Here is a 55781-nt window from a genome sequence, read left to right on the forward strand (position 1 = left end):
TTGTCGGACTGGGCATCATGGGTTCCCCGATGGCGGGACACCTGATCGCGGCCGGTCACACCGTCTACCTCACCACGCTCGGCAATGTGCCCGAGGTACTCGTCAAGGCTGGCGGCAAGGCCGAGCCGAGCGCCGCCGACGTTGCCCGCAAGGCCGACATCATCATCACCATGGTGCCCGATACCCCGGATGTGGAGACCGTGCTGTTCGGTAAGAACGGCGTTGCCGAAGGCCTTTCCGCCGGCAAGCTCGTCATCGACATGAGCTCGATCTCGCCTGTCGAGACCAAGAAATTCGCCAAGCGCATCAACGAGCTCGGCTGCGACTATCTCGACGCGCCGGTCTCGGGCGGCGAGGTCGGCGCCAAGGCGGCCTCCCTCACCATCATGGTCGGCGGCCCCGAGGCGGCCTTCGAGCGCGCCAAGACTCTGTTCGAAACAATGGGCAAGAACATCACGCTCGTCGGCGGCAATGGCGACGGCCAGACCACCAAGGTCGCCAACCAGATCATCGTCGCCCTCAACATCGAGGCCGTCGGCGAGGCCCTGCTGTTCGCTTCGCGCGCCGGTGCTGACCCGGCCAAGGTGCGCGAGGCCCTGATGGGCGGCTTTGCCGCCTCCCGCATCCTGGAAGTGCATGGCGACCGCATGGTCAAGCGCACCTTCGATCCGGGCTTCCGCATCGCCCTGCACCAGAAGGACCTCAATCTCGCCCTCACCACGGCCCGCCAGCTCGGCCTTTCCCTGCCCAACACCGCCACGGCGCAGGAATTGTTCAATGCCTGCGTCTCGCATGGCGGCGCGGCCTGGGACCATTCCGGCCTGGTCCGGGCGCTGGAGATCATGGCCAATTACGAGATCGGCGCACCGGTCAAGGGTTGACGCCAGCACGCGCCGGCTCTCGACCGGCCGTCGCGTTGTCCCGCACCCTGTCCCCGCTCGGAGCGGACTGGGGACAGGGCGAGGGGCGGCGCGACACATAATAATTCGCATAAGCGTTTCTTCCTCTGAAAGGTTCGCCATGTCGGAGCGGGCATTGTTGACATCGATGTTCGAGGCGGCAGTGGCGGCGGCGACGCCTTCTGCCTGCATGCCGGCCTTCCTGCCACGGCCGCCGAAGGGACGGACCATCGTCGTCGGCGCCGGCAAGGCCGCTGCCGCCATGGCCAAGGCCCTGGAAGACACCTGGGACGGGCCGCTTCAGGGCGTGGTGGTGACGCGCTACGGCCATGCCGTGCCTTGCCAGCGCATCGCGGTGATCGAAGCCGCTCATCCCGTGCCGGATCTCAACGGCGTCAAGGCCGCCGCGCGCATGCTGGCCCTGGTGGAAGGGGCCGGGGAAGACGATCTCGTCATCGCCCTGATCTCGGGCGGCGGCTCGGCCCTGCTCAGCCTCCCGGCCGATGGGCTGCTGCTTTCCGACAAGCAGGCGATCAACAAGGCGCTGCTCAAATCGGGCGCACCGATCGACGAGATGAACTGCGTGCGCAAGCATCTGTCCGCCATCAAGGGCGGGCGGCTGGCCGCCTCCGCCTTTCCGGCCCGCGTCGTCAGCCTGGTGATTTCCGACGTGCCCGGCGACGATCTCGCTGCCATCGCCTCCGGCCCCACCGTGGCCGATCCCACCAGCTTTGCCGATGCCCGCGCCATCCTGGCGCGCTATGGCATAGACGGGCCAGCCCCGGTGATCGCGCATCTCGAGGCAGCGCTGGAAGAGACGCCCAAGCCCGGGGATCCGCGCCTGGCGCGCTGCGAGACCCATCTGATCGCTTCGCCCCAGCAGTCGCTGCTTGCCGCGGCGGCGGTTGCCCGCAAGGCCGGTATCACGCCGATCATCCTGGGCGATTCCCTGGAGGGCGAAGCCCGTGATGTCGGCATCGTCATGGCCGGCATCGCCCGCCAGGTCGTCCAGCACGGCCAGCCCGCCGCCGCACCCTGCGTGCTGATTTCGGGCGGCGAGACCACGGTCACCGTGCGCGGCAAGGGGCGGGGCGGGCGCAATGTCGAATATCTGCTCTCGCTCGCCGTCAAGCTCGGCGGACAGCGCGGCCTCCATGCCCTGGCCGGCGATACCGACGGTGTCGACGGCGCCGAGGAGGTGGCCGGTGCGATCATCGACCCGACAAGTCTTGCACGCGCACGCGCCGCCGGACTCGATCCGATCGCCAGCCTCGACAACAACGATGCCCATACCCTGTTTCAGGTCCTTGGCGACCAGATCGTCACCGGCCCGACCTTGACCAATGTCAATGATTTCAGGGCCGTTCTCGTGTTGTCCGAGGGAATGAAGCTGTAATGAGACCAGCCCTCGCGGCACCAGCCATCTCCGGTGGAGACCATGCCATGGTCCGGCTCGACGAGCTGGCGGCCTGTTCCGCCGACAAAGGTGCGCTGACGCGGCTTTACCTCACGCCGGAGCATGCCGAAGGAGCCTCCCCCGCCAGCGGGAGGCTCTTTGGATTCGTGGTGCTCTCCGTCCCGTTTCGCCGTTTTCGGCAGGGGCCGCGCCACGGTATAGCGGCCGCGGGGCGGGATTCTCTCTCGCCGATACAGGACGTAGCGCACCTGCCTTTTCCTGCGAAGTGCCGGCGTCGGCGCGCTTCCCGATAGTGCGGTGTTTCTTTTCCGCGCCGTATGCCGGAAATGGCGCGAATATCCCTTGCCGGCTTCGGCTGTCTGATCCACCCGTCTGGCAATTTCAATATGGAGCGCAGGAATCCTTCCCCAACGTCGTGGAAGCTGTCACCGCGCAGCGGCGACGGAAGGAGGAGAGTGGCGCCAACAGGTCGGAGGATGGCAAGATCGCGCGACTCGACCTCAACTCCACACGACCTCGCTGTGCCCGGCCACCCTCCCTGACGTCGGGGAGGGAGTCCTGCGCCCTATCCGCCCATGCTGCGATGTGTGGGTGCGGCAGCCGAAGCCAGGGACGAAACCTCGCGCGCCTTTCGCGAACCACGGGACGTGGGCATGCGGCAGCCTCTGGCGAGAAAGGCGGTTCCCGCCTTTGCCCGCTCTGCTTCGATCAACCCGTCGCCGAAGCGGATGGGCACGCCGACCGGATGCTCGGTGGCTCGGCGATAAGGACATTGGCCCAAGACAAAAAAGGCCCCGCAAGCGGGGCCATTGCACGTGTCGAGGGAAAAGGGGAAGGAACTGGCCCCGAGGCTGGCTCAGCGGACGGCGAGTTGGACGCCGGAACCCGTTTCAACAGGCTTGGTTTCGGCAGCTTTGGCTTCGGCGGACTTGCCGGCGTCGACTGGTGTACCCTGTGCCGCGGCCTTCTCGCTCTTGAGCACCCAGTCGCGCAGCACGCGGCGTTCGTCCAGGGTCATTTCGGTCACGTTGTTCGGCGGCATGGCGTGCGTCATCACCGATTGCACGAAGACTTCATGCTCGTTGCGGGCGATGTTGGTGGGCGAATCCAGGAGCACGCCCTTGGGCGGCATGTTGATGCCCTGATAGACCGGTGTCTCGGCGTGGCACATGGAGCAGCGGCTGGTGATGATGTCGTGCACCGGTCCCGGCACCGTGGCGGCGAGCGCGGTTTCGGTTGCCGCCGGCGCCTCGATGGCGCCGAGGTCGAAGGCATCGCGGAAGGCCGGCGAGCGGAAGGCGCTGATCCAGATGGCGCCGAAGATCAGGATGGCCGCAAGCGCCCAGGTCCACCACTTGTCGCCGCGTCCGGCATGGCGTTCGTTGTAGAACACGCGGATCAGCGCGCCGGCAACCAGGATCAGGCCGACCACCAGGAACGCGTAGGGGCTGGAATAGGTCAGCGGATAGTGGTTGGACAGCATCAGGAACAGCACGGGCAGCGTCAGGTAGTTGTTGTGCGAGGAACGCTGCTTGGCCGCCTTGCCGAGCGCCGGATCGGGCACCTGCCCGGCCTTGAGCGCGGCGATCACCTTGTGCTGGTTGGGGATGATGATGAAGAACACATTGGCCGACATCATCGTCGCCATCAGCGCGCCGGTATGGATGAAGGCGCCGCGGGCCGAGAACATCTGCTGGAAGAACCAGGCCATGAACACCACGAACACCAGGCCGATGCCGGCGAGCAGCGTCTCGTTCTTGCCGATCGGGGATTTGCACAGGAAGTCGTAGACCAGCCAGCCGGCGGCGAGGCCGCCAATGCCGACCACCAGGGCCACGGCTGGCGACAATACCCGCACGCTGGGATCGATCAGGAGCAGGCTGGATTGGGCGTAGTAGACCCACAGCAACAGGCAGAAGCCGGTCAGCCAGGTCGAGTAGGACTGCCATTTGTGCCAGGTCAGGTGCTCGGGCAGGAAGTCGGGCGCCACCAGATATTTCTGCACCTGGTAGAAGCCGCCACCATGGACTTCCCAGGCCTCGCCGCCTTGACCTGCGGGGATCTTCGGGGTGGGGCGCATGCTTGCGTCCAGATGCATGAAGTAGAACGAGGAGCCGATCCAGGCGATGCCGGTGATGACATGGGCCCAGCGCAACATCAGACTGCCCCATTCGTACAGGGTCATCAGCATAGGTTATTTTCTCCCATTTCCTTCCCTGCCCGGAAAGCGGCCCTTTACGACCGGCTTACACAAGGCATGATTATTTCCTACAGTCACGACAAGAACCGCCGGCCCGAAGAGCTGGCAAGCAAGAGTCTCGCCAGTTTGAGTGTCCTCGATCCGCATTCTATTCGTCGAATGAGGTCGAGAACGAAGAGTCGGCTCCGGCCGCAGGCAGCACGAGGGGGAGCATGATCAAGCACAAGCAGTCTTTTGCCGGGCGCTGCATCCGTTTCGATCAACGAACGGCAGTCGCCGCCGATCTGTCCTACGGAACCGCCCGCCATGCTTGAAAACTTCCGTTCCTTCGCCCGAGCCGTCGAAGCCGGCAGCTTCTCCGAAGCCGGCCGCCGCATGCGGGTTTCCGCCAATGTGATCAGCCAGCGCATCCAGGCGCTGGAAAACCACCTCGGCTGCCGGCTGTTCAATCGCACGACCCGCAATATGGGCCTGACCGAACAGGGCCGGATCTTCTACGACCACGTCATCGACGCCTTGCACACCATCGATATGGCCGAGGCCAATATCGGTGAGCTCGGTGCCATGCCGCTGGGGTCGATCCGGGTCGCCGCGCCGCTCGGCCTGGGGCGGCGCCTCGTCGGCCCGACCGCCGCGGCCTATCGCGACACCCATCCCCAGATCGACGTGCAATTGCGCCTGTCCGAGCGCCGCCTCGACATCATCGCCGAATCCTGCGACCTCGCTTTGCAATTCGTCACCTATGCCGACGGCTCGATGATCATGCGCAAGATCGCCGACGCCGAGCGTGTCCTGTGTGCCTCCCCCGCCTATGTCGAACGCGCCGGCATGCCGATGACGCCGGCCGATCTGGCGCGACACCAATGCCTGCTCCTGCGCTTTCCCGGCTCGCGCGAATTCCGCTGGTCCCTCAGCCAGGATGGCGAGGAAATCAGCGTTCCGATCAAGGGCTCGCTCGATGCCGACGACGGCGACGTGCTCACCGCCTGGGCGCTTGACGGGCGCGGCATCGTGCTCAAACCGGTCTACGAAATTGCCGATGCGCTTGCCCAAGGTCGTCTGGTTCCTGTTCTGACCGCCAATCCGCCACCGCCTGCCACGCTGGCCGTGCTCTATCCGACGCGAAATCTCGTGCCCCTCAAGGTGAAGGCTTTCGCCGACCTCTTGGTCGAGCGTGGCCGACGCTATCTCGCGACCGAACTCGCCCGGCTGGGGCCCTTGCCGTCCGGCCTGTCATCCTTGCAGGAGAATGAAGCCTGACACGCTCCATCAAGCCTCAGGACGGCCTGCAGCAGAAGAGTATTCTTTATCGAAACATCTTCACAAAATATTTGGAAATGCCGGGCCGCAAATTCGCTATCGTCTGGCGTGCGATTTGAAAACACGACGCGAATTGGGAACGACTCATACGTCCTTGCGAGCGACGCGAAGCAATCCAGAGCCGGAAGCGCGGCGCTCGGCTGCTTCGCGTCGCTCGCAAGGGCGATAGCGGTCAAACATCATCAGCAGGCGCAAGGCGCGGATCGCCAGAGCGCAGCCAAAGACAGGATCGGGTGAGGACGACATGGGAAGACTCTCCACGCATGTGCTCGACGTCTCCAGCGGCAAGCCCGCGCGAGGCGTGACCATCGAACTCCAGCGGCTGGATGCATCGGGCGGGCGGGTCACCGTGACCACGACGACGACGAACCAGGATGGCCGCACCGACCAGCCTTTGATGGTGGGCGATGCCTTCGTGCCCGGCGTCTATGAGCTCATCTTCCACGTCGGCGCCTATTTCCGCGGCCTCGGCGCCACCGGGGCCGGCGAATTCCTCGATGTCGTGCCTTTGCGCGTGACGCTCGCCGACAAGGACGGCCATTACCACGTGCCGCTGGTCTGTTCCCCCTTCAGCTATTCGACCTATCGGGGCTCGTGAGTGATGACCGCAACGACGCAAGGAACCTATGATCGCGACCTCATCGGCTATGCCGGCAAGCCCCCCCACGCGGCCTGGCCCGGCAAGGCGCGCGTCTGCCTGCAATTCGTGGTGAACTACGAGGAAGGCGGCGAGAACTGCATCCTGCACGGCGATGCGGCCTCGGAAGCCTTCCTGTCCGAGATCGTCGGCGCCCAGCCCTGGCCGGGCCAGCGTCACATGAACATGGAATCCATCTACGAATATGGCTCGCGTGTCGGTTTCTGGCGCCTGCACCGGATGTTCACCGAGCGCCAGATCCCCGTCACCGTCTTCGGCATCGCCAGCGCCATGCAGCGCCATCCCGGGGCCGTGGCCGCCATGGTCGAGGCTGGTTGGGAAATCGCCAGCCACGGCCTGAAATGGATCGACTATCGCGACTACACCAAGGAAGGCGAACGCGAGCATATCGAGGAAGCCATCCGCGTTCATACCGAGGTCACCGGTTCCAGGCCGCTCGGCTTCTATCAGGGCCGCACCTCGGCGCAGACGCTGCAATTGACCATGGAGGAGGGCGGCTTCCTCTATTCGGCCGATTCCTACGCCGATGAACTGCCCTATTGGGTCGAAGGGCCGCGCGGCCCGCAGCTGATCGTGCCCTATACGCTCGACGCCAACGACATGCGCTTCGCCACGCCCCAGGGCTTCAACAGCGGCGAGCAGTTCTTCGCCTATCTCAAGGACAGCTTCGACACGCTCTATGCCGAAGGCGGCGAGCAGCCGGCGATGATGTCGATCGGCCTGCATTGCCGTCTGGTCGGCCGTCCCGGCCGCGCCGCCGCACTCGCCCGCTTCCTCGATTACGCCCGCGGCCATGCCGAGGTCTGGTTCGCCACCCGCCTCGACATCGCCCGCCATTGGATCCGCCAGCATCCGCCGGAAGGCGGCTATGTGCCGACGCGCCTCAACCGCGCTCTGTTCGTCGAGCGTTTCGGCGGCGTGTTCGAGCATTCGCCCTGGGTGGCTGAGGGCGCCTATGACAAGGGGCTGACGCCGGCCGAGGATACGGCGGAGGGCCTGCATGCGGCGATGATGAAGGTGCTGAACTCGGCTTCCGACGAGGCCAAGCTCGCCTTGATCATGGCGCATCCCGACCTCGCGGGGAAACTGGCCCAGGCCAAGATGCTGACCGCCGAATCCTCCGCCGAGCAGGCCTCTGCCGGCCTCGATCGCCTCACGCCGGCCGAACTCAAGCAGTTCACCGAGCTAAACGATGCCTACAAGGCCCGGTTCGGCTTCCTGTTCATCATGGCGATCAAGGGACGCAGCAAGGCCGAGATCGTCGCCGCCTTCGAGCGGCGTCTGCAGCATGACCGGACCCAGGAATTCGCCGAGGCCGTCAAGCAGATCGGCGAGATCGCCCGCCTGCGCCTGACGGACATGCTGCCCGGCTGAGCGGCGGCAGTACGTGACACCACGTCCATGCCCTACCATCACGGGGAGGGTATGGCGACCTCCAGCCGCCTCAGGCTTCCAGGAAACGGCCGATATTGTTGAGGGGGCCGACTCCGTCGCAGATGATCTTGAGGATGGCGAGCATCGGGACGGCCAGGATCGCCCCCGGCGCGCCCCACAGCCAGAACCAGAAGATCAAGGCGAGGATGATCAGCACCGGGTTGAGGGTGAAGCGCTTGGCCAGCAGCATCGGCGTGACGATCTCGCCCTCGATCAGATGGATCACCAGATAGAGGCCGGCCGGCAGGGAGGCCGCCAGGATGGTGTCGAACTGCAGCAGGCCGGCAAAGGCGAACAGGGCGACCCCGAAGAAGGGCCCCATGATCGGCACGAAATTGAGGGCGAAGGCGACGACGCCCCACAGAACCGGGTCACCCAGGCCCGTGGCCCACATGGTCAGGGCAGTGGCCAGTCCCACCAGTGCGTTCATCACGGTGATCGTCGCCAGATAGATCGAGATGTTCTCCTCGATCTGCTGCGACAGCGTCACGACCTGCCGCTTGTCGCTGAAGCGAGGCAGAATTTCGACCATACGCCGCAGGAAGGTGTCGCCGGATACCAGCAGGAAATACAGGATCAGGATCGTCTCGAAGAAGCCGCTGGCGAAATGCTGCGTGCCACGGAAGGCCGCGCCGAGAATGTCGACATTGGCACCGCCGCCGGCGCCGATCTGCTGCATGAAGCTCTGGAAGGTCTGGATCGGCTGGTTGAGGAAGGACAGGCGCTCCTGCAGCCGCGGCAGGGCATCCGGCAGGCGGGTGGCCCATTCGGTGGCGGGGCCAGCGACGGCGGCCCCCAGCCCCACGAACAGGCCGAAGAACACGAAGATCATCAGGAGGGCCGCGATGCTGCGCGGCAGGCGGAAGCGCTCGAGCTGGCGCATGACCGGCTGGAACAGCAATTTCAATACGAAAGCGAGCACCAGGGGCAGAATGATGTCGGCGGCGACATAGGCGATCGTCAGGCTCGCCAGAACGAGCAGGCAGGCCTGGATGGCCGTCTGGGGCGAGACGCTGCTAGGCCCCTCGTCGAGCTCGACGGGGGCACCGGGCTGCACGGCGGGCTTGTCGGCGGAAAGGGAAGTGGTCTGGTCTTGCATGCATGCCCCTGCTGGTAGCCCGGATTCGTTGTTTTTCGTCGGGAGTGCCTCGTCGGCACGCCATGGTCAGGCCCAACACAATGGAAGGCCTGAGAGTTCCGGCCCGCATGAAACGGACGATGATCGGGCCAGGTTCCGGCGGAACCATCGCGCAAGCAGTGCGTTTCCCGCCTGCCAGGCCGGTGTCGGCCTGGCAGCCGGCGCTGCGGCGCCCGCCCGATGCGCCCGGCATTCAAGCCACCCGCCGGGCATCCGGACGCGTGTCGCCAAGTGGGTGTGACGAAGCATGAGGCAGTTTCCTTGACCTTGCGCGTTTCATGTGAAACCGGATTTGCGACGAAACCCAAATGCTTGCATCGGCCCATGTTGCAGTGCAGTGTGCCGCGGTGATGCGCGGTACCTCTCGCTGCTCGATGCACTGGTGGTCCGCAGGACGGCCGAACGGGAGACGATGGCATGACCCAGCTCTTCGGCACCCGGATCCGTGAAGGACATCCTCATCCGCGCGGTGCGATCTGGGACGGGGCCGGCACCAATTTCGCGCTGTTTTCGGCGCATGCCACCAAGGTCGAGGTCTGCTTGTTCGATCCGAGCGGTGTCGAGGAGCTCGAGCGCATCGAACTGCCGGAATTCACCGACGAGATCTGGCATGGCTACCTGCCCGATGTCAGCCCCGGCATGCTCTATGGCTATCGCGTACACGGCCCCTACGAGCCCGAGGCGGGGCACCGCTTCAATCCCAACAAGCTCCTGCTCGATCCCTATGCCCGCGCCCATGTCGGCGCGCTGACCTGGGATCCCGCCTTGTTCGGCTATACGCTCGGCGAGGGCGATCTCAGCTTCGATACGCGCGACAGCGCCCCCTTCATGCCCCGCTGCATGGTAGTGGATGCGCGTTTCGACTGGCCGGGCAACCGCTCGCTGGTGCCCTGGGACCAGACCATCATCTACGAGACTCACGTGAAGGGCTTCACCAAGCGCCATCCCGGGATCGCGCCAGCCTTGCAGGGCACCTATGCGGGCCTCGCCTCGATCCAGTCCCTCGAGCATATCCGCTCGCTCGGTGTCACCACGGTCGAGCTCCTGCCGGTGCATACCTTCGTCGACGACGATCACCTGCTCCAGCGCGGCCTGAGGAACTACTGGGGCTACAACTCCATCGGCTTCTTCGCGCCCGATCCGCGCTATGCCGCCGACCCCGCGGGCGTGCTGGCCGAATTCAAGCAGATGGTGGCACGTTTCCACGATGCAGGCCTCGAGGTCATCCTCGACGTCGTCTACAACCACACGGCGGAGGGCAACGAACTCGGTCCGACCCTGTCCTTCAAGGGAATCGACAATGCCTCCTATTACCGGCTGATGCCCGATCAACCGCGCTACTACATCAACGATACCGGCACTGGAAACACCCTGAATGTCAGCCATCCGCGCGTGATCCAGATGGTGACGGACAGCCTGCGCTACTGGGTGAACGAGATGCATGTCGACGGCTTCCGCTTCGACCTCGGCACCGTGCTGGCCCGCGAGGTCGATGGCTTCAATCCCGATAGCGGCTTCCTCAAGGCCGTCAGCCAGGATCCCGTGCTGGAGAATGTCAAGCTGATCGCCGAGCCCTGGGATGTCGGGCTCGGCGGCTACCAGGTCGGCGGTTTCACGCCGGGCTGGGCCGAGTGGAACGACGTCTATCGCGATACGGCGCGTGACTTCTGGCGGGGCGAGGCTCGGCCTGCGGCCCTGGCGCCGCGCCTGTGTGGCTCGCCGGACAAGTTCGACCACCGCGGTCGCAAGTCCTGGGCCTCGGTCAACTTCGTCACCGCCCATGACGGTTTTACGCTGCGCGACCTGGTCTCCTATAACGACCGCCATAACGAAGCCAATGGCGAGGACAATCGGGACGGCAGCTCCAACAACCGCTCCTGGAATTGCGGTGTCGAGGGGCCGAGCGAGGATGCTGCCGTCACGGACCTGCGCGAACGTCAGATGCGCAATTTCCTGGCGTTGCTGCTGCTCTCCCAGGGGACGCCGATGATCGTGGCCGGCGACGAGTTCGGCCGCAGTCAGCGGGGCAACAACAATGCCTACTGCCAGGACAACGAGATCAGCTGGCTCGATTGGCAGGCGGCGGAAGAGGGCAAGGCACTGACCGATTTCGTCCGCAGGCTGACGGCGCTCAGACGCAAATATCCCATTCTGCGGCGATCACGCTTTCTGATCGGCGAGCGTATCAACGAGGCGATCGACGTACGCGAGGCGACCTGGATCCATCGCAGCGGCGAGGAAATGACGCGGTCGCACTGGGACGATGCGGGGGAACCTGCCTGCTTCGGCCTGTTGCTGGATGGCCGGGCCCAGGCCAGCGGCATCCGCAAGCGCGGATCGGATGCCACGCTGCTCGTCCTGCTCAATGCCCATCACGAGACGATGAGTTTCACCATGCCTCCCTGCTATGACGGTTCGGCATGGAAACGCCTGGTCGCCACCGACGATCCGGGGCTGCCCGAAGCCGACATCGCCGTCGGCGAAGCCTATGCGCTTGCCGGCCGCTCGCTTGTCCTGTTCGAGCGCGTCGATTGAGCGCGCTCCTGTTTTCCCGGTCAGATCGTCTATAGTGGCTCGAGCGCCCCAGGCGCCTATTTCAGCAGTCAGTGATTCTCAGGTCCGGAAGCGGTTTCCGGCAGCAATTTCGATTTGAGTCCGAGATCAGAAGCATGGCCGATCACGACAAGAGGACCATTCTCGTCGTCGAAGACGAGGCAGTCATCCAGCTGCTCGTCGTCGACATCCTGAACGATCTCGGCTTTGCCACGCTCGAGGCCAAGGATGCCGATTCGGCCATTCCCCTGCTGGAGGGCACGCAAGGCATCGATCTGCTGATCACGGATATCGGGCTGCCGGGCATGAACGGCTGGGATCTGGCCCGGCGGGCACGCGAGGCGAGGCCGGCGCTGAAGGTGCTCTTCCTCACCGGCTATGAAGCCGCCGAACGGCAGGATCTCGAAATGGATGAGGGGCAGGACGTCATCGTCAAACCCTTCGAGACCGGCGAATTCGAGGCCAAGGTCAGGTCGATTCTGCCTGCAGGCTGAATCGGAACAAAGGCCGGCTTCGGGCGTTCGTTCCCCAGAGCAAACGAGCATTCCCTGTTGAATGCTCATTTGCCTCAACTCGTTGTTTCGACACGCCTTTGCGATGCCGATCCATCGCAGGACGTCCTGACGGAGCCTGAGGGGACAAGAGCCGTGAAACAGCAAGCCTTCGCCGAGCCAGCCATGCACAACGCGCCGGAGCATCGTACTAGCCCGCGCAAGCCGGTCCATGGCAGTCCCGGCGCCGAATCGGGAGGCGACGATGTCGACGGCGTCCCTCCGGTGACCGTGGTGCTGGTCGATGACGACAAGGATGTCCGGCTGATCACGGCCGATTTGCTCGAAGATGCCGGCTTCAGGGTGCTGCAGGCCGGCCGCGCCGAAGCCGCGCTCGACATCCTGGCCTCGAACGGGGATGCCCGGGTCTTGATCACCGATGTCCGCATGCCCGGGCCGATGAGCGGCTATGATCTTGCCTTGAAGGCCAGGGAACGCTGGCCCAGCCTGGAAATCATGTTCGTCTCCGGCTTTGGCTTGCCGGAGCGACGTCGGCTCTATTTCGACTGCCTCCTGGTCAGCAAGCCCTTCAATCCCGACGAATTCGTCAACCAGGTGCGCGGCCTGGCCGAGCGCGCGAACTGAGCGGCGGCAGAGTCAGGCCATGTCGGGTAATGCCCGCAGCCTCGGCACGCGGGACAGCAGGATGACCAGGAGCTGGACCAGGAAGCCGATGGCGGCTGCGCCCAGGCAGGCTGCTGCGCCGGCGTAAGCGGCGATGAAGGCGCCCGCCGCCGCCCCGACCGGCCTTGCCCCGAAGGTTGCGGTCATGACCAAGGCCGAGACGCGTCCCAGCATGGCGTTGGGTGTAATCGCCTGCCGGAGCGTGGTGGTGGTGATCGTCCACAGGATCGGCCCGGCGCCGAACAGGAAATAGCTGAATCCGGCAAGGATCGGCGAAGGGAACCATACCGTCCCCAGCATGAGGAGCGAGGCGCAGAAGCCGCCGAACGGCCCGAGCACGATCATGGTGCCGAAGGAGACGCGCCGAGCCAGTGCCGGGGCGATGCCGGCTCCGGCAATCATGCCGGCCCCATAGATGCCGAGGGTGACGCCGACTTCGAAAGCCGTCAGCCCAAGTATCTGTACGGCATAGGCGACATAGACGGCCTGGATGCAGAACCAGCCGATATTGAAGAAGACGGCGGTGAGAAGGATCGGCCTGAGCAGATCGTGGCGGATGACGAAGGCGGCGCCGTCCTTCAGATCGTGCAGGAGCTTGCGGCCGGCGCGAGCCGCCAATTCTTCCTTCGGCAGGCCGGCGAGCAGGAGCACGGCCCAGATCGAGAGGATGGTGGAGAGGACATAGGCGACGGGCGCCCCGGTCCAGCCGACGAGGGCGCCGCCGAGAGCCGGACCGCCGGCATAGGCGGCACTGCGCGCCAGTTCCAGCCAACGGTTGGCATCGGCAAGCCGGGTGCGCGGCACCAGCGTGGGGATCAGGGCCGGCGCGGCGACGCTGTAGCATACCGTGCCGATGGCACCGACGCAGCCGAGCAAAGCCAGCAGGGACAGGTTCATCTGGCCGAGGCCGAGCAGCAGGATGGTGAGCGCAAGGGAAAGTGTGCGCAACGCCTCCGACGCCACCATCAGCTTTCGCCGCGAAGCGCGATCGGCGATCAGGCCGGCCGGGATGGAGAGCAGGAGAAAGGGCAGGGTCTGGGCCGTCTGGAGCCAGCCTGTTTCGGCCGGGCCGGCGGCGAGCAGGATCACGGCCGCGAGGGGCGCGGCGGCCAGGGCGATCTGCTCGGAGAGTTGGGCAAGGAGATTCGACCAGCCGATGCGCCGGAAAGCCGGCGGCAGGCGGTCTCTTTCGGGCGTCTTCATGACAGATCTCGGCAGGGAAAGGATCGCCGAACAAAAGCCGACGGCGCGGGTGCCAGCCACCCGTTTCCTGTGCTTGCCGAAGAGGTCATGCTTATCGCGCCGCTCGTCGCTGGCGGGCATCGCTCCTTGCGTGGAACGCGGTTCAGGCCGGGCGCAGGCTGGCCCGTTTGTTGAAGAACAGTGCCTGGCTGATCGTGGCCTTCACGATTTCGGGCCGGAAGGGCTTGGTGATCAGGAAGGTCGGTTCCGGCTGCTGGCCGGTCAGCAGCCTTTCGGGATAGGCCGTGATGAAGATCACCGGCAGCTCCACGCTCGCCAGGATCTCGTTCACGGCTTTCAGGCCGGAGCTGCCGTCAGCGAGCTGAATGTCGGCGAGGATCAGGCCAGGTGAGTGTTTCGCCACCTGGGCGAGTGCCTGGGCATGGGTGCGTGCGATGCCGACGACACGGTGTCCGAGCTCTTCCACGATCGATTGCAGGTCGAGCGCGATGATTGGCTCGTCCTCGATGATCAGGATCTCGGTGGCGATCTGGCGGGCGACCTCCTCGGTGGCCTCGGCCACCAGGGTGATCACTTCCTTTTCGTCGACCCGCATGATGGTGGCTGCTTCTTCCGAGGAAAAGCCTTCCATCGTGGTCAGCAGGAAAGCCTGCCGCGAGCGCGGGGCCAGGCGTTCCAGGCGCTGCTCCGGCGAGATGCCCTCGACCTGCTTGGCCGGCTCCATGTTGAGCGCCAGCGAAGACCACAATCTCAGGAACACCTGATAGAGCGCGATGCGTGGCGGAAGGGCGCGCGGAAAGGAAGCGGGATCGGCAACCAGGGCCTCCAGCGTCTCGACCACATAGGCGTCGCCGCTGGCCTGGCTGCCGCTCAGGGCCCGGGAAAAACGCCTCAGATAAGGCAGTTGCGGCGCGATCTCGGCTGCGATCGACATTGACATGCTCCCAATCGGTCGCTCATGCGGCTCCGGCAGAGCACCACAGACGAATAGTTCCTGACAATGAATTTATTTCTTCGACAGAATGGAACGTATCCGGCATGGGATGCGTTTCGCCGGTTGGTATTGCATTGCCTCCTCCCCGACGACGGGCCTTCACGCCGGCCCAAGCAGAATTTCCCGGTGAGGCCGTGGATGGGCCTCCCCAAGAAACTCTGCAGATGTTCGGTATGGTGCCGATTCCTCTCGAGCGGGTCGATGGCCCGCTCGAGAGGAATCGGCTTGGAAGCAATGTCGGTGCCAGGCCGTTTCCACGGGAGTAGCAATGTCGAGGAATAAGAAGCCAGACGAGGATCTGCCCGATCAGAGCCCCCCCGATGGCGGCAAGCTCGATCCGCAGATCCGCGACTATGTCGCTCGCTCCCTGCAGGCCCATTATGAATCGATCGTCCGGGCGCCCGTGCCCGACAGGTTTTTGACACTCCTGGCCGAGCTCGAAGAGCAGGAGAAGAAGGCCGGGGAGGGCAAGGACGATGAGCGGCGATAGCTTCAAGGACGGGCTCATCGCACATATTCCCAGTCTGCGTGCCTTTGCCGCGTCCCTGTCGGGCTCGATTACCCTGGCGGACGATCTGGTGCAGGATACGCTGCTGAAGGCCTGGGCCAATGCCGACAAGTTCGAGCCGGGCACCAATATGCGAGCCTGGCTGTTCACCATCCTGCGCAACATCTACTACTCGCTCTACCGCAAGCGTTCGCGCGAGGTGCAGGACAGCGATGGGGTCTATGCCGAGCGCCTGGCCGTCCATGCCGACCAGGAAGGGCACCTGGCGATCGCCGATTTCACGGCCGCCCTCGCCAAGCTGCCCGAGGAGCAGCGCGAGGCCCTGATCATGGTGGGCGCCTCGGGTATCTCCTATGAGGAGGCGGCGGAAATCTGCGGCGTTGCGCTCGGTACGATCAAAAGCCGCGTCAACCGGGCGAGGTCGCGGCTGGCCGAAATGCTCTCGACCAGCGATGCGGATGAAACGGGGCCGGATGCCAAGATGCTGGCGGCACTGCGGGCCGGCGGGCGCGAGCCTCCCTCGTGACGGCCCGCTTTCGCCAAGTCTTCAATAGGATCTTGGTCTTCAATAGGATCTTGGCCTTCGATACGGTCCAGGCCAAACTGCTGACCTTCTTCCTGATGGTCGCCATACCTGTCGGTGCCATCACCAGCATCATCGCGGTGGTGACCTATCGCGATGACGTCAAGACGATCGAGACGGCCCAGGCACAGACGGTCGGCAATTTCGTCGTTCGCATGGGCATCTGGTATGTCGGCGTCGTACGGGGGCTGATGATCTCGGCCGCCGAAGTCACGAACGGCGCCTCCTGCGAGGCGGTCGGCAAGGCCAATGTGGGACAGCTCGAGGGCTACCAGGCCCTGCTGATCCAGGGGGATGGCAGCCCGGCCTGCCTGTTTTCCGGCATATCCGGCCTGGACCGGTCCTCGCTTGGCGCCGAATTGGCAGCGCAGGCTGCCAAGCCGGTGCTCCAACCCCGCGCGGTGTTGTCGCCGGTAACCAGCCGCTATGATTCGGTGGTGCTCGGGGGCGAGCGCCGGCTCGTCGTCTATGCCCGGCGCGAGGGCAAGCCGGACGCGCCGGGCTGGCAGGCACTGCTGGTGGTCGCTCCGCAGGCCCTCGATCGTGTCTTCAACCTCGGTGACGGCGCGCGTGACTTCGTCGCTGCCCTGATCACCGTGCATGAGGACATCGTGTTTGCTCGGGGGCGCCCGGCGGACGACAATGGCTGGCTGCCGGCGAAGGGAACCTTTCCCGTGACCCGACAGCGCTGGGTCGCCGTCAGCGGCGCCGGCCAGACGCGGATCTACTATGCCATGCCGGCGGCGCCCGATCTCTATATCGTCGCCAGCTTCCGTGACATCCATCTGCGGGCAGCCCGCTCGCAATTCCTTTTCCTGCTGCTGGCGCCCCTCGCCGCCTTGCTGTTGTTGCTGGTCGTCTTTGCCCGGGTGATGAAACGGCATCTGGTGCAATGGCTCAAGGGCATCGAGGCTGCGTCGCGGGCTCGGCGCCATTCGGGCTGGGGACGTGTACCGCTCAGTGCCCAGATGCCGTCGGACATCCGCAATGTGGTGGTCGCCTTCAACGACATGGTGGAGGAGCAGGAAGCACGCGAGCACCGCCTGCAGACGGCGCTTGCGGCCAACCATGCCCTTACCCGCGAGCTGCATCACCGGGTGAAGAACAATCTCCAAGTGGTGCAGAGCTATATCGGCCTATCCAAGAACGCCTATGCCGGCGATGCCCGCATGGCCTTGAGCGAGGCTGAATGCAGGGTGCACGTGTTGTCGGCGGCCTATCGGGGTGCCCTGTCCGAGGGCGAGATGCATCCGGTGGCGGTCGAGCCCTTCCTGCGTGACGTCACACAGGTGATCGGCAGGCTGCTGTGCCGCCCCGGGCAAAGCATGGCTTTACGCGGGCGGACCGACATGGCGCTGCCGGTGGATCGCGCTATCCCGCTCGGCCTGCTCGTGGTCGACCATGCCTCCGCCATCCTGCATCCCGGCCTGGCACTCGTTCTCACGCTCGACATCGAGGATCTCGACGGCGGGCGCTTCGGCTTCGGATTTGCTGCCGACAGGCCGGTGGAACCGCCGCAGCCCTCGCGAATCCTGCTGGGCCTCGTGCAGCAGCTCGACGCAGCCGAGAGGAAGGACCTCGCTGCGGGTGACCTGGGTGCCTGGGAGCTTGCCGCTGCCGGCGACGGCGAGCAGCAGGCGGAAGACCGGGGGACCGGCGCTTCCGCAGCGGAATAACCCTTGCCAACGGTCATATAGTGCCTATGTTTCCTGTTGAGGGGACCGGCAGACGGTCATCGATTAGGCGATGCTCGCCTGCTGGTGCTCCTCAGGATAGGTGCCGCCTCATGGTCGATCGGTGCAGGATTGTTAGGAAATTGTAACTGAACTTTGCGCCCCCCGGCGCGTTAACAATTCAGCATGATCGGACGTTTGGCCGAGTATCAGGGGTATAGAACATGATGAACACTCTGCTTGCGGTTCTTTCGACCTTATTGGCCACGGGGCTCTGCACCCTCGCGGTAGCGTCGATGCGCCAGCCGGCTCGCGTCAAGGTCGTCGCGCGGCGCAACAGGCGGTCCCTGCCCCGGGATTGAGCCGGTTTCGTAGCAAGTAGGACGGAATGGGGGAGGAACGCGTGTTCCTCCCCCATTCCGTTTGATGGAGCTTGAACGGCCGGCCTCATCCGTCGATTGCCGCCCGGATGCGGCGTGAGAGCTGGTCGATCGAGTAGGGTTTGTAGAGTGGTCTGGTGTCGAGGCCTGATATCTCGACCCGCCCATTGTCGTCCGGCGCGTAGCCGGTGGTGAACAACACCTTGATGCCGGGGGAATGGGCCCGGGCGCGGCTGGCGAGTTCGCCGCCATTCATCCCGGGCATGACGATGTCGGTGAACAGCAAGGTGATGGGCCGGCCGGCTGCGACGAAACCGAGGGCCTCGCTCGGGGATGCGGCCTCGAGAATGGTGTAGCCGAGCCCGCGCAAGGCCTCCACCGCCATGGAGCGCACCCTGTCCTCATCCTCCACCACCAGCACGGTCTCGCCGGGATGACCATGGAAGGTGGTGGGAAGCCCGTCCCACAGGGGGCGCTGGGCCTCGGCAGCCTCCGAGCGTGGCAAATAGAGCCTGATCGTGGTGCCTTGTCCCGGCATCGATGCGATGGTGACATGGCCGCCGGTCTGGCGCACGAAGCCGAAGACCTGGCTGAGGCCCATGCCGGTGCCCTTGCCCACACCCTTGGTGGTGAAGAAGGGGTCGAAGGCGCGCGCGGCCACGTCTTCCGACATGCCGATGCCGGTGTCGATCACCGCCACGCTGAGATAGGAACCGGAGGCGATGCCGAATTCCTCGGCCTGGCTGCGGCCCAGTATGGCATTGCTGGTTTCGATGGTGAGTTCGCCACCGTCGGGCATGGCGTCACGCGCGTTCACCGACATGTTGAGCAGGGCGTTTTCCAGCTGGCTCCTGTCGGTCTCCACCGCCCAGCCGTCCGGCGCCAGGATGGTGGTGATGTGGATATGCTCGCCCAGCGTGCGCGACAGCAGGTCGGCCATGTCGGCGATCATGGCGTTGGGCGACACGGCTTCCACCGTCAGCGGCTGCTGACGGGAGAAGGCGAGCAGGCGCTTGGTCAGTGCGGCGGCGCGCTCGGCGCCGTCGAGAGCGCCGTCGATATAGCGTCCGACATTGGTCTGGCCGCGCTCCAGCTTGCGCTTGAGCAAAGTGAGGCCGCCGATGACCACGGCGAGCATGTTGTTGAAGTCATGGGCGATGCCGCCGGTGAGCTGCCCGAGAGCCTCGACCTTCTGCAACTGATGCAGGCTGTTCTCGGCCGTGGCCCGGGCGGCTATGGCGGTCTGGACCCGCTGCTCCAGCGTCTCGTTGAGTTCGCGGAGCCTGGCCTCGGCCTCTCTCTGCCTGGAAATGTCGGTATTGGTGCCGAACCAGCGCAGGATCCGGCCGGTATCGTCTCGGACCGGGGCGACGCGGGTAAGGAAAGGGCGGAAGATGCCGTCCCTGCCGCGGAGCGGGAAGACCATCTCGAAAGCGCTGCCCTGTTCGAGCGATTCCCGCCAATGCGCGATGATATCGGGCAGCTGCCGGCGGTCATGCACCGAGCGCCAGCCCCATCCCTGCATCTGCTCGAGCGATGAACCCGTATAGTCATACCAGCGCTGATTATACCAGTAGATGCCGCCATGCGCGGCGGCCATCCAGCACAGGATCGGGATGTTGTCCGCCAGGGTGCGGAAGTTGGCCTCGCTCTCGCGCAGGGCCGTTTCGGCCGCCCGGATGCGCAGCAAGGCGCGGACGGAGGCGACGAGTTCGACCGGTTCCCAGGGCTGGGCGAGGCAGGAATCGGCACCGGCTTCCAGCGCCCGCATGCGATTGTCGCCCGAAACGAAGGATGCCGAGGTCTGCAGCACCAGGGTATCGGGATAATCCTGCTTGATGATGCGGCAAAGATCGTGGCCGCTCATGTCGGGCAGCCTCTCCTCGAGCAGCACCAGGGTCGGCCGTCGCTCGCGGACCAGGACGAGGGCATCGAAGCCCGAGCCTGCTTCGATCACGTCGATTTCGCTTGCCCGGCCAAGGGCCTCGGTCTTGGCGCGCCGCTCGACCACGTGGTCGTCGAGGTTGAGGACGAGATGGCGTCGAAACTCCATTGTACCCACCAAGATCACCGCCCTGTCAGGGCTGTATTCCCATCTGCATCCTAACACGGATGCCTGAGGCGTCTTGTGATTGGACGGACGTATCAAGGATCACAAAGACACACTCGCCAATCCGTGGTCCATAACAGCCTCTAGAGCCAGCGTCCGGTCGTGAACGCGTCAGCTCTGAAGAACGCCCCTGCAGGATGGAAGGTTCCGGGCTCGATGCCACGGCCTGTTTTCGGCCGTTCGGCGTGCCGTGGACGCTGCCATCATGCTCTTGACGTGCCATGCCCATGCGCCCGGTCTCTCGTCGTTCAATCAGAGATGAGGGTTATCAAAGCGCTTTGAGATGCCGATTTTGGTTGAAATCTAGCTTCCTCGCCCTATCTTAACGAGGGCACGCATCCGCCTTCCGAAGGTTGCTCCATTGAGGGGAAGGAAATTGATCGTGGCGGGGAACCGCCGGGATCATGGCGGGTTGAGGCTATGTGCCATCGCGCGATGCTCGCCGCGCCCGGCTTGTTCCGGGCACCTGGACGATAGGTGTTTCGAGTTCGTCCGCGGGGACCGGAAGCCGCCGGTCGCGGTAGATTCAGGTTTGAGCCTGACAAGGCCAGACAGACTCTAGGCCATGGGCGTTACTTGCCATAACCCAGACCGGGAGAGACATTGATGAGCAATGAGATAGAACAGAAGATCCGCGACAAGGCCCATGAATTGTGGGTCTTGGACGGACAGCCGGAGGGGCGCGAATTGTTCCATTGGGACCTCGCACGCCAACTGGTGCTGCAGGAAAATACGGCCGAGTTCACATTGGTGCCGACACCGCCCTGCATCGAGGATCTGATCGACCCGCTGGCCGCGCCGGACAATCTGCGCGAGATCCCGGACCTCACCCATCTCGGGGAAGATGCGGTGGAACCCGAAATCCCGCTCAAGAAGGTCGCCGGGGGACGCGGCTGAAACCGATCGCCGAGAGCATGGCTCTTCTCCTGCGGCCGGAGCGCAAAGGCGCGTTCCGGCCTTGAATTGTGGCAGCCCGTCCGGTGCCGATGACGACGCTGACTGCCAGTCCCATTCCTTGAAATTCGCCCTTTCGAGCGGCTGAAATCGCAAAATCCGCCCCGAATGCCCGCCTGACGCTTGCCTCCGCGCGCCAAGGTGCTTACTGCGAACGCTGACCGATTTGATAGGAAGCGTCCGCATGTCTGCCTCTTTGAACCGCCTCGTCGATGAGATGTTGGCGAATGCCTTTTCAGCCTGTGGATTGCCGACCGAGACCGCCCGAGCCACCCGCTCCACACTGCCGGAGCTCGCGGACCTGCAATGCAACGGCGCCATGCCGCTGGCCAAGAGCCTCAAGCGCAATCCGCGCGAGCTCGCTGCCGAGATCGCCGAAAAGCTGAAGGACCTCCCGGCCTTCAAGGAAGTCTCGGTGGCTGGCCCCGGCTTCCTCAATCTGCGCCTGTCCGATGAATTCCTGTCCGAATGCGCCGCGGCCCAGGCCGCCTCGCCCGATCTCGGCATCGTGCAACTGCCAGCAGATACGGTGGTGCTCGACTATGGCGGCCCCAACGTCGCCAAGCCGCTGCATGTCGGCCATCTGCGCGCCTTGGTGATCGGCGAGAGCCTGCGGCGCATCAATGCAGCCCAGGGCCTCAACACGGTCTCCGACATCCATCTCGGTGATTGGGGCCTGCAGATGGGCCAGCTGATCTCCGAGATCCGGCTGCGCTGGCCCGACCTCGGCCCGGGCGAGGCGCCGGACCTGACCATGGACGACCTGCAGCGCATCTATCCGGAGGCCGCCGCGGCCTGCAAGGCCGATCCCGCCCGCATGGAACTCGCCCGCGCCGCCACCGCCGCCTTGCAGGCGGGCGATCCCGACGCCACGGCGATCTGGCAGAAGCTGCGCGACATCTCGCTGACGGCGCAGCGCGTCGACATCGATCTTCTCGACACCCATTTCGATCTTTTCCTGGGCGAAAGCGACGTGCAGCCGCTGATCCCCGGCATGATCGCCGACATGCGCGCCAAGGGTGTGGCGGTGGAAAGCGAGGGCGCCCTGATCGTCGACGTCGCCACGCCCGGCGACAACAAGCCGATGCCCCCGCTCCTGCTGCAGAAGAAGGACGGCGCGGCCCTCTATGCCACCACCGATCTCGCCACCATCGTGGCCAGGGTGCGCGACCAGGACCCCAAGCGTATCGTCTATGTCGTCGACCAGCGCCAGGAACTGCATTTCCGCCAGGTCTTCAAGGCGGCCGAGCGGGCGGACCTGGCACCGGGCGTCGAGCTGATCCATGCCGGTTTCGGCACGGTGAACGGCGCCGACGGCAAGCCCTACAAGACCCGCGAAGGCGGGGTGGCGCAGCTCAAGGACCTGCTCGGCGAGGCGATCGAGAAGGCAGGAGAGCGTCTGGTCAACGACGATCCGACGCTCGATCGCATCGAACTCGCCAAGCTGGTGGGTCTCGCCGCGGTCAAGTTCGCCGATCTCTCCTCCTACCGCATCTCGGGCTACATCTACGACGCGGACCGCATGGTCTCCTTCGAAGGCAAGACCGGGCCCTATGTGCAATATGCCTGCGTGCGCATCGGCTCCATCCTCGCCAATGCCGAGGCCAAGGGGTATCAGGCCGGCGCCCTGCAGGTGGCGGCTCCGGCCGAGCGCGCCTTGGTGCTCGAATGCGCCAGGCTGCCCGAAGTGGTCGCTTCCGCCGGACGCAACAATGCGCCGAACGAGGTCGCCGACTATGTGTTTTCGGTGGCACAGGCCTTCAGCCGCTTCTACACCGATTGCCCGGTGCTGGCCGCCGATACCGAGGCCGAGCGTGCCTCCCGCCTCGCTTTGTGTGGCCTTGCTCGTGCCGTGCTGGCCAAGGGGCTGTGGCTGCTCGGCATCGCGGTTCCCGAACGGATGTGACGTGCGAGCGCGGGAGTCTCTTCCCGCGCCCCCGATTTGCTGCTACGCACGCCTCGAATTGACTGACAAATAGAGGCGGCCTTCATGAGCCAGCATTCCATCGCCATCATCGGCGTCGGCAAGATCGCGGTCGACCAGCATCTGCCTGTGATCGCCAAGAACCCGGCCTTCCGGCTGGCCGCCCTGGTCAGCCAGCGCGGCGTCGAGCAGGCGGGCGTGCCGACCTTCCGCACCCCGGCCGAGCTCTATGCCGCCATGCCGGATCTCGACGCGGTGGCGATCTGCACGCCGCCTTCGGTGCGCCACCAGGTGGCGCTGGAGGCGCTGAACGCCGGCATGAACGTGCTCCTGGAAAAGCCGCCGGCGCCCACCGTCAGCGAGCTGGCCGATCTCGTGCGCCAGGCGGCGGCCCGGCGCTGCGTGCTGTTCGCCACCTGGCACTCGCAATACAATGCCGGGGTCGAAGAAGCGAAGAAGCGCCTGGCCGGCCGCAAGATCGCCTCCCTCGCCATCACCTGGAAGGAAGACGTGCGGCGCTGGCATCCGGGCCAGGAATGGATCTGGCAGCCGGGCGGCTTCGGTGTGTTCGATCCGGGCATCAACGCTTTGTCGATCCTGACCGAGATCGCGCCGGAGCCCTTCTTCGTCACGGCCGCGACACTGACCTATCCCGCCAATCGCGATACGCCGATCGCGGCCAGACTGACCTTCGCTTCCGATGCCGGCCTGCCCGGCGCTGAACTGACGGCCGAATTCGACTGGCGCCAGACCGGCGACCAGACCTGGACGATCGAGATCGTCATGGAGGACGGCACCCGGCTCACGCTGATCGACGGCGGTTCCAAGCTCGCCGTCGACGGCAACCTGACCGTGGCCGAGCCGATGGCCGAATATGAAGGCATCTATGCCCGCTTCGCCGGCTTGCTCGATCGCGGCGAGAGCGCGGTCGATGCAGCGCCCTTCCACCTGGTCGCCGACGCCATGGTGGTGGGCAAGCGCGAGACCACCGACGCCTTCGAGTGGTGATCGCCCGAGGCTGTCACGGGGCATTGCTCACCTCTCCTCCTTTTAGGTCGTGCGGCCCCTCACCTTACCTCTCCCCGTAAGAACGGGGCGAGGGGACTTTGACGTCGCGTTTCATGCCGAGACCGCACCATCTCGCTCAACCGTTGGGCGAGATGAATGGACCGAGGGCCAGTCGCAACGCCTGTGCCTCCTCGCCCCGTTCTTACGGGGAGAGGTAAGGCGAGGGGCAGCGCGACCGTGAGCGATTATCTCTCTGCCGGATGTCCTTCATACCAAAAGCTATTTCGAAGACTCGGATGCATCGACATTCCCGAGCTTTGGTATCAATAGGTCGCCCGGCCGCCGGAAAGATCGAACACCGCGCCCGTGGTGAAGGAATTCTCCCTGGTGGCCAGCCAGCAGATCATGGCGGCCGCCTCGGCGAGTTCCAGCATGCGCCCGCGCGGGATCTTGGAGAGGATCATCTTCAGGAAGTCGGGATCCTGGCTCATCGCCATCGTGGTCTTGGCCACGGCCGGCGTCACCGCATTGACCGAGATGTCGTATTTGGCGAGTTCCTTGCCGAGCGACTTGGTCAGCGCCAGCACGCCGGCCTTGGTGGCGGAATAGGCGGGGGCGCCGGGATTGCCTTCCTTGCCGGCAACCGAGCTCAAATTGACGATGCGCCCGTAATTGCGGGCGATCATGTGCGGCACCACGGCGTGGCAGACATGGAAGGTGCCGACCAGGCCGATATGCACCACCTCGGCGAAGGCCTCGGGCGGGTATTCCCAGGTATTGGCATTGGGGCCGACGATCGCGGCATTGTTGATGAGGACGTCGATCTGGCCGAAGCGCGCCAGGGTCTGCTTGACGCCGGCCTCCACCGAGGCGAGGTCGCCGATGTCGACATTGAGGGCCTGGACCTTGCCGTTGCGGCCATATTTGACCTCCAGGGCCTGCAGCAGGGAAGCGTCCCGATCCCAGATCGAGACGTTGCCGCCGCCGGCCAAAATGCGTTCGGCGACCGTCAGCCCGATGCCCTGGCCACCTCCGGTGACGATGGCGGCCTGTCCTGCGAAATCGTAGCTGTTCATGGGAACGTCCGGGGAAACTGGGATGAGGGAAGGCCGGCGCGGGATTTCCCACGCCGGATCGGTGTCAGAAGTTGAACTGGTCGATATTGCCGGCGTCGAAGGTCGTCAGCTCGGCCTGGGTGTTGATGATGTGATCGGCCCCGATGGTGATCTCACCCAGGCCGGGAACCTCGAACTTGGTGCCGGGCTCGTTCTTGATGGTGCCGTTCTTCACGCCCACGGCGAAATAGGAGGTGAGCAGGCCTTCATTGTAGGGGCTCCAGAGCTGGAAGGCCTTGAGCGTGCCGTCCTTGATGAAGGGGCGCATCTGGTTGGGCGTGCCGAGGCCGGTGAGCGTGATTTGCTTGGCCTTGCCCTGGGTCTGCAGCACCTGCGCCGCTGCGGCGACGCCCACTGTTGTCGGCGAGATCACGCCCTTGAGGTTGGGGTATTTCTGGATCAGCGCTTCCATCTCGGTGGTGGATTTCTGTGGATCGTCGTCGCCATAGGCCACGGCCACCAGCTTCATCTTGGCATATTTGGCATTGCCGGCGAGGCTGTCCTTCATCGCCGCGATCCAGGTGTTCTGGTCCGGCGCGTCGGTGGTGGCGGAGAGGATGGCGATTTCGCCCTCGTAATTGATCTGCGAGCCCAGGAGTTCGACCTGGCTCGGCCCGGTCTTGGTGAAGTCGACGGGCAGGATGCCGGCATCGCGATGGTCGAGATTGCCGACGAGGTCGCCATTGACCGCCAGCACCAGGATGCCGCGCGAGCGGGCGCGGTCGAGCACCTGGTTGAGGGCATCGGGGCTGTTGGGGGAGATGGCGATCACGCCGACGCCGCGCTGGGTCTGCGCGGTGATGAAGGGGATCTGCGAGGTGGCTTCGGCGGTCGCCGGGGCCTGCATGTCGAAGTCGCAGCCGACCTTGGCGCAGCCGTCCTGGAAGCCCTTCACCAGCGAATCGAAATAGGGATTGCCGGTGTTCTTGGGAATATAGACGATCGAGACCTTGTCGGCCGCCTGCGCACTGACGGCGGCAGTCAGGGCCAGTCCGAGCGACAGCCCGAGCAGCAATGTTTTCCTCAGCATGAATCCCTCCTGATGGTGGTCGCAAGCCGGTTTCTCCCGGCTATCTCTGGTTGCGGGCGTAGATCGTGTTGGTTGCGATGATGGAGACGATGAGCAGGAGGCCCATCACCGTGAGCTGGTAGGTCACCGGGATGTTGGCGACCGTCATGCCGGTGGCGATGATCACCAGGAGCCAGGAGGCGATGAAGGTGCCGGCGATGGTGCCGCGCCCGCCGAAGATGTAGGTGCCGCCGAGCATGACGATCAGCACCATCTGCAGCTCGCCGCCGGTGGCGAGATCGTAGCGCACCGAGGCCAGCCGCGAGGCCGCCGTGAGGCCGCAGAGGGCGCTGGTGAGGCCCATCGCCAGGAACAAAGCGAATTTGATGCGCCGGACCTTGATGCCGGCATGGCGGGCGGCGATCTCGCTGGTGCCGATCTGGTAGATCTGCCGTCCCAGGATGGTGGCGCCGAGCACGAAGGCCAGCACCAGCGAGGCGACGGCGAAGATCAGCACCGGCACGGGCACGCCGAAAAGGGTGCGGTAGTCGATGCCGACGAACCAGGCCGGGAACTTGCCGATGGATTTGTCGCCGGCCAGCACCTGGGCGAGGCCGCGATACATGATCAGCGTGCCGATGGTGACCATCAGCGAGGGCAGGCGCAGCCACAGCACCAGGAAGCCGTTGAAGGCGCCCATCACGAGGCCGGCGGCAAGGCTTGCCGCGATCGCCCAGCCGATCGGCAGGCCGGCCTGGAATACGGTGCCGAACAGGCAGGCCGTCAGCGCCATGGTGGAGGCGGGAGACAGGTCGATCTCGCCGGCGATGATCACCAGGGTCAGCACCAGGGCGATGATTGAGAATTCGGCATAGTAGGTAGCGCTTTCCAGGATGAAGGTCAGCGAGGCGAAGAAGGGCGAGAGCAGGCAGGCGATGACGATGGCGGCTGCCAGCAGCACCAGGGTCATGGTCTCCGGCCGCACCAGCACGGTACGCCAGAGCGGCAGCGGCTTGGCGGCGTCCTGCGGCGAGACGGCGGTGGCGGGGGTCTGGCTCATGGGTGCCCCCTTTGCTGGCCGAGACGAGGGTTCCTTACCCTCCCCCTCCAGGGGAGGGTAAAATGTGTGTCGGTGCTGGTCATGCCGCATCCCTCGCCAGCAGGCCCTTGAGGCCGCCCTGCCTGACGCTGCGGTCGATCACCAAAGCGGCGAGGATGATTGCGCCGTAGATCGCCTGCTGCCAGAAGCCGGAGACGCCGAGGATCGGCAGGGCCACGCTGACGGCGCCGAGCAGGAGCACGCCGAGCACGGTGCCGGCGACCGAGCCAGAGCCGCCATTGATCGAGACGCCGCCGATGACCACGGGCGCGATCACCGTGAATTCGAAGCCGACGCCGGTGATGCCGGGATTCACATAGCCGAAGCGCGAGGCGTACATCACGCCCGCAAGCCCGGCGAGAGCCCCGGAGAGCACGAAGACCAGCACGGTGATCGGCGCGGCGCGGATGCCGCGCAGCGGCGCCGCTGCCGGGTTGGAGCCGATGGCGTAGATCTGGCGCCCGAGCCGGGAATGGCCGAGGAAGAGATAAGTGGCGAGCGCCACGGCAAAGGCGATCAGGATGATCCAGGGAATGCCGAAGACGGGCGAGGTCTGGCTGAGCTCGATCAGGCCGCGCGGAATATATTGCGGATCGACCTGGCGGGCATCGGAGATGAAGAAGATCAGGCCGCGATAGAGGCTGAGCGTGCCGAGCGTCACGATGATGGAGGGCAGCCTGAAGAGGGTGACCACCAGCCCGTTGATGAGGCCCAGCGCGCCGCCCACGGCGATCGCGGCGACGACACCGACCATGACGGGCAGCTCCGGATGGTCGCGCCAGAGCATGCCGGCCACGATGGCGGAAAAGCCGAGGATCGAGCCGATGGAAAGGTCGACATGGCGGGCGACCAGCACCATCATCTCGCCCATCGCCGCCACCATGATCAGGGGCACCGCGAGCAGCACGATGCGCAGCGTCTCGGCGGAAAGAAAGCGCGGCTGGATCAGGCCGACGATGATGGCGAAGAGCGCGATCATCACCACGATGCCGGCCTCGCGCCGGCGCAGGAGGCTGGCAATGCTCATGCGGCGGCCCGTCCATCCGGGTTCGACTTGCGGCGCGGCACGGCGGCGTGCATCACGCTTTCCTCGCTGGCCTCGCCGCGGAGAAGATTGGCAGTGAGGCGCCCTTCCGACATCACCAGCACGCGGTCGCTGAGCGCCAGCAGTTCCGGCAGTTCGGAGGAAATCAGCAGTACGGCGCGACCCGAAGCGGCCAACTCGCCGATCATCTCGTAGAACTCGGCCTTGACCCCGATGTCGATGCCGCGCGTCGGCTCGTCCAGGATGAGGATTTCGGGGTCGGTAAGCAGCCAACGCGCCAGAATGGCCTTCTGCTGGTTGCCGCCGGAGAGTTCGCCGATGGGTTGGCGCAGGCTGGCGAGGCGGATGCGCAATTTGCGCACCTGTTCGCGGGCGATCGAGCGTTCGAGGGCACGACGAATGACGCCGCCCGGGGCCACCTTGCCGGGCACGGCGGCGGTGATGTTCTGTTCGACCGGCAGGCTGCGGAAGATGCCGGCGACGGCCCGGTCCTCCGGCACGAAGGCGAGGCCTTGCGCCACCGCATCCGCCGGCTCGCGGATGGCGACGGTCTTGCCGTTGATCTCGATACGGCCGCTGGCGGCGGGAGCCACGCCGAACAGAGCGCGCGCGACATCGGTGCGGCCGGCGCCGACCAGGCCGCCAAGGCCGACGATCTCGCCCTTGCGCACCTCGAAGCTGATGTCCTCGAACTTGCCGGGCAGGCTCAGGCTGCGAACCGCCAGCGCCACCGCGCCGATCTGCGACTTGTGCTGGGGAATATAGCCTTTCACCTCCCGCCCGATCATCAGGCGGATGATGTCGGCGTCGGAGAGGCTGGCGGTTTCCTCGGTGGCAATCCTGCTGCCGTCCCGGAAGATGGTGACGCGGTCGCACAGCGCCCGCACTTCCTCGAGCCGGTGGCTGATGAAGATGATGGTGCGGCCTTCCTGGCGAAGCTGGCGGACGATGCCGAACAGGGTTTCGACTTCCTTGGGCGTCAGCGGAGCCGTCGGCTCGTCCATGATGATCAGCCGGCTGTCGCTGGCCAGCGCCCGGGCGATCTCCACCATCTGCTGGTCGGCGATGGAAAGGCCGCGCATCGGCTTGCCGACATCGATGGCGATGCCGAGCCGGGCCATCAGGCCTACGGCCTCGCGCCGGAGCTCGCCCCAGCGCACCCGCCCGAGTGCCGGGCCTTCATGGCGGCCGAGCACGAGGTTTTCAGCCACCGAGAGATCGGGGAAGGAGATCGGTTCCTGGTGGATCAGGGTGATGCCGAGCTTCTGGGCGACCAGCGGCGTAGCCACCTCCACGGGCGTGCCGTTGAGGGCGAGCGAGCCGCGGCTGGGACGGTGCACGCCGGCGATGATCTTGGCGAAGGTCGACTTGCCGGCCCCGTTCTCGCCGAGCAGGGCATGGATTTCGCCGGCATGGAGGTCGAGATCGACATCACGCAAGACTTCGACGCCGGCAAACTGCTTGGAGATGTCGCGGGCCGAAATCAGGATCGGCAGCGCTCTTGCAGGCTCGCCCGCCCTGTTCATGGCGTGGGCGCGTCCTTGTCGATCAGGCCTTCGGTCTTCAGGTCGGACCAGAAGCCCGCCGGGATCGGGGCGTGATGGGAGGCGACGTTCTCGACGATCTCGCTCGGCTTCACCGCGCCCGGGATTTCCGAGACCACGGCTGGATGGGCGAGCACGAATTGCAGCGCCGCCGCCGGCAGGGCCACGCCATGCGCCTTGCAGACAGCCTCGATGCCGCGCACCTTGGCCTGCACGGCCTCCGGCGCCTTGCTGTAATTGTAGTTGGCACTGCCGCCCGAGCCGGTGACCAGGATGCCCGAGGCGAAGGGCGAGCCGATGACGACGCTGACCTTTCGCTTCACGCATTCGGCCATGCCGGTATGGAGGCACCCTTGGTCGATCAGGGTGTAGGGCATCGCCACCAGCACGAAGTCGAGATCGACCAGGGGCGCCACCGTCTCCAGGGCGTCGGCGGTGTTGATGCCCATGCCAATGGCCTTGATCTCGCCGCGCCGCTTCAATTCCTCCAGGGCCTTGATGCCGGAATAGACCAGGTCTTTCTTGCGGTAGCCGAAATCCGGGCCCTGATAGGCAGCGTCGAGGTCGTGGATGACCAGGGCGTCGATGGTGTTGAGGCCGAGCCGCATCATCGACTGCTCATAGGAGCGCATCACGCCGTCATAGGTGTAGTCATAGCGGTGCTGGAAGGGCAGGCCGCCGAGCCACATCTCCGATTTGAAGGTCGAGGGGTCGAAGGGGCGTTCGAGGATGCGTCCGACCTTGGTGACGAGCTGGTATTCGTTGCGCGGCCGGTGCCGGAGGCCGTAGCCGAGGCGGTGTTCGGAGAGGCCGAGACCATACCAGGGCGCGGTGTCGAACAGGCGCACGCCCGCATCCCAGGCGGCGTCGATGGTGGCGGTGGCATCGGCCTCCGTCACCAGGCTGTAGAGTTCGCCCAGATGCGCCGCGCCATAGCCGAAGGTCGGCACGGTCATCGCTGTCTGGCCGACGCGGCGGCGCTCGAATTCCTTGGGCATTGCGGCACTCCCGGGCACTTCTGGATTGGCGGTTCCGGGCAGCCCGGCCGCATTTGCGGCTAAGTTGTCAGACAAAAATTAGTTTGACAAGTTTTTACTGGCTGGCGGAGAATGGCTGCGATGTCAGGCTGACGCACCGTGGCGCCGCCCCTCACCGTACCTCGCCCCGTAAGAACGGGGCGAGGTACGGTGAGGGGCGGCGCGACATCGGACATCGAGAATAGTTGCGTTCAGCTTGAACGCACTTTGCGCTGAGGATGCCATGCCCGATTTTCCCGTCATCGACACGCATCTTCACGTCTGGGACCATTCGAGACTGAAATATTCGGCCTTCGAAGGCAGCCCGCTCTTTTCCAAGAGTTATCACGTCGAGGACTACCGGCGCGACCTTGGCGACGTCGAGGTCGAGGCCATGGTCTTCCTCGAATGCTATGCCGATTTCTGGGAGGGTGGCGGCCAATATCTCGACGAGATCCGCTTCGTCGAGGAGGAGGCCCGGCGCGATCCCGGCATCCGGGCGATCGTGCCGATGGCGCCGCTGGAATGGGGAAGCCGGGCCGAGCCGATCCTGGCCGAGATGAAGGAAAAGCACCCCGCGGTGCGCGGCATCCGCCGCATCGTCGAGTTCGACGCCGACCCGCGCGCCCTAACCCTGTCCGACGGCTTCATCGAGGGCGTCAATCTCCTCGAGAAATTCGGCTATCATTTCGAGATCAACGTCCATCATCACCAGATGGATATCGTGCGGGAATTCGTGAAGCGCATCCCGCATGTACCGATGATCCTCGACCATTGCGGCAAGCCCGGCATCAAGGAAGGCGCCATCGCGCAGTATCGCGACGACGTGAAGGAGCTGGCGCGCTGCCCCAACCTCTTCATCAAGCTCTCCGACCTGCCGGTGGAAGCCGACCTCGCGAGCTGGACCGACGTGGACCTCAGGCCCTACATCGACGCCACCTTCGAGAGCTTCGGCATCGACCGCACGATCTTCGCCATGGACTGGCCGATCTGCCTGCAGGCCACCAGCATGACGCGCTGGGTCGAGACGCTCGATCGCGCCCTGGCCGGCTTTTCTGAAGAGCACCTGCGCAAGTTCTACCGGGATAACGCCAATTCCTTCTACCGCCTCGACCTGTGAGGCAGTAAGGCACTGCTGTGAGCAAGCTGATCAAAGACCCCGATTTCAGCGATCTGGCCGCCCTGGATGCCGGCGAGGCCTTATCCGAGCCGTTCGGCGGCGGCGCGCTAGAGCGGCGCCCGATTGCCGAGCAGGTCGCCACCCGCATCATGGGCATGATCAAGTCGGGCAATCTTCGCTCCGGCGACCGCCTGCCGACCGAGCAGCAGATGGGCATCGCCTTTGGCATCTCGCGCCCGCCCTTGCGCGAGGCGCTCAAGGCGCTGACCCTGATGGGGGTGCTCGAAAGCCGCCAGGGCGGGCGCTACAGCGTCACCGACCTGTCGCCGAGCCGACTGGTGGCGCCATTCTCCACCATGCTTTCCTTCGCCGACTATGACGTGCGCGAGCATTTCGAGGCACGGGTGGTGGTCGAGCTCGAACTGGTGCGGCTCTGCGCCGAACGGGCGGACGAGGCGACGCGGGCGCGCATCCTCGAGTTGGCCGTCGACGGCCGCGCCTTTCATGAGGATCCGGTCGCTTTCCGCCTGCTCGACATCGAGTTCCACCGCGCCCTCTATGGCGGCGGCGGCAGCCGCCTGCTCGCTGCGATGGCCGAGGGGCTCTACGATGTCGGGCTCGACGTGCGCCGCGTCGCCAGCGCCCTGCCTGGCGTCATCGAGATCAGCGTCGCCCAGCATGTCCAAATCGCCGAGGCCGTGATGGCCCGCGACGGCGCTGCGGCCACGGCCGCCTATCGCCGGCATCTCGAACATGTACGCGATACGTCCGGCCAGGCACAGGACGTCATCGGCGCCGAGGCGGCTGCCAAGCGCTGATCAGGCTTCCGAGTTCGCACCAAACGCTTCGAGGACATCTCTCATGCCGGACCGCATCGCCTTTCGCATGAACCTGAACCCCGGCCAGGCCGCCGAATACGAAAAGCGCCATGACGAGATCTTTCCAGAGCTGGTGACGCTGCTCAAGGAGGTCGGGATTTCCGACTACACGATCTGGCTCGACCCGGAGGACCACCACCTCTTCGCCATCCTCACCCGCAGCGACGACCACGGCTTGGGCCGCCTGCCCGACGAAGCGGTGATGAAGCGCTGGTGGGCCTTTATGGGCGACATCATGGCGACCAATCCGGACAGTTCCCCGGTACAGGTGCCGCTGAAGCGGGTGTTCTATCTGGCGTGAAGTCGCTTAGCCTGCTTCGTGATCCATGTTTTCTGCATAGGACAGGGCATGGATCTGGTAGCCGGGCCTTGTCTTGATGGCTTCGGCGCGAATGATGCGGGCTCGAACGAAGGGGCTTTCCACGCCACCGCATCGCAGGATCAGATCTGGTGGCGCTGTGCCGAGCCAGTCCCTTACGATCTCGCGCGACTGGGATGTCGCAACGAAGATATAAGCGAGGCTGGGCCAAGCCTCGTCCTCATCCAGGCCCCAGATCTGAATGACGACATCGGCCACATCGTCACGATCGCGGATTTTCAGCAACAGATCTCGAAACCCTGCAATGCCGAGACTCAGGATCGCCAGGTTGGGGGTCGCTTCGCGTGTAATCCCCTCGCAAAAGAAGTCCTCGATCGAGACCATGGGTAGGCGATCGGCCCAATCGCGGTTCCAGACATAGTCCTGCTCCGCGATGATCCGCAGCAGCTTCGAGCGATTATGGTGGATTGCGTTCTCGCAGTTCGGCACAGGTGCACCTTCTCACCCGTAGCGATGCAGCCCCGCCCCATGCGACTTCAGCCAGGCCCGGGCTTCTTCGGTGCGGGGGCAGAGCTGGTGGCACAGGCGCCAGAAGCGGGGCGAGTGGTTCATTTCCTTCAGATGCGAGACCTCGTGCGCCGCGAGATAGTCGAGCACGAAGGGCGGCGCCAGGATCAGGCGCCAGGAGAAGGCGAGAGCCCCGGTCGAGGAGCAGGAGCCCCAGCGGCTGGTGGTGTCCTTGACGCTGATCGGGCCGTGCTTGACGCCGAGCGCCGCGGTATGGCGCACGACGATGGCCTGCAATTCGCGCAGGGCCTGCTTCTTCAGCCAGTCGGTCAGGCGGCGCGGCAGATGCTGGACATCGCCATGCACGACGAGGACAGGCGGGGAGCCAGCCTCGATTTTCACCGTGCCGCGCCCCTCGCGATGCTCGATGCGGTGCGGCACATCGCGGAAGGGCACCATGGCGCCATCGGCGAAGCTGACATCCTGGGCGAGCTTGGCAAGCTTGAGGGCGATCCAGCCGGCATGCTTGTCGGCGAAGGCCTTGGCGGTGGTCAGGCTGCCGCGCGCCGGCATGGAGAGCACGATGTCGCGCTGGGCCGTGCGCACCCTGAGCGTATAACGGCGCGCCGAAACCAGCCGCCGGACGGCGACCGGATAGGTCGTCGCCCCGATCCTGACGGTGATCTGCTCGGGTTGGGGCGTCGGATTGCGTCGAAACAGCGATATCATGCTCGAATCAGGTTTGAGCCGACATCATAACCCGGATTGCGGTTTTGCCGCGGCTGGCGTAGGGGCGAGGCTTGGCAAAGTAAGGCGCTACTTGCCTTCTCCACGAAGTGGGGAAGGTGGCCCGGCAAAGACGGGTCGGATGGGGTGTGGCGGGCAACGCTATATGTTTTCAAGGCCTGCACAACGGTCGTGCAATCTTGTCACCGTCGGTGCATTGCTCTCCACACCCCATCCGTCATTTCTTCGAAATGACACCTTCCCCACTTCGTGGAGAGGCAAGTGGTGCCTTTTCTATTGAGCCTCGGGTCAGTTCGCAGGCGAAGATCTGCGGTTCCACTCTCCCCAAAGGGGAGTGGTGCTCGTATTCACGGAGAATCTGCCATGCCTTCCGTCCCCACACCCTGGTGGCAGCCATCGACCCATCAGGATCGCCGGCCTTTCCTGATCGGGCGCAACCGGCTGATGACGGCGCTGCGCGGCTTCTTCACGGCTGAAGATTTCACCGAGGTCGACACGTCAATCCTGCAGATCTCGCCCGGCAACGAGGCACATCTGCATGCCTTCGCCACCGACCTGATCGATGCCGATCTTTCGGTACGCCGGTTCTATCTGCACACCTCGCCGGAATTCGCCTGCAAGAAGCTGCTGGCGGCGGGAGAAGAGCGCCTGTTCACCTTCGCCAAGGTCTTCCGCAATCGCGAACGCACGGGCACTCATTCGCCCGAATTCACCATGCTGGAATGGTATCGCAGCGGCGAGCCCTATCAAAAACTGATGGATGATTGTGCCCGCCTGCTGGCGCTGGCCGCCGAAACCGGTGGCCTCAAGCGCTTCCGCTATCGCGGCGTGGAGACGGACCCCTTCGCCGAACCCGAGAGGCTCGGCGTCGCCGAGGCCTTCGAGCGCTTTGCCGGCATCGATCTCCTGGCGACGCTCGATCGGGACGGCGGCAGCGATCGCGACGCCTTGGCCGACGCCGCCGTTCGGGCGGGCTTGCGAGTTGCTGCCGACGATACCTGGTCCGACATCTATTCCGGCGTGCTGGTGCAGAAGATCGAACCCCATCTCGGCCAGGGACGAGCCACCATCCTCCACGATTATCCGAGCGTGGAAGCGGCGCTGGCCCGCCGTACCGCCGATGATCCGCGCGTATCAGAGCGCTTCGAGCTCTATGCCTGTGGCGTGGAACTCGCCAATGCCTTTGGCGAGTTGACCGACCCCGACGAGCAGCGCCGCCGCTTCCAGGCGGAGATGGACGAGAAGGAGCGCGTCTATGGCGAACGCTATCCGATCGACGAGGATTTCCTGGCGGCTCTCGCCATCATGCCGCAGGCCAGCGGCATCGCGCTGGGCTTCGACCGGCTCGCCATGCTGGCGACGGGCGCCTCCCGCATCGACCAGGTGATCTGGACGCCGGTTGCGTGAGATTGTGAATAGCGGGGATAATCAGCGAAGCTGGCCACAATCTCGACAAAAGGAGCTGTGAGCTTCATCCCATGCCGTTGACGCGGCACGAACTTGATCCGCGAGAGACCTCATTGCACCCGCCGGCCGCCAGGTCGGCGGTTTTTTTGGGTGCGCGGTCCCAAGCGATTGCCATTCTGCCTCGTTGTCGAATATGAAAAGGGCCGGTGCTGAGACCGGCCCTTTCAGAATTCGTTCGTCGGCTCTTACGCAGCCGCATCCTTGGCACGATCGGCCTTCTTGCGCTCGTTGGGATCGAGGATGGCCTTGCGCAGGCGGATCGACTTCGGCGTGACTTCCAGGAGCTCGTCGTCCTGGATCCAGGCGATCGACTTTTCCAGCGTCATGCGGATCGGCGGCGTCAGGCGCACGGCCTCGTCCTTGCCGGCGGCGCGGACGTTGGAGAGCTTCTTGCCCTTGAGCACGTTCACTTCCAGGTCGTTCTCGCGGGTATGCTCGCCCACGATCATGCCCTGATAGACCTTCCAGCCGGGCTCGATCATCATCGGGCCGCGATCTTCCAGGTTCCACAGCGCATAGGCCACGGCCTCGCCGGCATCGGTGGAGATCAGGACGCCATTGCGGCGGCCGGCCACCTCGCCCTTGAAGGGGGCGTAGGCATGGAACAGGCGGTTGAGCACGGCGGTGCCCTTGGTGTCGGTGAGCAGCTCGTTCTGATAGCCGATCAAGCCGCGGGTCGGGGCGTGGAAGACCAGGCGCTGGCGGTTACCGCCGGAGGGGCGCATCTCGATCATCTCGGCCTTGCGCTCCGACATCTTCTGCACCACGGCGCCGGAGAACTCCTCGTCGACGTCGATCACCACTTCCTCGATCGGCTCGAGGGTCTCGCCGGTGGTCTCGTCCTTCTGGAAGACGACGCGCGGACGGGAGACGCCGAGCTCGAAGCCCTCGCGGCGCATCACCTCGATCAGGATGGCGAGCTGGAGTTCGCCGCGGCCGGAGACGATGAACGAGTCTTTGTCGGCAGATTCCTCGATCTTCAGCGCGACATTGCCCTCGGCTTCCTTGAGCAGGCGGTCGCGGATGACGCGGCTGGTGACCTTGTCGCCCTCGGTGCCGGCGAGCGGGGAATCGTTGACGGTGAAGGTCATCGACACGGTCGGCGGGTCGATCGGCTGGGCCTGCAGCGGCTCGGTGACTTCGAGCGCGCAGAAGGTATCGGCCACGGTGCCCTGGGTCAGGCCGGCAATGGCGACGATGTCGCCCGCCTCGGCTTCCTCGACCGGCTGGCGCTCGATGCCGCGGAAGGCGAGCACCTTGGAGACGCGCCCCTGCTCGATCACCTTGCCGTCACGCGACATCGCCTTGATCGCCATGTTCGGCTTCAGCGTGCCCGAGGAGATGCGGCCGGTGAGCACGCGGCCGAGATAGGGATTGGCTTCCAGGATGGTGGCGAGCATGCGGAAGGGGCCGGGCTCGACGGTGGGCTGGGCGACATGCTTGAGCACCAGGTCGAACAGCGGAGCCATGCCGGCGCTCTGGTCGGCGTCCGGCGAATTGCCCATCCAGCCCTGCTTGCCCGAACCGTAGAGGATGGGGAAGTCGAGCTGTTCGTCGGTGGCGTCGAGCGCGGCGAACAGGTCGAACACCTCGTTGATCACCTCGGTGGTGCGGGCGTCGGGCTTGTCGACCTTGTTGATGGCGACGATCGGCTTGAGGCCGATCTTGAGGGCCTTTGCCACCACGAACTTGGTCTGGGGCATCGGTCCTTCGGCGGCGTCGACCAGCACGATGGCGCCATCGACCATATTGAGGATGCGCTCGACCTCGCCGCCGAAATCGGCGTGGCCGGGGGTGTCGACGATGTTGATGCGGGTATCCTTCCACACCACCGAGGTGGCCTTGGCCAGGATGGTGATGCCGCGTTCCTTTTCGAGATCGTTCGAATCCATCACGCGCTCGGCCACGCGCTGGTTGTCGCGGAAGGCGCCGGACTGCCGCAGCAGCTGGTCGACCAGCGTGGTCTTGCCATGGTCGACGTGGGCGATGATGGCGATATTGCGAAGTTGCATAGGTTAAACCGGGTTCCTGGGCTGTGGCCAAGTGCGTCTAGACGGAACGCTCTTCTGCCCCAACTCGTTGTTTCCAAGCCAATCCGATGGTTTGGCTAAAGCGACTGCACGATTCCCGACGTTCCACCAAATCGCAAAACGCTTGAGCCGATGGCATCGGGCCGCGTCAAAAAGAGGATCGTCTGTCGGATTTTGCGCCGCAATATCACAGGAGAGGGGGGCGCGGCAATGGCGCAGCCGGCAAGTAACGGCGCAATCGTGCCTCTAGCCGTCCTTTTCCGGCTCGTATTCCAGGAATGTCGGCAGGTCGTCCGCCGTGGCGAACCAGGAAACCTGGCTACGGGTCCAGATATGCTTGCGCGGCGCCGCCAGCGAGGGATCGTCGAGCGTGCCGGCATTGATGCTGATCTCGGTCGGATTTTCGCGGAGCCGGAAGCCGAGCGAGGCACCGCAATCGCCGCAAAAATGCCGTTCCCCGAAGCTGGAGGAATGATAGACGCGCGGATCGCCCTTCACATAGGCGAAGGCCCCGGCGGCAAACAGCGCCCAGGGCTGAGCGGGCGCGCCGGAAATACGCTGGCAGATGCGGCAATGGCACCAGCCGGCATCGAAGGGCGCCTCCCGCGCCTCATAGCGGATCGCCCCGCATTCGCAGCCGCCGGTCAGCAAGGCCATGGCATCCCTCCCTCCGGGCCGACGATGCGCACGGCCTCCCCGCGCAGTTTACAGCTTCCTGCGATGACGGGGGAGGTGGGTTTTTTTAGGAACGATGTTCCGATGAAGACCTGCGGTATCGGCCCCTCATCGATGGGAACCGATACCGCAGGGGGCGGGCGAGCACTGGCTGACAGGGCGGAAAGCCTAGCGCTGCGCCACGAAGACCGCATTGTCGAGGACGAAGGAACCGTCGGCCTCAATGGCAAAGTGCTGGCGCACTTCCTCCGACATCGCCGCCTGCAGGGCACGGATGGCCTCGACGAAGACCGGCGGGGTACGCATGCGGGCGATCCAGGAGGAAAACTCCAGGGGCTGGTGCCCGGGCGTGGTCGCCCGCACCGTGAAGCCGGCGGCGGCGAGCATGGCCTGCCATTCCCGGATCGAGTAGTCGCGCACATGGGAAGGATCGCGCAGCATCTCGAACGCTTGCAGGAAGGTATCGCAGACGGTGCGTACCGGCGCGACGGCATCGGCCATCACCAGCCTGCCGCCCGGCTTCAACACGCGGAAGGCCTCGCGCAAGGCGGCCGGGACGTCACCCCAGTGATGGGCCGAATAGCGGCTCAGCACCATGTCGAAGCTGGCGTCGGCGAAGGGCAGCTGCTCGACCGTACCCTGGTGGGTGGCGATGTTGGCAAAGCCGCGCTTGGCGGCTTCCTCGGCGACCGCCGCCAGCATTTCCGAGGAGAGGTCGTAGGCGATGACCTCGGTGGCGACCGGGGCGGCCGCGAAGCTGACATGGCCGCCGCCGCAGCCCAGATCCAGCACGCGTTCGGGACGGGTGGCAGCAATCTCGTCGGCCACCAACCTGAGATCTTCCCCCCTGGCATGGACGGGACTGGCGACATAGGCGGCGGCCTGCGAGCCGAACTGGCTGCTGACCAGATTTTCCAGGGTGGCCGATCGGGCCATGACTCTGTCCTCCTTGGGGTTCTTCCGTCGATAAACGCATCGAATTGGCTCGACCTTTGTCATTGCCGGGCTTGACCCGGCAATCCAGTTCCTGCCCCGGATGTCGAGGGCGGGGCCTCTGGATGCCCGGGTCAAGCCCGGGCATGACAAGGGCGGTGCTTCAGTGATTTCCGGGCAATGCTCTATCGACTGGAACATCGTGGACCCGAACACACTGGAACGTCTCTAGGTTCTGATTTACACTGGTACCAGATCCTTTTTTATCCTGGTATGAAAGTTGCCATGACAACGGAGTCGGATCAGGCACGCCGCCAGCAGCTCGGCGAATTCCTGCGGTCCCAACGCGCCCGGCTCACCCCCGATCTCTTCGGCCTGCAGGGCGGGGCGCGACGGCGCACACCGGGCCTGCGGCGCGAGGAAGTCGCCCAGCTCGCCGGGCTTTCGACCACATGGTACACCTGGTTGGAGCAGGGACGGGATATTTCGCTCTCGGCCCACGCCTTGGGTCGGCTCGCCAATGTCCTGAATTTCTCACCCGCCGAGCGGGCCTATCTCTTCGATCTCGCCGGCAAGCGCGATCCGCAGGCCAGTGCCGAGGCTGAGCCGGCGGCCTCGCCGGCGCTGCTCGCCGCCCTCGAGACGATTGCCGGCCCCGCTTATCTGCTCGATCATCTGTGGAACGCACTCGGCTGGAACGCACGCGCGGCCGAACTCTTCACCGGTTGGCTCGATGGCGACCATGACCGCAATCTCCTCGCCTACATCTTCCTCAGTCCTGCGGCCCGGAACCTGATCGAGGATTGGGAAGGACGGGCCCGGCGGGTGATCGCCGAGTTCCGCATCGACTATGGCCATCATATCGAGGAGGAGGCGATGCAGGCCCTGGTCGGCAGCCTGGCGGCGCGAAGCCCCTTTTTCGCGCAAGCCTGGCCGATCCACAGCGTGATCGGTCGTGAAGGCGGGCTTCGGCGATTCAATCATCCCGTGCTCGGCGCGCTCGAATTCCAGCAGATCACCCTCAATCCGACGACGCGTCCCGACCTCAAATTCGTGATGCTGGTGTAGCTGGTTTGGGGGGGCGGGTCTTTGGACCCGCCCGACCTTCCAACGGGCGTCGTGATCCCAGCACTGCAGTTGCCATCTTCACTCGAAAGGGATTTGGAGTGTCAGCCTCCCGGCTGACATCTTGAAAACGAAGCGCTTGCTGGCGGATTGGGATGTCAGCCCTGCTCCATCACTTGATGGAGCTGTGGAGGCTGACACTTCGCGTATCCCGTTCCCTTTGGACAAATGCAACTAACGCAACTGTCGTGCCAGGCGGGTCCGAAGTCCCGCTTCCCAATTGCTCGCCTTGCCGCGGCCTCGTCGCTCGGCTAGGTTTCGGGCCGATTTCCCCAAGGGTATACCTCCATGTCCCTAGAGACCGATCTCCTGGTCGACAGGCGTGTCCTGCGCCGCAAGCTCTCCGTCTGGCGCGTGCTGGCGTTCCTGTTCCTGGCCATTACATTGGTGGTGGCCTATCTCGCCATTGCAGGCACAAGTGCCCTGCAGCATCGCAGCCCGCATATCGCCCGCATCAAACTCGACGGCTTCGTCGGCGACCAGACCGCCAACCTCAAGCTGTTCGATCAGATCGCCCAGTCGCAGGCCCAAGCCGTGATCGTGCGCATCAATTCGCCCGGCGGCACGACCTCCGGCGGCGAGGCGCTCTATGACGGCCTGCGCAAGCTCTCGGCCAGCAAGCCGACCGTGGCCTTCATCGATGGGCTGGGGGCGTCCGCCGCCTATATGGCCGCCGTCGGCACCGACCATATCGTGGCCCGGCGTTCCTCCCTGGTCGGCTCGATCGGCGTGCTGGTGCAATATCCCAATGTCTCCAAGCTGCTCGACAGCATCGGCGTCAGCGTCGAAGCGGTGAAGTCGTCCCCGCTCAAGGCGGCGCCGGACGGATTCACCCCGACCAGCCCCGAGGCACGGGCCGCCCTCGCCTCGGTGGTCAACGACACCTATGGCTGGTTCAAGAACCTGGTGAAGGACCGTCGCAACTTCGATGATGCCGGCCTTGCCGCTGTCTCCGACGGGCGCGTCTTCACCGGCAAGCAGGCGCTCGATCTCAAGCTCGTCGACGAGATGGGTGACGAGGCCACGGCGATTGCCTGGCTCGGCAAGGACAAGCCGGGCATGAAGGCGCTGCCGGTCGAGGATTGGGACAAGCCTTCCACCACTTCCTCCTTCCCCTTTGCGCGCACGGGCCTGGCCTGGCTTGCCGACAGTGTCGGCCTCGCCAGCCTGGGCGATGCCATCCGCTCCGCGCCTGAAACGCCTCCGGCTGCGCTTGACGGGCTTGTTTCGGTTTGGCACCCTTGAGCCACTCGTGTCTCACGGTCTGTCCGGACCAGCGTAGGGTGTCTAGCCAGGACGAAGGGCGGGGGAGCTTTTGGGTTCGATCCGCATCATGCTGTAAGGGAAGCTTGGACGCGATTCGCGTCGAGCGAACATAACTTCACAAGACCGGCGACTGACGGGAACGAAAATGATCAAATCCGAACTGGTTCTGAAGATTGCGGAAGCCAATCCGCACCTCTATCAGCGCGACATCGAGAACATCGTCAATGCCATCCTCGACGAGATCGTCAATGCGATGGCCAAGGGCGATCGCGTCGAGCTGCGTGGCTTCGGAGCCTTTTCGGTCAAGTCGCGTCCCGCTCGTATCGGTCGTAATCCTCGCACCGGCGCGCATGTGCCGGTGGACGAGAAATTCGTGCCGTTCTTCAAGACCGGCAAGGACATGCGGCTGCGGCTGAACAAGTCGACGGCCTGACCGAGAGCAAAGCGCGCCTTGGCGAGAATGCTCGTTTGCTCTAACTCTCTGTTTGGATGCGTCTTCGTGATTCCTGGCGATGCCGGGAAATCGCAGGAGGCTTTTGCGATCATGCCGGAGCGGGGCAGGCCATGAAGCGCCTATTCTACTATTTCATCCTGGTCCTGGCCTTGATCGTGATGGCGGCCTTTGCCATCGCAAACAAGCAGTGGATCGCCGAAGGCGTCGCGCTCTCCTACGACCCCAGCGCACCGGGGGCTGAAGCCAGCACGCTGCATCTGCCGATGTTCCTGATTCTGTTCGGGGTCCTGGTCATCGGCATGCTGATCGGCGGTATCACGGTCTGGCTGAAGCAGAGCCGTTTTCGCCGTGCCGCACGGGTTGCCCAGGTCGAGGCGGAACGCCATCGCAACGAGCTCGACCGGCTGCGCAGCCAGGCGACTCCCGCGGCCGAATCGCGTGACAGCCACGCCGTCCTGCCCTCGAGCGTGCCGTTCTGACGCGCCTGCCGCGAGAGCAGACCTTCCCGTCCGCTCTCGGCCCCCCTTCATCGGATCCTGCCTGCTTCCCGCAGCCGGATCGGTTATAATGGCCGCTGCCGGCCACACGGCCGGACCTTTCTCGCTGCCTTGGGCGAAACAGCCATGCGTGTCATCACGGCCGATGAGATCGATGGCCTTCTCAGTTTTCCCGACCTGATCGAGGCATTGCGCGCGGCCTTTGCCGCCGACTTCGTCACGCCGCCGCGCCAGCATTTCGAAATCGGGCACGGCGCCGATGCGGCCACCGCCCTGATCATGCCATCCTGGAGCGGCAACGCACCGGGGCCGGGCGCTTATTTGGGCACGAAACTGGTGAATGTGTTCCCGGCCAATGGCGCCCGCGGCCTGCCGGCCGTGCTCGGCACCTATGTGCTGATGTCGGGAGAGACTGGAGCGCCGCTGGCCGCGATGGACGGCACTCGGCTGACCCATTGGCGCACGGCTGCCGCCTCCGGGCTCGCTGCCTCCTATCTCGCCCGCCCGGAGGCGAGCCGCCTCGCCATGGTCGGGGCAGGGGCGCTGGCGCCCTTCCTCATCCGGGCCCATGCCAGCCAGAGGCCGATCGGCGATGTAGCGATCTGGAATCACCGGGCGGAGCGTGCGGAAAAGCTGGCGGAGGACCTGGCGCTCCAGGGGATCGCGGCCCGCTACGAGCCGGATCTCGAACGGGCGGTGCGCACGGCCGACCTGGTTTCCTGCGCTACGTTGTCGAATCTGCCCTTGGTCAAGGGCGCCTGGCTGCGGCCGGGCATGCATCTGGATCTGGTCGGCGCCTTCAATCTGCAGATGCGCGAAGCCGATGACGAGGCCGTGCGCACCAGCGACCTGTTCATCGACACGCCGAGTGCCCTGACCGAAGGCGGCGACATCGCGCTCGCCCTCAGGGCCGGTATCATCGGCCGGGACGATATCCAGGCCACTCTCGCCGATCTCGCCCGTGGCAACCATGGCGGCCGGGCATCGGGCGAATCATTGACGCTGTTCAAGTCGATCGGCAGTGCGCTGGAGGACCTCGCCGCGGCGATCCTGGTGTGGCGCAAGACTGGCGGCGAAGGCTGAGCAGATGCCGCCTCAGGCGGCGTCGCTTTCCTGTTTCTGGTGCAGGTCGAGGGCCTCGCGCAGCCATTCCAGCCAGTCCTTGAGGGCACCGGCCTGGCCGGCTTCGAGGCCGGTGGTCGCGGTGATCTGGGCCGGCACGGCCCGGGCCTTCTCGCGCAGGGCCTTGCCCTCGGCAGTCAGGGAGATGCGGACCTGGCGCTCATCATGGCTGTCGCGCCGGCGCTTGAGCAGCCCCGCTGCCTCCAGGCGCTTGAGCAAGGGGGTCAGCGTGTTGGTTTCCAGGAAGAGCCGGGCGCCGATCTCGCCGACCTTGAGGCCGTCGCGCTCCCACAGGCAGAGCATGACCAGATATTGCGGATAGGTCAGGCCGAGCGGGTCGAGCAGGGGCTTGTAGGAGCGGCCAAAGGCATTGTTGGCGGCGTAGAGCGCAAAGCAAAGCTGGTTCTGCAGGAGCAGTGGCGTAAACTCGTTGGAAGACGGTTCCATCGGTGCCTCCTCTGGCGCAATGCATGTGACGCAACGTCTGGATGTCAGCAAATGCGTGACGCACTTTCATTCGTCGCGAAGCCGGCTGCAGGACATGGCCGGCGGCTGTCAGATGCGAATCATATCGCACGCGACAGGGAGGCAGAATCATTTTCGCAAGCTTTCCCGATAAAAATCGTCTCGGTTGCCAAAATAAATATCGCGTACGATATAAATGTGTGCGATATATATCGCCGTGTTCAACCCTCGAAGGGAGTTCTGTCATGAAGGTTCTCTACACCACCGCTGCCCGTTCCGATCACAATGGCCGTGACGGCGGCCGTTCCGGTACCGTGGATGGCCATTTCTCGGTCAAGCTCGATCTGCCCAAGGAGCTGGGTGGCGCCGGCGGCCCCGGCACCAACCCCGAGCAATTGTTTGCCACCGGCTATGCCGCCTGCTTCATGGGCGCGCTGCGCTTCGTGGCCGGCAAGGAAAAGGTCGCCCTTCCCGAGGACGCCAGCGTCACCGCCACGGTCGGCATTGGCCCGCGTGACGATGGCACCGGTTTCGGCCTCGATGTCGCTCTTGCCGTTGCCCTGCCGGGCATCGAGCATGCCCGCGCCGAGGATCTCGTCGCCAAGGCCCACATCGTCTGCCCCTATTCGGAAGCGACCCGCAAGAATCTCGACGTCCGCCTCAGCGTGGTCTGAGACCGGCTCTTTCCTCGTCTTTGGCGGAAAACATAGTTCCGCCCGAGGCCCCCGGGATGGTCCGGCGCGGTACGGTCGTATCATCCCCCAATCGGGCACGCGGATCCTGTGGGCGACGCGTGCCTGCTCTCCGGCGGCCATGGCTGGCGTGCCGATTCGGCGCTAAGCAGGGAACTCTCCTCGGAGTCCCCCAATGTCGCTGCCTCGCCCCTGGCGTGAGATCCTGCCGCAGCTCCTGTCGACCGCTCTGATTCCGCTCACCGTGGCCGGAATCGGCTGGTACTACACGCGCTGGCAGCAAAATCTCGCCGATCTGCGCACCATGATCGACCTGATGACCGATGCCGCGCCGGAGAAGCGCAAATATGGCGTCGCCATGTTCGAATATCTCCTCAAGAACGACAAGGTGCCGGTGGAGTTCATCACCGCCCAGCTCGACTACGCCAATTCCTCTTCCGATCGCGATCTGCTGCCTTTGCTGGAGAGCGCGGTGCAGAAGGCGTCTCTGGTCAACAATTCGGTGAAGTCGGCCTATGAGGAGGCCACCGCCCGCCTGCCGAGCCGGGTCTTCGTGCATGCCCTCAATGATAGCCAGCGCCCCTGCGCCGGCATCCTGCTCGACGAGATGAAGGACGGCGACAAATCGGCCATCACCTTCCCGTCGGTTGTGCTGGCCAAATGGTCGGGCGAGACGCACGAGCTACGCTATTTCAAGGCGTCCGATCGCAAGCGCGCGGAGGCCTTGGCCGAACTGTTTGCCACCGTCGGCCTGCAGCTCACCGCCAAGGACCTGTCGACGAGCTGGAGCGGGGCCCGTGATTCGCGCCCCAACACCTTCGAGATCTGGTTCGGCAATCCGGCGCTTCCGCCGAATTGCCTGCAGCCGCAGAAATAGGCGAGATCAGGCTGCCAGAGGCCTGAGCCGCGCGGCGATGCTGGCGATGTCCCGGGCGAGGCGGGCGGCGTGGGTCACCATCACGCCATGGGCGATGCCCTCATAGACCAGCAGATCCGCGCCCGGAATCAGGGCAGCATAGCGCCTGCCGGTGAGGTCCAGCGGCGCCGAGGCGTCGCGGTCGCCATGGATCAGGGTGACGGGCACTCTGAGGGCGGCGGCTTCTTCGCGCAAATCCGTCTCCACGATCTCGCGCTGGAGATCGAGCAGGACGCGACGCGAACAGGCGAACACGCCGGCGATCAGCCGGTCCAGCGTGCGTTGGTCGGCCCCGGGCGCGAAGGGTTCGATATTGGCATCGAGCCAGGCCCGCAGATTGTCGGCAAGTTCGGCCATCAGGGCCTCGATGGCTACCCTGGGAATGCCCTGTTCGTTGCCTGGCCCGGCGGGCAGGCATGGACCTTGTGCTCCGACCATGACGATGCGCCCGATTCGTTCGGCACCATGGCGGCCGATATAGCGCAGCACTTCGCCGGCCGCACAGGAATGGGCAACCACGGTGAGGTCGGAGAGACCGAGTTGGGTGATCACCGCGGCAAGGTCGTCGGCCAGCCCATCGAAATCGACGCTGCCGGGATCGCTCGAACGGCCATGGCCGCGGCGGTCATAGGCGATGGTACGCAGGCCCTGGGCGTTGAGCCCGGTCATGGTGTCGGCCCACACACTGGAATCCATCGCCCAGCCGGCGAGCAGCAGTACGGGAGCGCCCCGGCCCCAGTCGCGAACGAAAAGGCGGTGGCCGTCGGCAATCTCGACGAAAGGTGCGGTCATGGCGGTTCCTCCGGGTTGAGTGGCCCCGATCCTGCCCGCTCGCACGGCGCTCGGCGATTACCCGGCAGGTAATCGCCTTCCCCGATCTTCCCGCTATTGTCGGTGGCGTCAAGACAGCGGGTTAGGGAGAAAGTGCGATTGCGGGAAGTCGCACTTTCTCTGGAGCAAAGCGTGTTCAAGCGTGAACGCTTATTTACTCTAACTCCTTGTTCCAACATGTTTTTGCGATTCCTGGTGATTCCACCAAATCGCAAATGCTTTAGCAGCGGGAATGCCGCAGGAGGACAGTCGAATGAGCGTGACCTATCTGATCACCGGTATCGTCAAGCCCGAGCAGCGCGAGCGCTTTCTCGTCATGCTCGATGAATTGCTGGACACCATGCGTCACGAAGAGAATTTCGTGAACGCCACGCTTCATAGCGATCCCGAAGACCCCTGCCGCTTCCTGCTCCATGAAACCTGGGTCGATCACCAGGACGTACTCGACGTCCAGCTCAACCGCCCCTATCGGCAGGCCTGGCACGAGGCGCTGCCGGAACTCCTGGCGCAGCCGCGCGAAGTCTCGATCTGGCAGCCGTTGCGCGTCGATCGGAAGGACTGAGCGTCCGCTACCACAGATTCCGGCCGTCGATCACGGTGACGGGCACGGCCTCCAGCTCGAAATCGTCGAAGAGCCTGGCATTGATGCTGATCTTGGGGTTGTCGAAATCGGGCTCGCCGGTCGACCAGTCCGGCGTCTGCGTATAGGTGCCGCAGCCGCAGGTCGCGCAGAAATGATGCTGGATGGTTTTGGAGCCCCAGCGATAGGTGGCCACCTGCTCGGGCGGCGAGGTCAAGCGGAACTGTTCGGGCTTGTAGTAAGCCCAGAGCGAGCCGCGCTTGGAGCAGAAGCTGCAGGTGCAACGCGTCACCTCCTGCGGTGCCTCGCTTAATTCGAATGTCGTGCCGCCGCAATGGCAGCTGCCTTTGAGAGCCATGGCTTGTTCCTTTCCGATCTTCGCGCTAGCTCTTGATAAAGCCTGCCTGCTGACATCTTCCTGTCAGCAATGATCCGTTAGAACGAGAGCTTGATGAGCGCCGCCCGCAAGATCCATACCTTGACCTTCCACCTCCTCGGCATCGCCGGCGAGGATGCCATGGATGATATCATCGATGAGATCGAGGAGTTCGCCGATGGCGTGGACTGGCCGATCGAGGCGCCGGATGCCTTCAAGCACAAGGTCAGCGAAACCGCCCCGGATATGGGCTGCACGGTGGAACTGCCGGTACGCGCCAGCCTCGCCGGAGATACTATCGCGGGCGAGAAAGCCGACTTTGCCGGCGCCATGGCGCTGATCGAGCATTTGCGCCAGCTTTCGGCCCGCCATCGCTTCGACGTCGAGATCGCTTTCGACAAGGATATCGTCGGCACCATCGACAAGGGAGCCTATAGCGAGGCTCTACGCCAGGGCTTGGTCGAACCCTGGCAGGCCGGGTAGCCGCTTGCCCTGGCGGTCCGGCTGGCGTGTTCTCGCCATGGGGCTCGCATCCGGGCTGCTGTTCGGCTCGGTGCAAATCGCAGCCGCCCGGCTCTCCGTGACCGTTGACCGCCTCGCGGACCTGCCGCTCGAAATCTCTCCGGCACCCGCCGGGCAGGGCGGGCTGGTGCTGTTTCTCTCGGGCGATACCGGCTGGGGCGGGCTGGAGCGGAGCCTGGCCCGCCGCCTCGCCCGGGCGGGAATCGGCGTCGTCGGGCTCGATGCGCGTCGCTATTTCTTCACTGGGCGCTCGCCTGCCGAGCTCGCCCGGGACATCGAGCGTATCCTGGCCGTCTATCGCCGACGCTGGCATGCCGGCCGCATCGCTCTGGCCGGCTATTCCTTCGGCGCCGATGCCCTGCCTTTCGCCTGGCCCCTGCTTTCGCCGAGGACACGGCAGGAAACCAGGCTGATTGCCCTCGTCGGATTGCTGCCGGAAGCTAATTTCCGCATTTCCCTCTTGGAAATGCTCGACTTGCCGGCTGCCGACGACGTGCCGGTCGCTCCGATGCTCCGCCAGCTACCCGTTCGCAAGGTGGTCTGTCTCTATGGCCGGGAGGAGCACAGCGCCTGCACCTTGCCCGAGCTTGCCGGAGCCGAGCGCATTGCGCGGCCCGGCGGGCACGATCGCGATGGCGATGCCGGTGCCGTGGTGCAGGCGATCCTACGCCGGTTGACCGTCAGGCCGCCAGTTCCGCCACCACCGCATCGAGCAGCGGAAAGCCCGCGCGGGTGACGCGAACCCGATCATCCCGGCGCTCGACCATACCGTTTTGCTGCAGCCCGGCCAGTGTAGCCTCCGCCATGGGCCGGCCGCGCAACCGGGCGAGACGAGCGAGATCGATGCCCTCGGCCAGGCGCAGGCCCATCAGCAGCATCTCGTCGCCCTGCTGGTCCGGCGTCAACGCCTGATCATCGACGAGACCATGGCCGTTCGTGCGGACTCCCGCGAGCCATTTCTCGGGGCTGCGTTCGGTCGACAGTGCCCGGCGGACGCCAGTGGCATCGATCAGGCGGCCATGGGCGCCGGGGCCGATGCCGGCATATTCGCCATAGCGCCAATAGACCAGATTGTGCCGGCATTCGGCGCCGGGGCGGGCATGGTTGGAGATTTCATAGGCTGGCAGGCCGCGCCGTTCGCAGGTCTCGCGGGTGATGTCGAACAGGACACGGGCATCCTCGTCCGGCATCGGGATGAGCTTGCCGGCCGCGACCAGGCGCTCATACATGGTGTCGGGCTCGATGGTGAGCTGATAGAGCGATAAATGCTCGGCCGCCCGGTCGATGGCCTGGTCGAGCTCGGCCTGCCAATCCCTCGGCTGCTGGTCCGGGCGGGCATAGATCAGGTCGAAGGAATAGCGTTCGAAGGATTTGGCCGCGATCTCGACGGCCTCCATGGCCTCGGCCACCGAATGCATGCGGCCCAGCCGCTTGAGATCGGCATCGTTCATCGCCTGCACGCCGAGGGAGACGCGGTTGACTCCGGCGGCGCGGTAGCCGGCGAAGCGGGCAGCGTCGACACTGGTTGGATTGGCTTCCAGCGAGATCTCGGCATCGGGGGCGATGGTCCAGGCGCCGCCGATGGCGTCGAGAATTGCGCCGACCGTCTTCGGTTCCATCAACGAGGGCGTGCCGCCGCCGAAGAAGATCGACTGGACCTGCCGCCCCGGCGCGATGGCGGCCATGTGGGCGATTTCCTTGAGGTAGGCCTCGACATAGCCGGCCTGGTCGACGCCGCCGGTGCGGACATGGCTGTTGAAGTCGCAATAGGGGCATTTGGCCAGGCAGAACGGCCAATGCACGTAAACGCCGAAACCGGGCTCGGAGGAGTTGGGGATCATGCCGGCTCAAGTGGCAGCTGCTCGGGGCTACGTCAATCCCGGAGCGCGACTTGGAGCGCGGACTTCCAGTCCGCTCTTGGAAGCACCACGCTGCAAGGAAGAGGCGGACAAGATGTCCGCGCTCCAGGCGAGTTACCCCGCAAGCTCCCCGAACAACTGCTTCAGCGCCGTATTCGCCTCGAAGCCGATTCCCTCGGCCTGTGGCAGCGAGGCGTAGCCTTCTGCGATCACACTGTCATCCGCGAGGCCGCTAAAGGGTTGGAAGGCAAAGGGGGTAATCTCGGCGCCGCCGAGGCCGAGGGCTGCGGCCAGGTGCAGGCCGAACAGGTGCCCGCCATGCGGCCAGAAGGCCTGCCTCGTCCAGCCCCTCGCGGTCATCGCCTCGATGATCTGGAGATAGCCGGGCAGGCCGTAGCAATGCACGGGGTCGAACAGCAGCACGTCGCGATCCGGGCGCAGGCCGCCATGGCGGGCAAGGAGCCGAGCTTCCGCCGCCGAAAACAGGGCCTCGCCTGCCCCGATCGGCGGCGCATAGGCCGATGCCAAAACGGACTGGACCTCGAAGTCGAGCGGGTCGCAGATATCTTCGAACCACCACAGGCCCAGAGGGGCGAGCCTTACGGCCGCTTCCAGGCCGGATATCCGATCATAGGCGTTCATGGCGTCGACGGCGAGGCGGCCGGACGCTCCCAGTGCGGTGGCGGCCACCTCGATGCGCCGAAGATCCTGGTCGAGGCCGGCGCTGCCGATCTTGATCTTGGCATTGACGAAGCCAAGATCGGCGAAGCGGCCCATCTCCTCGGTCAGCAAGGCAAGGTCGTCGCGGGGATGGCGATAGCCGCCGCTCGCATAGACTCGGACCCTGTCGGTCTGGGCAGCCTTGCTGCCGAGCCGATCGGCAAGATAGGCGTGGAGCGGCAGATCGGCCTGCTTGGCGGCAATATCCCACAGCGCCATGTCGAGGGCGCCGACCGCGACGCAGCGCTCGCCATGCCCGCCGGGTTTTTCGCCCGCCATCATCGCCTGCCAGGCCTTGAAGGGATCCAGACCCCCACCCTTTCCCGATAAGGCATCCGCCGGCGCCTGCTTGAGGCGCGGGGCGAAACGTTCACGGATCAGTCCGCTCTGGGCATAGCGGCCGACCGAGGCATAGCCATAGCCGATGAGGGGCCGGCCGGCGCGGGAGGTATCGGTGACGATGGCGACGATGCTGGTGGTCAATCCGCCCGGCTGCACCGGCCCGGCATAGCGGGAGATCGAGATACTGCGTTCGCGGATGTCGAGAATACGCATGGTTGGTCCCGCAGGGGGGCGGTTCGTCCGCGGTTGTCTCAGTCCCGCTTCACACGGGACTCCTGGTAGCGGTCGCGGGCCACTTCGCTGCATAGGCCCGACCATTCGCAGCCTACACAGGCCGAGCGGGTGAGATTGGCGGCAAAGGCGCCGCGGAAACGTGCCAGCAGGGTTGGGGTCAGGGCGATGCGAGTGCCGGTGCGGACGGGTAGGCGCATCAGGGCACTGACGTCGCGGATGGCGAGTTCGTCGCGCTGGTCGATCCGAGGCTCATGGCAATGCGAATCGACTTCTTGCAGCAGCGGGGCGCAGATATCATCAGGCCCCGCCACGATCACGATGTCTTCACCCTGGCTCAGTCGCGCTGCGATCGCGTCGTAATTGGCGACGAAGCCGGGGCTGTATCCTTTGCCGACATAGGTCAGCATGCAGAGGAGATGGTGGGCGCGAAGCCGCACCGTCACCGGGCGGCGCCGGCCTTGCCGCGAACCAGGGCCATCAGGGTGACGGCGCCGATGACCGACTTCAGCAGGCCGCCGAGCAGGAAGGGCGCGACACCGAGCAGGAAAGCCTTTTCCAGGCCGATCTGAGCGCCAAGCCAGGCACCGCCGATGGCCAGGCAGAGGGCATTGCCCAAGGTCATGTTGACGAAGGCGAGAACCGGGCGGTTGCCGTTCCAGCCACGCTCGGCCAGCAAGCCGCAAAGGGCAGCGACGAGCGGGAAGGAGATCAGATAGCCGGCCGTCGGACCGACGAACAACAGGGTGCCGATGCTGCCCGTCGCAGTGACCGGAAGACCCATCCAGGCTTCAGCCAGCCAGGCCAGCACGGTAATGGCACCGAGCCGCCAGCCATAAAGCGCCCCGATCAAGGTCACGGCCAGGGTCTGCATGGTCATCGGCACGGGGAACATTGGCACCTGGATATGCGATGCCAGGGCCAGTACGGCCGTGCCTGCGACGACCGCCGCCGCCTGCCAGCCAAGCGAGCGCCGCGAAATGTCGAGGGGGCTGAAAGCCGGGGTCAGGGAGGAGGTGGCGCTGTGCGACATGGAGAGGCTCCGGGAAATTATAGATAATCTTGAATCCGATGATCTATAGAGGTCACAAAACGGCAAGTTTGGCAATATCCGGGTGCGCGGGCATCTTGCACGCTCTTCTCATCCCGCAGGCATAGTGGCTCCAAGAGCGGGCAAGATGCCCGCGCACCCGGAACTCAGCCGATGATGGCGAAGGCTTCCCGCGTGGCGCCGGAGGCCGACCGGACCGGTTTCAGGCCGACCCGCTGCACATGGCGGGCGAGGGTGACGGCAGCGTCGTCCAGCTTGCCTGACCGCAGCGCCGCCAGGATGGCACGGTGGTCCTGGTCGGTCGGGCTTTCCCATTCCGAGCGCCAGGCTGCGAACAGGAAGCGGGCGCTGGCGGCATGCAGGTCGTCGATCGCCGCGAGCAGGCGCGGCATGCGGCAGGGGGCCAGGATCAGGCGATGGAAGCGGCGATTGGCCTCTTCCCAACTGCGCACGTCGCGCGAGCGGTCGCCTGCCTTGGTGGCTTCCTCGGCTTCGTCCAGGATGGTGGCGGTGAGGTGCGGCGCGGCCTGGCGCAGGGCCAGCACCTCCAGGGCCGCCCGCATCTGGGCGACCTCCTTGACCTCTTCCAGGTCGAAGGCGGCGACACGCACGCCGCGCCTGGGTTCGCTCACCGCCAGGCCCTGTGCCTCCAGGCGCCTGAAAGCCTCGCGCACCGGCACATGGCTGGTGGCAAACTCCTCCGCGACATGGTCCTGGCGCAATCGGGCGCCGGGCTCGATCGCCCCGGAGATGATGCGATCCGCCAGCACCTTGGCGATGCGGATGGCGATGGTGTCGTCCTTGGGCCCGCTCATGATTTTATAGATAATTTCTGCGATGCCGATTTGTCGAGAGGGGCTTGCGGGGATCGCGGGCGTCCCGCCTGCGCTCCGACTACCCCGCCGCCACGGGCAGAGCGCGCTTGTGGGCGCTGGCTCGATAGGTCGACAGGATGCGCTGGTGCGAGGCCTCGGCGATGGCCTTGCCCTCCAGGAAATCGTCGATCTCGTCATAGGTCACGCCATAGGCGTCCTCGTCGGGCTTCAATGGCACATTGGTTTCGAGATCGGCGGTGGGCACCTTGAACACCAGTTCGCGCGGAGCGCCGAGATGGGCGGCGAGGGCCCGCACCCGCCTCTTGTTGAGGCCGGCCAGCGGCAGGATGTCGGCCGCACCGTCGCCGAACTTGGTGTAGAAGCCCATCACTGCCTCGGCAGCGTGGTCCGTGCCGATGACGATGCCGCGCACGGCCCCGGCGAGGCCGAACTGGGCGATCATGCGCTGGCGCGCCTTGATGTTGCCGTGGTGGAAATCGGAGCGCGGGCCCTCGATCAAATCGCCGGCTTCGCGCATGAGTTCGGCCATCATCGCGTCGGCGGCCGGCTTGATGTTTACGGTGACGACGCGGTCGGCCTTGATGGTCGCCAGGGATTGCTGCGCATCCTTTTCGTCCGCCTGCACGCCATAGGGCAGGCGCATCGCCAGAAACTGGGCCTGATACCCTTCGGTTCGCAACCGTTCGACGGCGGCCTGTGCCAGCAGGCCTGCGGTGAGCGAATCGACGCCGCCCGAGATACCGAGCACATAGGCCCGCCCTCCCGAGGCCTTGAGATAATCGGCCAGGAAGGCGACGCGCCGTTCGGCCTCTGCAGCGGGATCGAAGGCTTCGGGCACGATGATGTCGGGCGTGAGCGGTTGCGGCATGGTCGGCTTTCACGTGATTGAATCGGGTGACAACAGGCCATGTTCGTTTGGGAGCGTCAATATGGGCGCGGTGGTGGGGCGATCCGGAGATCGACCCACCTATCCACAAGCCTCCGGCCTCGGCCTCGTGCTCCCTTTGACCGCATCTGCTAGCGTGCGGCCATGACCTCCTCGCCCCGCAAACTCGACACCGCCGATGCGTCGGCGCCCGTCACGCCGATGATGGCGCAATATCTCGAGATCAAGGCCGGCCATCCTGGCGCCTTGCTGTTCTATCGCATGGGCGATTTCTACGAATTGTTCTTCGAGGACGCCGAGATCGCCTCCAAGACGCTCGGCATCGTCCTCACCAAGCGCGGCAAGCATCAGGGCGAGGACATCGCCATGTGCGGCGTGCCGGTGGTCCGGGCCGACGAATATCTGCAGCGCCTGATCGCCCATGGCCACCGTGTCGCGGTCTGCGAGCAGATGGAGGATCCGGCGGAGGCCAAGAAGCGCGGTTCCAAATCAGTGGTCAAGCGCGGCGTGGTCCGGCTGGTCACGCCCGGCACCATCACCGAGGAGACGCTGCTGGAGCCGACGCGCACCAATCTGCTGCTGGCTTTGGCGCGCCTGCGCATCTCCGATGACGAGGCTCGCTACGGTCTCGCCTTCGCCGACATCTCCACCGGCGAGTTCGGCCTGTCCGAATGCGACGAGGCGGGACTGCCGGCCGAACTCGCCCGGCTCGACCCGTCCGAAGTGGTCATGGCCGAGACGGTGCATGAGGATGCGGAGCTGGCCTCGCTCTGGCGCGAATGCCGTGCCGCCGTCACACCGGTCGGGCGCGACGTCTTCGATGGCAGCCAGGCCGAGCGCCGGCTTGCTGCCTTCTACGATGTCGGCACCATCGATGGCTTCGGCACCTTCTCGCGAGCCGAGCTGGTCGCCGCCTCCGGCCTCGTCACCTATATCCTGCGCACGCAGGTCGGCCAGAAGCCGGCGCTCGACCCACCACGCCGGGACGGCGCCAGCGCGCATATGGCGATCGATGCCGCGACACGCGCCAATCTGGAGCTGACGCGTACCCTGGGCGGCGAGCGCGCCGGCTCCCTGTTCGATGCGGTCGACCGCTCGGTGACGGCGGCCGGTGGCCGCCTGCTGGCGCAATGGCTGGCGAGCCCGCTGTTACAGCCCGAGGCCATCGCGCTGCGCCAGGATGCGGTGGCCTTCTTCGCCGAACAGGCCCTGCTGCGCGGCCAGGTCCGCGCCCGGCTGAAATCGGCGCCGGACATCGCCCGCTCCATGGCGCGCCTCGCCCTCGACCGGGCCGGGCCGCGTGATCTCGCCGCTCTCCGGGAAGGCTTGACCGGCATTGCCGCCGTCGAAGCCCTGCTGCGGCAGCGCGAAGCTG

At 65.1% G+C, this 55781-nt stretch carries 55 protein-coding genes (1 of these 55 running past the window's edge); 29 read left to right on the forward strand and 26 right to left on the reverse strand.

The features are described 5' to 3' along the window. Nucleotides 1-881, forward strand: an 881-nt coding sequence (locus tag QM672_RS21115) for a 2-hydroxy-3-oxopropionate reductase (protein WP_415084913.1), incomplete at its 5' end; no start/stop codon positions are given. Nucleotides 882-1047: 166 nt separating this feature from the next. Further along, nucleotides 1048-2295, forward strand: a complete 1248-nt coding sequence (locus tag QM672_RS21120) for a glycerate kinase type-2 family protein (protein ID WP_415085000.1) — start codon at nt 1048-1050, stop codon at nt 2293-2295. Between the two features lie 877 nt (nt 2296-3172). Here QM672_RS21120 and QM672_RS21125 read toward each other — a convergent pair. Then, nucleotides 3173-4507 (reverse strand): urate hydroxylase PuuD, encoded by a 1335-nt coding sequence (locus QM672_RS21125; protein WP_415084915.1) that lies wholly within the window; start codon nt 4505-4507, stop codon nt 3173-3175. 315 nt (nt 4508-4822) lie between these two features. Here QM672_RS21125 and QM672_RS21130 point away from each other — a divergent pair, with 315 nt between their 5' ends. Next, the gene (locus QM672_RS21130) at nt 4823-5776 is read left to right on the forward strand and encodes a LysR family transcriptional regulator (RefSeq protein WP_311934207.1); all 954 of its coding nucleotides are present in this window, start codon (nt 4823-4825) and stop codon (nt 5774-5776) included. 144 nt (nt 5777-5920) lie between these two features. Here QM672_RS21130 and QM672_RS21135 read toward each other — a convergent pair whose 3' ends face one another. Further along, a complete protein-coding gene (locus tag QM672_RS21135) occupies nt 5921-6082 on the reverse strand; it encodes a hypothetical protein (RefSeq protein WP_415084917.1) in 162 nt (53 codons plus the stop codon). Between QM672_RS21135 and uraH the strand changes: the two genes are divergently transcribed. After that, nucleotides 6081-6434, forward strand: a complete 354-nt coding sequence (gene uraH / locus QM672_RS21140) for a hydroxyisourate hydrolase (protein WP_311934209.1) — start codon at nt 6081-6083, stop codon at nt 6432-6434. The two genes, QM672_RS21135 and uraH, sit on opposite strands and share 2 nt — an antisense overlap. 3 nt (nt 6435-6437) lie before the next feature. Next, entirely contained in the window at nt 6438-7868 is a 1431-nt protein-coding gene (puuE, locus tag QM672_RS21145; RefSeq protein ID WP_415084920.1) for an allantoinase PuuE, read from the forward strand. Between the two features lie 70 nt (nt 7869-7938). On the opposite strand, the gene QM672_RS21150 is transcribed toward puuE, so the two are convergent. Beyond that, nucleotides 7939-9027, reverse strand: coding sequence for an AI-2E family transporter (locus QM672_RS21150; RefSeq protein ID WP_311934211.1), 1089 nt, complete (start codon nt 9025-9027; stop codon nt 7939-7941). Nucleotides 9028-9483: 456 nt separating this feature from the next. Between QM672_RS21150 and glgX the strand changes: the two genes are divergently transcribed. The 3 genes from glgX (at nt 9484) to QM672_RS21165 (ending at nt 12755) form a co-directional block, all read left to right on the forward strand. After that, entirely contained in the window at nt 9484-11601 is a 2118-nt protein-coding gene (gene glgX / locus QM672_RS21155) for a glycogen debranching protein GlgX (RefSeq protein ID WP_415084923.1), read from the forward strand. A 134-nt stretch (nt 11602-11735) separates the two neighbouring features. Then, entirely contained in the window at nt 11736-12113 is a 378-nt protein-coding gene (locus QM672_RS21160) for a response regulator (protein WP_311934213.1), read from the forward strand. 153 nt (nt 12114-12266) lie between these two features. Then, the gene (locus tag QM672_RS21165; protein WP_415084925.1) at nt 12267-12755 is read left to right on the forward strand and encodes a response regulator; all 489 of its coding nucleotides are present in this window, start codon (nt 12267-12269) and stop codon (nt 12753-12755) included. Nucleotides 12756-12767: 12 nt separating this feature from the next. Here the strand turns inward: QM672_RS21165 and QM672_RS21170 are convergent, their stop codons facing one another. Both QM672_RS21170 and QM672_RS21175 read right to left on the reverse strand, forming a co-directional pair. After that, entirely contained in the window at nt 12768-13997 is a 1230-nt protein-coding gene (locus QM672_RS21170; RefSeq protein ID WP_415084927.1) for an MFS transporter, read from the reverse strand. Nucleotides 13998-14139: 142 nt separating this feature from the next. Next, nucleotides 14140-14931, reverse strand: a complete 792-nt coding sequence (locus QM672_RS21175) for a response regulator (RefSeq protein WP_415084929.1) — start codon at nt 14929-14931, stop codon at nt 14140-14142. A gap of 328 nt (nt 14932-15259) precedes the next feature. On the opposite strand from QM672_RS21175, the gene QM672_RS21180 reads away from it, so the two are divergent. The 3 genes from QM672_RS21180 to QM672_RS21190 are packed head-to-tail and all read left to right on the forward strand — an operon-like array spanning nt 15260 to nt 17758. Beyond that, complete coding sequence (locus QM672_RS21180) at nt 15260-15481, forward strand: NepR family anti-sigma factor (protein ID WP_068292011.1); 222 nt, start codon at nt 15260-15262, stop codon at nt 15479-15481. Then, nucleotides 15468-16025: a sigma-70 family RNA polymerase sigma factor gene (locus QM672_RS21185; RefSeq protein ID WP_311934217.1), complete on the forward strand. Its 558-nt coding sequence runs from the start codon at nt 15468-15470 to the stop codon at nt 16023-16025. Before QM672_RS21180 ends, QM672_RS21185 begins: the two co-directional genes overlap by 14 nt. Nucleotides 16026-16075: 50 nt before the next feature. Beyond that, on the forward strand, nt 16076-17758 hold the full coding sequence (locus tag QM672_RS21190; protein ID WP_415084931.1) for a sensor histidine kinase: 1683 nt from the start codon (nt 16076-16078) through the stop codon (nt 17756-17758). 444 nt (nt 17759-18202) lie between these two features. Here QM672_RS21190 and QM672_RS21195 read toward each other — a convergent pair whose 3' ends face one another. Next, the gene (locus tag QM672_RS21195) at nt 18203-20188 is read right to left on the reverse strand and encodes a response regulator (RefSeq protein ID WP_367623644.1); all 1986 of its coding nucleotides are present in this window, start codon (nt 20186-20188) and stop codon (nt 18203-18205) included. A 663-nt stretch (nt 20189-20851) separates the two neighbouring features. Here QM672_RS21195 and QM672_RS21200 point away from each other — a divergent pair. From QM672_RS21200 to QM672_RS21210, 3 genes are all read left to right on the forward strand, one after another. After that, complete coding sequence (locus tag QM672_RS21200) at nt 20852-21142, forward strand: DUF2934 domain-containing protein (RefSeq protein ID WP_311934220.1); 291 nt, start codon at nt 20852-20854, stop codon at nt 21140-21142. Nucleotides 21143-21383: 241 nt separating this feature from the next. Then, entirely contained in the window at nt 21384-23105 is a 1722-nt protein-coding gene (gene argS, locus QM672_RS21205; protein ID WP_311934221.1) for an arginine--tRNA ligase, read from the forward strand. A gap of 84 nt (nt 23106-23189) precedes the next feature. Next, nucleotides 23190-24131 carry a Gfo/Idh/MocA family oxidoreductase gene (locus QM672_RS21210; RefSeq protein ID WP_311934222.1) on the forward strand — a complete coding sequence of 314 codons (942 nt, stop codon included), beginning with the start codon at nt 23190-23192 and terminating at the stop codon, nt 24129-24131. Nucleotides 24132-24454: 323 nt separating this feature from the next. On the opposite strand, the gene QM672_RS21215 is transcribed toward QM672_RS21210, so the two are convergent. The 6 genes from QM672_RS21215 to QM672_RS21240 all read right to left on the reverse strand — a co-directional run bounded on the left by QM672_RS21215 (nt 24455) and on the right by QM672_RS21240 (nt 30941). Further along, nucleotides 24455-25207, reverse strand: coding sequence for an SDR family NAD(P)-dependent oxidoreductase (locus tag QM672_RS21215; RefSeq protein ID WP_311934223.1), 753 nt, complete (start codon nt 25205-25207; stop codon nt 24455-24457). 64 nt (nt 25208-25271) lie between these two features. After that, the gene (locus QM672_RS21220) at nt 25272-26276 is read right to left on the reverse strand and encodes a substrate-binding domain-containing protein (RefSeq protein ID WP_311934224.1); all 1005 of its coding nucleotides are present in this window, start codon (nt 26274-26276) and stop codon (nt 25272-25274) included. 40 nt (nt 26277-26316) lie between these two features. Then, a complete protein-coding gene (locus QM672_RS21225) occupies nt 26317-27315 on the reverse strand; it encodes an ABC transporter permease (protein WP_415084935.1) in 999 nt (332 codons plus the stop codon). Nucleotides 27316-27394: 79 nt separating this feature from the next. Next, entirely contained in the window at nt 27395-28381 is a 987-nt protein-coding gene (locus QM672_RS21230) for an ABC transporter permease (protein WP_415084937.1), read from the reverse strand. Beyond that, nucleotides 28378-29925 (reverse strand): sugar ABC transporter ATP-binding protein, encoded by a 1548-nt coding sequence (locus QM672_RS21235; RefSeq protein ID WP_311934227.1) that lies wholly within the window; start codon nt 29923-29925, stop codon nt 28378-28380. The genes QM672_RS21230 and QM672_RS21235 overlap by 4 nt, the downstream gene beginning before the upstream one ends. Continuing rightward, nucleotides 29922-30941: an aldo/keto reductase gene (locus QM672_RS21240; protein WP_415084940.1), complete on the reverse strand. Its 1020-nt coding sequence runs from the start codon at nt 30939-30941 to the stop codon at nt 29922-29924. The genes QM672_RS21235 and QM672_RS21240 overlap by 4 nt, the downstream gene beginning before the upstream one ends. 262 nt (nt 30942-31203) lie before the next feature. Between QM672_RS21240 and QM672_RS21245 the strand changes: the two genes are divergently transcribed. Genes QM672_RS21245 through rhaM form a run of 3 tightly spaced genes read left to right on the forward strand, consistent with a single transcriptional unit; the run spans nt 31204 to nt 33258 of the window. Further along, nucleotides 31204-32079, forward strand: a complete 876-nt coding sequence (locus QM672_RS21245) for an amidohydrolase family protein (protein ID WP_415084941.1) — start codon at nt 31204-31206, stop codon at nt 32077-32079. A gap of 17 nt (nt 32080-32096) precedes the next feature. Next, entirely contained in the window at nt 32097-32897 is an 801-nt protein-coding gene (locus tag QM672_RS21250; RefSeq protein ID WP_367623652.1) for a FadR/GntR family transcriptional regulator, read from the forward strand. 43 nt (nt 32898-32940) lie between these two features. Then, nucleotides 32941-33258 (forward strand): L-rhamnose mutarotase, encoded by a 318-nt coding sequence (rhaM, locus tag QM672_RS21255; protein WP_415084944.1) that lies wholly within the window; start codon nt 32941-32943, stop codon nt 33256-33258. Nucleotides 33259-33264: 6 nt separating this feature from the next. Here the strand turns inward: rhaM and QM672_RS21260 are convergent, their stop codons facing one another. Together QM672_RS21260 and QM672_RS21265 are read right to left on the reverse strand one after the other, a co-directional pair. Beyond that, entirely contained in the window at nt 33265-33660 is a 396-nt protein-coding gene (locus QM672_RS21260) for a hypothetical protein (RefSeq protein ID WP_311939897.1), read from the reverse strand. Nucleotides 33661-33777: 117 nt separating this feature from the next. Continuing rightward, complete coding sequence (locus tag QM672_RS21265) at nt 33778-34512, reverse strand: SprT family zinc-dependent metalloprotease (protein ID WP_311939895.1); 735 nt, start codon at nt 34510-34512, stop codon at nt 33778-33780. A 381-nt stretch (nt 34513-34893) separates the two neighbouring features. Here QM672_RS21265 and epmA point away from each other — a divergent pair, with 381 nt between their 5' ends. Further along, nucleotides 34894-35937 carry an EF-P lysine aminoacylase EpmA gene (gene epmA / locus QM672_RS21270; protein ID WP_311939893.1) on the forward strand — a complete coding sequence of 348 codons (1044 nt, stop codon included), beginning with the start codon at nt 34894-34896 and terminating at the stop codon, nt 35935-35937. A gap of 245 nt (nt 35938-36182) precedes the next feature. On the opposite strand, the gene typA is transcribed toward epmA, so the two are convergent. The 3 genes from typA to QM672_RS21285 form a co-directional block, all read right to left on the reverse strand. Then, on the reverse strand, nt 36183-38009 hold the full coding sequence (gene typA / locus QM672_RS21275) for a translational GTPase TypA (protein ID WP_367623656.1): 1827 nt from the start codon (nt 38007-38009) through the stop codon (nt 36183-36185). A 264-nt stretch (nt 38010-38273) separates the two neighbouring features. Further along, nucleotides 38274-38684 carry a GFA family protein gene (locus tag QM672_RS21280; RefSeq protein WP_311939889.1) on the reverse strand — a complete coding sequence of 137 codons (411 nt, stop codon included), beginning with the start codon at nt 38682-38684 and terminating at the stop codon, nt 38274-38276. Between the two features lie 186 nt (nt 38685-38870). After that, a complete protein-coding gene (locus QM672_RS21285) occupies nt 38871-39836 on the reverse strand; it encodes a class I SAM-dependent methyltransferase (protein WP_415084948.1) in 966 nt (321 codons plus the stop codon). Between the two features lie 84 nt (nt 39837-39920). Between QM672_RS21285 and QM672_RS21290 the strand changes: the two genes are divergently transcribed. The 5 genes from QM672_RS21290 (at nt 39921) to QM672_RS21310 (ending at nt 44060) form a co-directional block, all read left to right on the forward strand. Then, the gene (locus QM672_RS21290) at nt 39921-40703 is read left to right on the forward strand and encodes a helix-turn-helix transcriptional regulator (RefSeq protein ID WP_311939886.1); all 783 of its coding nucleotides are present in this window, start codon (nt 39921-39923) and stop codon (nt 40701-40703) included. Between the two features lie 345 nt (nt 40704-41048). Next, nucleotides 41049-42005, forward strand: a complete 957-nt coding sequence (gene sppA / locus QM672_RS21295; protein ID WP_415084951.1) for a signal peptide peptidase SppA — start codon at nt 41049-41051, stop codon at nt 42003-42005. A gap of 166 nt (nt 42006-42171) precedes the next feature. Further along, nucleotides 42172-42459 carry an integration host factor subunit beta gene (gene ihfB / locus QM672_RS21300; RefSeq protein ID WP_311939883.1) on the forward strand — a complete coding sequence of 96 codons (288 nt, stop codon included), beginning with the start codon at nt 42172-42174 and terminating at the stop codon, nt 42457-42459. Between the two features lie 131 nt (nt 42460-42590). Then, nucleotides 42591-42959, forward strand: coding sequence for a LapA family protein (locus QM672_RS21305; protein ID WP_311939881.1), 369 nt, complete (start codon nt 42591-42593; stop codon nt 42957-42959). 144 nt (nt 42960-43103) lie between these two features. Further along, nucleotides 43104-44060: an ornithine cyclodeaminase family protein gene (locus QM672_RS21310; protein WP_367623658.1), complete on the forward strand. Its 957-nt coding sequence runs from the start codon at nt 43104-43106 to the stop codon at nt 44058-44060. A 12-nt stretch (nt 44061-44072) separates the two neighbouring features. Here the strand turns inward: QM672_RS21310 and QM672_RS21315 are convergent, their stop codons facing one another. Continuing rightward, a complete protein-coding gene (locus QM672_RS21315; RefSeq protein ID WP_311939877.1) occupies nt 44073-44546 on the reverse strand; it encodes a MarR family winged helix-turn-helix transcriptional regulator in 474 nt (157 codons plus the stop codon). Between the two features lie 263 nt (nt 44547-44809). Here QM672_RS21315 and QM672_RS21320 point away from each other — a divergent pair, with 263 nt between their 5' ends. Continuing rightward, nucleotides 44810-45238 carry an organic hydroperoxide resistance protein gene (locus QM672_RS21320; RefSeq protein ID WP_394313454.1) on the forward strand — a complete coding sequence of 143 codons (429 nt, stop codon included), beginning with the start codon at nt 44810-44812 and terminating at the stop codon, nt 45236-45238. Nucleotides 45239-45431: 193 nt separating this feature from the next. Further along, nucleotides 45432-46133: a hypothetical protein gene (locus QM672_RS21325; RefSeq protein ID WP_311939873.1), complete on the forward strand. Its 702-nt coding sequence runs from the start codon at nt 45432-45434 to the stop codon at nt 46131-46133. Nucleotides 46134-46139: 6 nt separating this feature from the next. Here the strand turns inward: QM672_RS21325 and QM672_RS21330 are convergent, their stop codons facing one another. Next, a complete protein-coding gene (locus QM672_RS21330) occupies nt 46140-46964 on the reverse strand; it encodes an alpha/beta fold hydrolase (protein ID WP_415084953.1) in 825 nt (274 codons plus the stop codon). 292 nt (nt 46965-47256) lie between these two features. Here QM672_RS21330 and QM672_RS21335 point away from each other — a divergent pair, with 292 nt between their 5' ends. Next, nucleotides 47257-47565, forward strand: a complete 309-nt coding sequence (locus QM672_RS21335; protein ID WP_311939870.1) for a putative quinol monooxygenase — start codon at nt 47257-47259, stop codon at nt 47563-47565. A gap of 7 nt (nt 47566-47572) precedes the next feature. Here QM672_RS21335 and QM672_RS21340 read toward each other — a convergent pair whose 3' ends face one another. Next, nucleotides 47573-47941 (reverse strand): GFA family protein, encoded by a 369-nt coding sequence (locus QM672_RS21340; RefSeq protein WP_415084956.1) that lies wholly within the window; start codon nt 47939-47941, stop codon nt 47573-47575. Nucleotides 47942-48034: 93 nt separating this feature from the next. Here QM672_RS21340 and QM672_RS21345 point away from each other — a divergent pair, with 93 nt between their 5' ends. Continuing rightward, the gene (locus tag QM672_RS21345) at nt 48035-48442 is read left to right on the forward strand and encodes a hypothetical protein (protein WP_415084958.1); all 408 of its coding nucleotides are present in this window, start codon (nt 48035-48037) and stop codon (nt 48440-48442) included. A 4-nt stretch (nt 48443-48446) separates the two neighbouring features. Continuing rightward, on the forward strand, nt 48447-49217 hold the full coding sequence (locus QM672_RS21350) for an AcvB/VirJ family lysyl-phosphatidylglycerol hydrolase (protein ID WP_394313449.1): 771 nt from the start codon (nt 48447-48449) through the stop codon (nt 49215-49217). Here the strand turns inward: QM672_RS21350 and hemW are convergent. The 6 genes from hemW to nadE all read right to left on the reverse strand — a co-directional run bounded on the left by hemW (nt 49162) and on the right by nadE (nt 54388). Beyond that, nucleotides 49162-50322 (reverse strand): radical SAM family heme chaperone HemW, encoded by a 1161-nt coding sequence (gene hemW, locus QM672_RS21355; protein WP_415084960.1) that lies wholly within the window; start codon nt 50320-50322, stop codon nt 49162-49164. The two genes, QM672_RS21350 and hemW, sit on opposite strands and share 56 nt — an antisense overlap. Nucleotides 50323-50454: 132 nt before the next feature. After that, on the reverse strand, nt 50455-51615 hold the full coding sequence (locus tag QM672_RS21360; RefSeq protein ID WP_415084962.1) for an enolase C-terminal domain-like protein: 1161 nt from the start codon (nt 51613-51615) through the stop codon (nt 50455-50457). Between the two features lie 38 nt (nt 51616-51653). Further along, nucleotides 51654-52079 (reverse strand): DUF1284 domain-containing protein, encoded by a 426-nt coding sequence (locus QM672_RS21365; RefSeq protein ID WP_311939858.1) that lies wholly within the window; start codon nt 52077-52079, stop codon nt 51654-51656. After that, a complete protein-coding gene (locus QM672_RS21370) occupies nt 52076-52666 on the reverse strand; it encodes a biotin transporter BioY (RefSeq protein WP_311939856.1) in 591 nt (196 codons plus the stop codon). Before QM672_RS21370 ends, QM672_RS21365 begins: the two co-directional genes overlap by 4 nt. Nucleotides 52667-52830: 164 nt before the next feature. Further along, on the reverse strand, nt 52831-53499 hold the full coding sequence (locus QM672_RS21375) for a GntR family transcriptional regulator (RefSeq protein WP_367623665.1): 669 nt from the start codon (nt 53497-53499) through the stop codon (nt 52831-52833). Nucleotides 53500-53578: 79 nt separating this feature from the next. Beyond that, the gene (gene nadE / locus QM672_RS21380; RefSeq protein WP_415084965.1) at nt 53579-54388 is read right to left on the reverse strand and encodes an ammonia-dependent NAD(+) synthetase; all 810 of its coding nucleotides are present in this window, start codon (nt 54386-54388) and stop codon (nt 53579-53581) included. A 162-nt stretch (nt 54389-54550) separates the two neighbouring features. On the opposite strand from nadE, the gene mutS reads away from it, so the two are divergent. Further along, nucleotides 54551-55781, forward strand: the 5' end (the start) of a protein-coding gene (gene mutS / locus QM672_RS21385; protein WP_415084967.1) for a DNA mismatch repair protein MutS. 1499 nt of this gene lie beyond the right edge of the window; only the first 1231 of its 2730 coding nucleotides appear in the window; the start codon lies at nt 54551-54553; the stop codon falls past the right edge of the window.

Origin of the sequence: Labrys sp. (in: a-proteobacteria) (assembly GCF_047605565.1) — a bacterium.
Lineage (GTDB): Bacteria > Pseudomonadota > Alphaproteobacteria > Rhizobiales > Labraceae > Labrys > Labrys neptuniae.

Bases quoted from the DNA above. Each gene is read 5' to 3' on its own strand.
- epmA (WP_311939893.1), top strand. From the start codon at position 34,894: ATGCCTTCCGTCCCCACACCCTGGTGGCAGCCATCGACCCATCAGGAT.
- QM672_RS21330 (WP_415084953.1), bottom strand. From the start codon at position 46,964: ATGACCGCACCTTTCGTCGAGATTGCCGACGGCCACCGCCTTTTCGTT.
- QM672_RS21265 (WP_311939895.1), bottom strand. From the start codon at position 34,512: ATGATATCGCTGTTTCGACGCAATCCGACGCCCCAACCCGAGCAGATC.
- QM672_RS21195 (WP_367623644.1), bottom strand. From the start codon at position 20,188: ATGGAGTTTCGACGCCATCTCGTCCTCAACCTCGACGACCACGTGGTC.
- QM672_RS21215 (WP_311934223.1), bottom strand. From the start codon at position 25,207: ATGAACAGCTACGATTTCGCAGGACAGGCCGCCATCGTCACCGGAGGT.
- QM672_RS21310 (WP_367623658.1), top strand. From the start codon at position 43,104: ATGCGTGTCATCACGGCCGATGAGATCGATGGCCTTCTCAGTTTTCCC.
- QM672_RS21120 (WP_415085000.1), top strand. From the start codon at position 1,048: ATGTTCGAGGCGGCAGTGGCGGCGGCGACGCCTTCTGCCTGCATGCCG.
- QM672_RS21170 (WP_415084927.1), bottom strand. From the start codon at position 13,997: ATGAAGACGCCCGAAAGAGACCGCCTGCCGCCGGCTTTCCGGCGCATC.
- QM672_RS21335 (WP_311939870.1), top strand. From the start codon at position 47,257: ATGAGCGTGACCTATCTGATCACCGGTATCGTCAAGCCCGAGCAGCGC.
- QM672_RS21210 (WP_311934222.1), top strand. From the start codon at position 23,190: ATGAGCCAGCATTCCATCGCCATCATCGGCGTCGGCAAGATCGCGGTC.
- QM672_RS21375 (WP_367623665.1), bottom strand. From the start codon at position 53,499: ATGAGCGGGCCCAAGGACGACACCATCGCCATCCGCATCGCCAAGGTG.
- uraH (WP_311934209.1), top strand. From the start codon at position 6,081: ATGGGAAGACTCTCCACGCATGTGCTCGACGTCTCCAGCGGCAAGCCC.
- hemW (WP_415084960.1), bottom strand. From the start codon at position 50,322: ATGATCCCCAACTCCTCCGAGCCCGGTTTCGGCGTTTACGTGCATTGG.
- glgX (WP_415084923.1), top strand. From the start codon at position 9,484: ATGACCCAGCTCTTCGGCACCCGGATCCGTGAAGGACATCCTCATCCG.
- argS (WP_311934221.1), top strand. From the start codon at position 21,384: ATGTCTGCCTCTTTGAACCGCCTCGTCGATGAGATGTTGGCGAATGCC.
- QM672_RS21225 (WP_415084935.1), bottom strand. From the start codon at position 27,315: ATGAGCCAGACCCCCGCCACCGCCGTCTCGCCGCAGGACGCCGCCAAG.
- QM672_RS21160 (WP_311934213.1), top strand. From the start codon at position 11,736: ATGGCCGATCACGACAAGAGGACCATTCTCGTCGTCGAAGACGAGGCA.
- QM672_RS21240 (WP_415084940.1), bottom strand. From the start codon at position 30,941: ATGCCCAAGGAATTCGAGCGCCGCCGCGTCGGCCAGACAGCGATGACC.
- typA (WP_367623656.1), bottom strand. From the start codon at position 38,009: ATGCAACTTCGCAATATCGCCATCATCGCCCACGTCGACCATGGCAAG.
- QM672_RS21280 (WP_311939889.1), bottom strand. From the start codon at position 38,684: ATGGCCTTGCTGACCGGCGGCTGCGAATGCGGGGCGATCCGCTATGAG.
- QM672_RS21235 (WP_311934227.1), bottom strand. From the start codon at position 29,925: ATGAACAGGGCGGGCGAGCCTGCAAGAGCGCTGCCGATCCTGATTTCG.
- QM672_RS21130 (WP_311934207.1), top strand. From the start codon at position 4,823: ATGCTTGAAAACTTCCGTTCCTTCGCCCGAGCCGTCGAAGCCGGCAGC.
- QM672_RS21175 (WP_415084929.1), bottom strand. From the start codon at position 14,931: ATGTCGATCGCAGCCGAGATCGCGCCGCAACTGCCTTATCTGAGGCGT.
- ihfB (WP_311939883.1), top strand. From the start codon at position 42,172: ATGATCAAATCCGAACTGGTTCTGAAGATTGCGGAAGCCAATCCGCAC.
- QM672_RS21125 (WP_415084915.1), bottom strand. From the start codon at position 4,507: ATGCTGATGACCCTGTACGAATGGGGCAGTCTGATGTTGCGCTGGGCC.
- QM672_RS21150 (WP_311934211.1), bottom strand. From the start codon at position 9,027: ATGCAAGACCAGACCACTTCCCTTTCCGCCGACAAGCCCGCCGTGCAG.
- QM672_RS21185 (WP_311934217.1), top strand. From the start codon at position 15,468: ATGAGCGGCGATAGCTTCAAGGACGGGCTCATCGCACATATTCCCAGT.
- QM672_RS21135 (WP_415084917.1), bottom strand. From the start codon at position 6,082: ATGTCGTCCTCACCCGATCCTGTCTTTGGCTGCGCTCTGGCGATCCGC.
- QM672_RS21325 (WP_311939873.1), top strand. From the start codon at position 45,432: ATGTCGCTGCCTCGCCCCTGGCGTGAGATCCTGCCGCAGCTCCTGTCG.
- QM672_RS21230 (WP_415084937.1), bottom strand. From the start codon at position 28,381: ATGAGCATTGCCAGCCTCCTGCGCCGGCGCGAGGCCGGCATCGTGGTG.
- QM672_RS21320 (WP_394313454.1), top strand. From the start codon at position 44,810: ATGAAGGTTCTCTACACCACCGCTGCCCGTTCCGATCACAATGGCCGT.
- QM672_RS21260 (WP_311939897.1), bottom strand. From the start codon at position 33,660: ATGGTCTCGATCGAGGACTTCTTTTGCGAGGGGATTACACGCGAAGCG.
- QM672_RS21315 (WP_311939877.1), bottom strand. From the start codon at position 44,546: ATGGAACCGTCTTCCAACGAGTTTACGCCACTGCTCCTGCAGAACCAG.
- QM672_RS21345 (WP_415084958.1), top strand. From the start codon at position 48,035: ATGAGCGCCGCCCGCAAGATCCATACCTTGACCTTCCACCTCCTCGGC.
- QM672_RS21285 (WP_415084948.1), bottom strand. From the start codon at position 39,836: ATGTTCCAGTCGATAGAGCATTGCCCGGAAATCACTGAAGCACCGCCC.
- QM672_RS21370 (WP_311939856.1), bottom strand. From the start codon at position 52,666: ATGTCGCACAGCGCCACCTCCTCCCTGACCCCGGCTTTCAGCCCCCTC.
- nadE (WP_415084965.1), bottom strand. From the start codon at position 54,388: ATGCCGCAACCGCTCACGCCCGACATCATCGTGCCCGAAGCCTTCGAT.
- sppA (WP_415084951.1), top strand. From the start codon at position 41,049: ATGTCCCTAGAGACCGATCTCCTGGTCGACAGGCGTGTCCTGCGCCGC.
- QM672_RS21200 (WP_311934220.1), top strand. From the start codon at position 20,852: ATGAGCAATGAGATAGAACAGAAGATCCGCGACAAGGCCCATGAATTG.
- QM672_RS21340 (WP_415084956.1), bottom strand. From the start codon at position 47,941: ATGGCTCTCAAAGGCAGCTGCCATTGCGGCGGCACGACATTCGAATTA.
- QM672_RS21305 (WP_311939881.1), top strand. From the start codon at position 42,591: ATGAAGCGCCTATTCTACTATTTCATCCTGGTCCTGGCCTTGATCGTG.
- rhaM (WP_415084944.1), top strand. From the start codon at position 32,941: ATGCCGGACCGCATCGCCTTTCGCATGAACCTGAACCCCGGCCAGGCC.
- puuE (WP_415084920.1), top strand. From the start codon at position 6,438: ATGACCGCAACGACGCAAGGAACCTATGATCGCGACCTCATCGGCTAT.
- QM672_RS21245 (WP_415084941.1), top strand. From the start codon at position 31,204: ATGCCCGATTTTCCCGTCATCGACACGCATCTTCACGTCTGGGACCAT.
- QM672_RS21290 (WP_311939886.1), top strand. From the start codon at position 39,921: ATGACAACGGAGTCGGATCAGGCACGCCGCCAGCAGCTCGGCGAATTC.
- QM672_RS21180 (WP_068292011.1), top strand. From the start codon at position 15,260: ATGTCGAGGAATAAGAAGCCAGACGAGGATCTGCCCGATCAGAGCCCC.
- QM672_RS21220 (WP_311934224.1), bottom strand. From the start codon at position 26,276: ATGCTGAGGAAAACATTGCTGCTCGGGCTGTCGCTCGGACTGGCCCTG.
- QM672_RS21360 (WP_415084962.1), bottom strand. From the start codon at position 51,615: ATGCGTATTCTCGACATCCGCGAACGCAGTATCTCGATCTCCCGCTAT.